This window comes from Sphaerisporangium album (assembly GCF_003323745.1).
GTDB lineage: Bacteria > Actinomycetota > Actinomycetes > Streptosporangiales > Streptosporangiaceae > Sphaerisporangium > Sphaerisporangium album.
The window spans coordinates 230,687-288,357 of sequence record NZ_QOIL01000007.1 but is presented as its reverse complement, the minus strand read 5'-3'; the positions used below and the strand labels follow the sequence as shown (position 1 = coordinate 288,357).

Annotated in this window: 52 protein-coding genes, 1 other RNA gene and 1 pseudogene (2 of these 54 running past the window's edge); 25 read left to right on the top strand and 29 right to left on the bottom strand. The window is 70.3% G+C overall.

Translation table 11 applies throughout. The features are described 5' to 3' along the window. The 5 genes from DQ384_RS15225 to DQ384_RS15205 form a co-directional block, all read left to right on the top strand. Positions 1–123 carry the end of a carbohydrate ABC transporter permease gene (locus tag DQ384_RS15225; protein ID WP_114029429.1) on the top strand. 747 nt of this gene lie to the left of the window's left edge, so 123 of the gene's 870 nt are visible here — the last part of the coding sequence; its start codon lies beyond the left edge, outside the window; the stop codon is at positions 121–123. 59 nt (positions 124–182) lie between these two features. Continuing rightward, positions 183–1,559 (top strand): glycoside hydrolase family 5 protein, encoded by a 1,377-nt coding sequence (locus DQ384_RS15220; RefSeq protein ID WP_114029428.1) that lies wholly within the window; start codon positions 183–185, stop codon positions 1,557–1,559. Between the two features lie 187 nt (positions 1,560–1,746). Continuing rightward, entirely contained in the window at positions 1,747–3,369 is a 1,623-nt protein-coding gene (locus DQ384_RS15215) for a glycoside hydrolase family 43 protein (protein ID WP_245966493.1), read from the top strand. 223 nt (positions 3,370–3,592) lie between these two features. Beyond that, positions 3,593–5,062 carry an AAA family ATPase gene (locus DQ384_RS15210; RefSeq protein WP_114029426.1) on the top strand — a complete coding sequence of 490 codons (1,470 nt, stop codon included), beginning with the start codon at positions 3,593–3,595 and terminating at the stop codon, positions 5,060–5,062. A gap of 230 nt (positions 5,063–5,292) precedes the next feature. Then, entirely contained in the window at positions 5,293–5,616 is a 324-nt protein-coding gene (locus tag DQ384_RS15205; protein ID WP_114029517.1) for a tetratricopeptide repeat protein, read from the top strand. Between the two features lie 109 nt (positions 5,617–5,725). Here the strand turns inward: DQ384_RS15205 and DQ384_RS15200 are convergent, their stop codons facing one another. Then, complete coding sequence (locus DQ384_RS15200; RefSeq protein WP_220182958.1) at positions 5,726–6,709, bottom strand: ornithine cyclodeaminase family protein; 984 nt, start codon at positions 6,707–6,709, stop codon at positions 5,726–5,728. Next, positions 6,706–8,100, bottom strand: coding sequence for a M17 family metallopeptidase (locus DQ384_RS15195; protein ID WP_114029425.1), 1,395 nt, complete (start codon positions 8,098–8,100; stop codon positions 6,706–6,708). Before DQ384_RS15195 ends, DQ384_RS15200 begins: the two co-directional genes overlap by 4 nt. A 164-nt stretch (positions 8,101–8,264) precedes the next feature. Between DQ384_RS15195 and DQ384_RS15190 the strand changes: the two genes are divergently transcribed. Together DQ384_RS15190 and DQ384_RS15185 are read left to right on the top strand one after the other, a co-directional pair. After that, entirely contained in the window at positions 8,265–10,316 is a 2,052-nt protein-coding gene (locus DQ384_RS15190; protein WP_114029424.1) for a hydantoinase/oxoprolinase family protein, read from the top strand. 61 nt (positions 10,317–10,377) lie between these two features. Continuing rightward, complete coding sequence (locus tag DQ384_RS15185; protein ID WP_114029423.1) at positions 10,378–12,054, top strand: hydantoinase B/oxoprolinase family protein; 1,677 nt, start codon at positions 10,378–10,380, stop codon at positions 12,052–12,054. Between the two features lie 103 nt (positions 12,055–12,157). On the opposite strand, the gene DQ384_RS15180 is transcribed toward DQ384_RS15185, so the two are convergent. From DQ384_RS15180 to DQ384_RS15150, 7 genes are read right to left on the bottom strand one after another with little or no spacing between them, the layout of a single operon-like run. Then, positions 12,158–13,678, bottom strand: a complete 1,521-nt coding sequence (locus DQ384_RS15180) for a PucR family transcriptional regulator (protein ID WP_114029422.1) — start codon at positions 13,676–13,678, stop codon at positions 12,158–12,160. Continuing rightward, the gene (locus tag DQ384_RS15175; RefSeq protein ID WP_114029421.1) at positions 13,675–14,874 is read right to left on the bottom strand and encodes an S-methyl thiohydantoin desulfurase family protein; all 1,200 of its coding nucleotides are present in this window, start codon (positions 14,872–14,874) and stop codon (positions 13,675–13,677) included. The genes DQ384_RS15180 and DQ384_RS15175 overlap by 4 nt, the downstream gene beginning before the upstream one ends. After that, positions 14,871–16,223 (bottom strand): hypothetical protein, encoded by a 1,353-nt coding sequence (locus DQ384_RS15170; protein WP_114029420.1) that lies wholly within the window; start codon positions 16,221–16,223, stop codon positions 14,871–14,873. The genes DQ384_RS15175 and DQ384_RS15170 overlap by 4 nt, the downstream gene beginning before the upstream one ends. Then, complete coding sequence (locus DQ384_RS15165; RefSeq protein WP_245966492.1) at positions 16,224–17,222, bottom strand: ABC transporter permease; 999 nt, start codon at positions 17,220–17,222, stop codon at positions 16,224–16,226. Further along, entirely contained in the window at positions 17,219–18,805 is a 1,587-nt protein-coding gene (locus DQ384_RS15160; RefSeq protein WP_114029419.1) for a sugar ABC transporter ATP-binding protein, read from the bottom strand. Before DQ384_RS15160 ends, DQ384_RS15165 begins: the two co-directional genes overlap by 4 nt. Positions 18,806–18,833: 28 nt before the next feature. Beyond that, a complete protein-coding gene (locus DQ384_RS15155; RefSeq protein WP_245966491.1) occupies positions 18,834–19,883 on the bottom strand; it encodes a sugar ABC transporter substrate-binding protein in 1,050 nt (349 codons plus the stop codon). Positions 19,884–19,891: 8 nt separating this feature from the next. Next, on the bottom strand, positions 19,892–20,224 hold the full coding sequence (locus tag DQ384_RS15150; RefSeq protein ID WP_114029418.1) for an antibiotic biosynthesis monooxygenase family protein: 333 nt from the start codon (positions 20,222–20,224) through the stop codon (positions 19,892–19,894). Between the two features lie 278 nt (positions 20,225–20,502). Here DQ384_RS15150 and DQ384_RS15145 point away from each other — a divergent pair, with 278 nt between their 5' ends. The 3 genes from DQ384_RS15145 to DQ384_RS15135 are packed head-to-tail and all read left to right on the top strand — an operon-like array spanning position 20,503 to position 25,580. Next, complete coding sequence (locus DQ384_RS15145) at positions 20,503–22,599, top strand: hydantoinase/oxoprolinase family protein (RefSeq protein WP_114029417.1); 2,097 nt, start codon at positions 20,503–20,505, stop codon at positions 22,597–22,599. Then, positions 22,596–24,314 carry a hydantoinase B/oxoprolinase family protein gene (locus tag DQ384_RS15140; protein WP_114029416.1) on the top strand — a complete coding sequence of 573 codons (1,719 nt, stop codon included), beginning with the start codon at positions 22,596–22,598 and terminating at the stop codon, positions 24,312–24,314. Before DQ384_RS15145 ends, DQ384_RS15140 begins: the two co-directional genes overlap by 4 nt. Positions 24,315–24,365: 51 nt before the next feature. Further along, a complete protein-coding gene (locus DQ384_RS15135) occupies positions 24,366–25,580 on the top strand; it encodes a metal-dependent hydrolase family protein (RefSeq protein ID WP_114029415.1) in 1,215 nt (404 codons plus the stop codon). 170 nt (positions 25,581–25,750) lie between these two features. On the opposite strand, the gene DQ384_RS15130 is transcribed toward DQ384_RS15135, so the two are convergent. The 5 genes from DQ384_RS15130 to DQ384_RS15110 form a co-directional block, all read right to left on the bottom strand. After that, positions 25,751–27,073 carry a sensor histidine kinase gene (locus tag DQ384_RS15130; protein ID WP_245966490.1) on the bottom strand — a complete coding sequence of 441 codons (1,323 nt, stop codon included), beginning with the start codon at positions 27,071–27,073 and terminating at the stop codon, positions 25,751–25,753. 126 nt (positions 27,074–27,199) lie between these two features. Next, a complete protein-coding gene (locus DQ384_RS15125; RefSeq protein ID WP_114029414.1) occupies positions 27,200–28,180 on the bottom strand; it encodes a M24 family metallopeptidase in 981 nt (326 codons plus the stop codon). After that, positions 28,177–29,091, bottom strand: coding sequence for an ABC transporter ATP-binding protein (locus DQ384_RS15120; protein ID WP_114029413.1), 915 nt, complete (start codon positions 29,089–29,091; stop codon positions 28,177–28,179). Before DQ384_RS15120 ends, DQ384_RS15125 begins: the two co-directional genes overlap by 4 nt. Beyond that, on the bottom strand, positions 29,088–29,891 hold the full coding sequence (locus DQ384_RS15115; RefSeq protein WP_245966489.1) for an ABC transporter ATP-binding protein: 804 nt from the start codon (positions 29,889–29,891) through the stop codon (positions 29,088–29,090). Before DQ384_RS15115 ends, DQ384_RS15120 begins: the two co-directional genes overlap by 4 nt. After that, the gene (locus DQ384_RS15110; RefSeq protein WP_114029412.1) at positions 29,888–30,739 is read right to left on the bottom strand and encodes an ABC transporter permease; all 852 of its coding nucleotides are present in this window, start codon (positions 30,737–30,739) and stop codon (positions 29,888–29,890) included. Before DQ384_RS15110 ends, DQ384_RS15115 begins: the two co-directional genes overlap by 4 nt. 205 nt (positions 30,740–30,944) lie before the next feature. On the opposite strand from DQ384_RS15110, the gene DQ384_RS15105 reads away from it, so the two are divergent. Further along, positions 30,945–32,147: an RNA-guided endonuclease InsQ/TnpB family protein gene (locus tag DQ384_RS15105; protein WP_114029411.1), complete on the top strand. Its 1,203-nt coding sequence runs from the start codon at positions 30,945–30,947 to the stop codon at positions 32,145–32,147. On the opposite strand, the gene DQ384_RS15100 is transcribed toward DQ384_RS15105, so the two are convergent. Together DQ384_RS15100 and DQ384_RS15095 are read right to left on the bottom strand one after the other, a co-directional pair. Next, complete coding sequence (locus DQ384_RS15100; protein WP_114029410.1) at positions 32,144–33,280, bottom strand: ABC transporter permease; 1,137 nt, start codon at positions 33,278–33,280, stop codon at positions 32,144–32,146. The two genes, DQ384_RS15105 and DQ384_RS15100, sit on opposite strands and share 4 nt — an antisense overlap. Continuing rightward, entirely contained in the window at positions 33,255–34,874 is a 1,620-nt protein-coding gene (locus DQ384_RS15095; RefSeq protein ID WP_114029409.1) for an ABC transporter substrate-binding protein, read from the bottom strand. The genes DQ384_RS15100 and DQ384_RS15095 overlap by 26 nt, the downstream gene beginning before the upstream one ends. A gap of 120 nt (positions 34,875–34,994) precedes the next feature. Here DQ384_RS15095 and DQ384_RS15090 point away from each other — a divergent pair, with 120 nt between their 5' ends. Continuing rightward, a complete protein-coding gene (locus DQ384_RS15090; RefSeq protein ID WP_114029408.1) occupies positions 34,995–35,639 on the top strand; it encodes an Lrp/AsnC family transcriptional regulator in 645 nt (214 codons plus the stop codon). A 31-nt stretch (positions 35,640–35,670) separates the two neighbouring features. Here DQ384_RS15090 and DQ384_RS15085 read toward each other — a convergent pair whose 3' ends face one another. The 6 genes from DQ384_RS15085 to DQ384_RS15060 form a co-directional block, all read right to left on the bottom strand. Beyond that, positions 35,671–36,021, bottom strand: a complete 351-nt coding sequence (locus DQ384_RS15085) for an avidin-fold protein (RefSeq protein ID WP_245966488.1) — start codon at positions 36,019–36,021, stop codon at positions 35,671–35,673. Between the two features lie 236 nt (positions 36,022–36,257). After that, positions 36,258–37,364 (bottom strand): o-succinylbenzoate synthase, encoded by a 1,107-nt coding sequence (menC, locus tag DQ384_RS15080; RefSeq protein ID WP_181871220.1) that lies wholly within the window; start codon positions 37,362–37,364, stop codon positions 36,258–36,260. A 43-nt stretch (positions 37,365–37,407) separates the two neighbouring features. Next, positions 37,408–38,265, bottom strand: a complete 858-nt coding sequence (locus DQ384_RS15075; RefSeq protein ID WP_245966487.1) for a GNAT family N-acetyltransferase — start codon at positions 38,263–38,265, stop codon at positions 37,408–37,410. Between the two features lie 83 nt (positions 38,266–38,348). Beyond that, positions 38,349–39,449, bottom strand: coding sequence for a M20/M25/M40 family metallo-hydrolase (locus DQ384_RS15070; RefSeq protein WP_220182957.1), 1,101 nt, complete (start codon positions 39,447–39,449; stop codon positions 38,349–38,351). Then, positions 39,449–40,510 carry a dipeptidase gene (locus DQ384_RS15065; RefSeq protein ID WP_114029405.1) on the bottom strand — a complete coding sequence of 354 codons (1,062 nt, stop codon included), beginning with the start codon at positions 40,508–40,510 and terminating at the stop codon, positions 39,449–39,451. Before DQ384_RS15065 ends, DQ384_RS15070 begins: the two co-directional genes overlap by 1 nt. 177 nt (positions 40,511–40,687) lie before the next feature. Beyond that, entirely contained in the window at positions 40,688–42,130 is a 1,443-nt protein-coding gene (locus DQ384_RS15060; protein ID WP_114029404.1) for a flavin-containing monooxygenase, read from the bottom strand. 59 nt (positions 42,131–42,189) lie between these two features. On the opposite strand from DQ384_RS15060, the gene DQ384_RS15055 reads away from it, so the two are divergent. Genes DQ384_RS15055 through DQ384_RS15045 form a run of 3 tightly spaced genes read left to right on the top strand, consistent with a single transcriptional unit; the run spans position 42,190 to position 44,981 of the window. Further along, positions 42,190–43,035, top strand: a complete 846-nt coding sequence (locus DQ384_RS15055; protein WP_114029403.1) for a Nif3-like dinuclear metal center hexameric protein — start codon at positions 42,190–42,192, stop codon at positions 43,033–43,035. Further along, positions 43,036–43,776: a zinc ribbon domain-containing protein gene (locus tag DQ384_RS15050; protein ID WP_114029402.1), complete on the top strand. Its 741-nt coding sequence runs from the start codon at positions 43,036–43,038 to the stop codon at positions 43,774–43,776. Then, positions 43,773–44,981: a bifunctional RNase H/acid phosphatase gene (locus DQ384_RS15045; RefSeq protein ID WP_114029401.1), complete on the top strand. Its 1,209-nt coding sequence runs from the start codon at positions 43,773–43,775 to the stop codon at positions 44,979–44,981. The genes DQ384_RS15050 and DQ384_RS15045 overlap by 4 nt, the downstream gene beginning before the upstream one ends. A gap of 7 nt (positions 44,982–44,988) precedes the next feature. Here DQ384_RS15045 and DQ384_RS41255 read toward each other — a convergent pair whose 3' ends face one another. Further along, a complete protein-coding gene (locus DQ384_RS41255; RefSeq protein WP_181871219.1) occupies positions 44,989–45,156 on the bottom strand; it encodes a dihydrofolate reductase family protein in 168 nt (55 codons plus the stop codon). 31 nt (positions 45,157–45,187) lie between these two features. On the opposite strand from DQ384_RS41255, the gene rnpB reads away from it, so the two are divergent. Then, positions 45,188–45,579, top strand: an RNA gene (rnpB, locus tag DQ384_RS15040) — RNase P RNA component class A. A 35-nt stretch (positions 45,580–45,614) separates the two neighbouring features. Here the strand turns inward: rnpB and DQ384_RS15035 are convergent. Next, a complete protein-coding gene (locus DQ384_RS15035) occupies positions 45,615–46,784 on the bottom strand; it encodes a tyrosine-type recombinase/integrase (protein WP_181871218.1) in 1,170 nt (389 codons plus the stop codon). A 165-nt stretch (positions 46,785–46,949) separates the two neighbouring features. Beyond that, positions 46,950–47,543 (bottom strand): hypothetical protein, encoded by a 594-nt coding sequence (locus tag DQ384_RS40415; protein ID WP_147268781.1) that lies wholly within the window; start codon positions 47,541–47,543, stop codon positions 46,950–46,952. 92 nt (positions 47,544–47,635) lie between these two features. On the opposite strand from DQ384_RS40415, the gene DQ384_RS44160 reads away from it, so the two are divergent. The 8 genes and pseudogenes from DQ384_RS44160 (at position 47,636) to DQ384_RS15000 (ending at position 55,894) form a co-directional block, all read left to right on the top strand. Then, positions 47,636–47,836 (top strand): helix-turn-helix domain-containing protein, encoded by a 201-nt coding sequence (locus DQ384_RS44160; protein WP_114029399.1) that lies wholly within the window; start codon positions 47,636–47,638, stop codon positions 47,834–47,836. A 50-nt stretch (positions 47,837–47,886) separates the two neighbouring features. Further along, entirely contained in the window at positions 47,887–48,834 is a 948-nt protein-coding gene (locus tag DQ384_RS15025; protein WP_114029398.1) for an AAA family ATPase, read from the top strand. Between the two features lie 1,179 nt (positions 48,835–50,013). Further along, positions 50,014–50,277, top strand: coding sequence for a GntR family transcriptional regulator (locus DQ384_RS15020; protein ID WP_181871228.1), 264 nt, complete (start codon positions 50,014–50,016; stop codon positions 50,275–50,277). A 784-nt stretch (positions 50,278–51,061) separates the two neighbouring features. Then, entirely contained in the window at positions 51,062–52,057 is a 996-nt protein-coding gene (locus tag DQ384_RS15015; protein WP_147268780.1) for an RDD family protein, read from the top strand. 220 nt (positions 52,058–52,277) lie between these two features. Continuing rightward, positions 52,278–52,484, top strand: a pseudogene (locus DQ384_RS44155) (GIY-YIG nuclease family protein); the annotation flags it as partial. A 142-nt stretch (positions 52,485–52,626) separates the two neighbouring features. Then, a complete protein-coding gene (locus DQ384_RS42200) occupies positions 52,627–53,679 on the top strand; it encodes a DUF6461 domain-containing protein (RefSeq protein ID WP_220182956.1) in 1,053 nt (350 codons plus the stop codon). A 184-nt stretch (positions 53,680–53,863) separates the two neighbouring features. Next, positions 53,864–54,256, top strand: a complete 393-nt coding sequence (locus DQ384_RS15005) for a GIY-YIG nuclease family protein (protein ID WP_114029396.1) — start codon at positions 53,864–53,866, stop codon at positions 54,254–54,256. Between the two features lie 132 nt (positions 54,257–54,388). Beyond that, positions 54,389–55,894: an extracellular solute-binding protein gene (locus DQ384_RS15000; RefSeq protein ID WP_114029395.1), complete on the top strand. Its 1,506-nt coding sequence runs from the start codon at positions 54,389–54,391 to the stop codon at positions 55,892–55,894. A 65-nt stretch (positions 55,895–55,959) separates the two neighbouring features. Here the strand turns inward: DQ384_RS15000 and DQ384_RS14995 are convergent, their stop codons facing one another. Both DQ384_RS14995 and DQ384_RS14990 read right to left on the bottom strand, forming a co-directional pair. Beyond that, positions 55,960–56,238, bottom strand: a complete 279-nt coding sequence (locus DQ384_RS14995; protein ID WP_245966486.1) for an acyl-CoA thioesterase — start codon at positions 56,236–56,238, stop codon at positions 55,960–55,962. Positions 56,239–56,317: 79 nt separating this feature from the next. Beyond that, complete coding sequence (locus DQ384_RS14990) at positions 56,318–56,632, bottom strand: hypothetical protein (protein ID WP_114029393.1); 315 nt, start codon at positions 56,630–56,632, stop codon at positions 56,318–56,320. Between the two features lie 124 nt (positions 56,633–56,756). Here DQ384_RS14990 and DQ384_RS14985 point away from each other — a divergent pair, with 124 nt between their 5' ends. Beyond that, positions 56,757–56,972, top strand: a complete 216-nt coding sequence (locus DQ384_RS14985) for an arginase family protein (RefSeq protein WP_114029392.1) — start codon at positions 56,757–56,759, stop codon at positions 56,970–56,972. 77 nt (positions 56,973–57,049) lie between these two features. Here DQ384_RS14985 and DQ384_RS14980 read toward each other — a convergent pair whose 3' ends face one another. Then, positions 57,050–57,463 carry an acyl-CoA thioesterase gene (locus DQ384_RS14980; protein ID WP_220182955.1) on the bottom strand — a complete coding sequence of 138 codons (414 nt, stop codon included), beginning with the start codon at positions 57,461–57,463 and terminating at the stop codon, positions 57,050–57,052. 2 nt (positions 57,464–57,465) lie between these two features. Continuing rightward, positions 57,466–57,671, bottom strand: the 3' end of a protein-coding gene (locus DQ384_RS14975) for a TetR/AcrR family transcriptional regulator (protein ID WP_114029391.1). It continues 418 nt past the right edge of the window; the window shows 206 of its 624 coding nt (coding positions 419–624); its start codon lies off the right edge, out of view — the gene reads right to left on this strand; its stop codon occupies positions 57,466–57,468.

The window sequence follows — 57,671 nt, the reverse complement described above, 5'->3', positions numbered from 1 at the left end:
TCCTCCGACACCGCCCGCATCCTCGCCTACGTCGTGCTCGCGATGGTGCCCGCCCTCGCGTTCTACGCGGTCGCCGAACGCCAGCTCGTCGGCGGCCTGACCGCGGGGGCCTCGAAGGGATGACCGCTCCGCGAACCATCCATACGGCTTCTCGCCAAGGAGCTTCTCCTCAAGGAGTCCTGATGACCCTGCGTGTGTCCGGATCCCGCCTCGTCACGGCCGACGGCACCCCTGTACGCCTGCGCGGGGTGGGGCTCGGGGGCTGGTTGAACATGGAGAACTTCATCACCGGCTACCCGGCCAACGAGTCGGCGATGCGCGAGGCCGTGACCGGCGCGCTCGGCGAGCGGCGGGCGGAGCTGTTCTTCGACCGGCTGCTGACGTCCTTCTTCGGCCCCGGGGACGCCGCCCTGCTCGCGGGCATGGGCGTCAACTGCGTGCGCATCCCGGTCAACTACCGGCACCTGGAGTCCGACGACCGGCCGATGGAGATCGTCCAGGAAGGTTTCCGCCACCTGGACCGCGTCGTCGACCTGCTCGGCTCGCACGGCATCTACAGCGTCATCGACCTGCACGCGCTGCCGGGCGCGCAGAACCAGCACTGGCACTCCGACAACCCCACGCACGTGGCGTCCTTCTGGGCGCACCGGCACTTCCAGGACCGGGCGGTCCACCTGTGGGAGGCCATCGCCGACCACTACAAGCAGCACCCGTGGGTGGCCGGGTACAACCCGGTCAACGAGCCGGGTGACGCCGGGGGCCGCGTCGTCGGGCCCTTCTACGACCGCCTGGTCAAGGCCGTGCGCGCGGTCGACCCCTCCCACGTGCTGTTCCTCGACGGCAACACCTACTCCACCGACTTCTCGATCTTCCGCGAGGTGTACGAGAACACGGTGTTCGTCTGCCACGACTACGCGCTCGCCGGGTTCGCCCACGGCGGCCCGTACCCCGGGTACACCCGCGGGGAGTGGGTGGACCGCGACCAACTGGAGCTCACCTTCGAACAGCGGACCCGCTTCCAGCGCGAGACGGGGACCCCGCTGTGGGTCGGGGAGTTCGGTCCGGTCTACACCGGCGACCCCGCCGTCGACGAGCAGCGCTACCAGATCCTGGCCGACCAACTGGAGATCTTCGACCGGTACGAGGCCGGCTGGTCGCTGTGGACGTACAAGGACATCGGGCTCCAGGGCCTGGTCCACGCCGACCCGGCCGGGCCGTACCTGTCCCGTTTCGGGGAGTTCGCGGCGAAGAAGAAGCGGCTGGGCGCGGACCGGTGGGGCTCCACGATGGAGGAGTCCGGGGACGTGCTCACGCCGCTGCACGCGCTCGTGGAGACCGAGTTCCCGCTGTGGGACCCCTACCCGTGGGGCGCCCGCTACCAGGTGGACGACCTGATCCGGCACATCCTCCTGGCCCAGGCCCTGCTGCCGGAGTACGCCGCGCTGTTCGCCGGCCTGGACGAGGACGCGCTCGTCGCCCTGGCCGACTCCTTCGCGCTCGACGGCTGCGTCCGGCGCACCCCGTTGATCGACCTGCTGACCGCCAACCTGACCCGCTGACCACCACCTGAGCTTCGAGGTCGGCGACGCGACCGGCACCGCCCGTACGGGCGCCGTGACATGGAACGACTCCTCCGGCCGGTCGTACCTCAGCACGGCCGGCCGGGGAGTGCTCGAACCGGCCAGGGAGAACTCGGACGCCACGGAGAAAAGGGCGCGAGTGCCGACGAGAGAAAGGGCGCGAGTGGTGCGCTTCAGCAACCCGATCCTGCCGGGGTGCCACCCCGACCCGTCGATCTGCCGGGTCGGTGACGACTACTACCTGGTGACCTCGACGTTCGAGTGGTTCCCCGGCGTGCCGATCTTCCACAGCAGGGATCTGGCGCACTGGCGGCGGATCGGGCACGTGCTCGACCGCGCCTCCCAGCTGTCGTTGGACGGCATCCGTCCGAGCGGCGGCATCTACGCCCCCACGCTGAGGCACCACGACGGCGTCTTCTACATGATCACCACCCTGGTGGACGGGCTGATGGAGTCCGGCAACTTCGTCGTCACCGCCACCGACCCGTCGGGGCCGTGGAGCGAGCCGCACTGGCTGCCCGACGCGGAGGGCTTCGACCCGTCGTTGTTCTTCGACGACGACGGCCGGGCGTGGGCGCACGGCACCCGCCCCGCCCACCGCCCCGCGTACGAGGGCCACACCGAGGTCTGGCTGCGCGAGCTCGACCTCGACGGCATGAAGCTGGTCGGCGAGGAGCACGTGCTCTGGGACGGGGCGGTCAAGGGGGCGATCTGGTCCGAGGCGCCGCACATCTACAAGGTGGACGGCCGCTACTACCTGCTGACCGCCGAGGGGGGCACCGCGCACGACCACGCCGTCATCGTGGCCCGCGCCGACGCCGTCACCGGGCCGTACACCGGCAACCCGCGCAACCCGATCCTCACCCACCGCACCCTCGGCCATGACCACCCCATCACCTCCACCGGCCACGCCGACCTCGTCCAGACCCCCGCCGGCGACTGGTGGACGGTCCTGCTCGCCATCCGGCCGTACGGCGGCCACGGCCATGACCGCGTTCTCGGGCGGGACGCCCTTCCCGTCACCCGGCCTGATGACTCCACCGCCGTCCCGCCGCGAGACGGCGGCTACCACTACAACCTGGGCCGGGAGACCTTCCTCACCTCCGTGCGATGGGAGGACGGCTGGCCGCTGCCCGCCCAGGTCCGCGAGTCCGCCGAGGCCCCCGCCCTGCCGCCCCGCCGCTGGCCGGCGCCCCCGGCCTGCGACAACTTCGACTCCGAACTGCTCGCACCCGTCTGGAGCCACCTGCGCACGCCGCGCGAGCCGTACTGGACCCTCACCGAACGCCCCGGTCACCTTCGCCTGTGCACCCGCCCCGAGTCCCTGTCGGAACGGGCGAACCCGAGCCTTGTCGCCCGGCGCCAGCAGCACGCCCACTTCGCCGCGCACGCCGCGATGGAGTTCACCCCCCGCGCCGCCGAGCGCGCCGGGCTCGCCCTGGTCCAGAACGATGCCCACCACATCCTGCTGGTCCTGACGGCGGACGGCCTGGTCGTGATCAGAAGGGAAGCGGGCGAGGACCAGACGCTCGCCCACGCGGCCGTCCCCCCGGGCAGGATCTGGCTCGGCGTCGAGGCCCACGAGCAGGATTACCAGATGTCCTACGCCGTCCGCCCCGGCGACTGGCACCCTCTCGGCGCCCCCGTCGACGGCCGCGTCCTCAGCACCTCGACCGCCGGTGGCTTCATCGGCGCCTACATCGGCCTCTACACCACCTCAGAGGGCACCCCCACGACCAACACCGCCGACTTCGACTGGTTCGAATACCGCGAACTCCCACCCCAGTGACGGTCCTCCGGGCGCATCAAGCGTTGCCGTAAGGAATATTTCGTGTACGGACAGTCATTACGCTCGACCGTGGCCGTCGACACGAACGTCGTCTCAGGCATTCTCCCGGACGCCCTCACCATCTCTACGGCTCCGGAGTCCGGAGCAGCTATGATAGCTGCAACTATCATAGCCAGCACGCCCGCTGTTGGTTCGTCGTCATTGACCCTGGAGAGGCCTGTCGTTGCTGCGGAAGCCGGAGCGATTGTTCGGCCGAGACACCGAATGGGACGATCTCGCCGACTTCATTGCATCCCCCTCGCCTGGAGCGACTCTGGGGCTGGTGTACGGCCGGCGTCGGCAAGGCAAGACCCTGATGCTCGAACTGCTGGCCCAGCAGACCGGCGGGTTCCTGTTCGGCGCGACCCAGCAGACCGAGACGCAGAACCTCGCCGACCTCGGGGTGGCCTATGCCGCCTATCGCGGGCTGCGCCAGCCCATCATCTTCCGCACATGGCGGGAGGCGATCGACGAACTGCTCCGGATCGGGGAGGACCAGGCCACTCCTCTTATCATCGACGAATTCCCCTACCTCGTCTCGGCCACACCCGCGCTGCCCTCCTACCTCCAGCAGGCGCTCAGCCCGCTCGGGTACGCCAAGGAGCGCACCCGAACTCGGATGATCCTCTGTGGCAGCGCCCTGACCACGATGGCGCAACTGCTCGCCGGCGGTGCGCCCCTGCGCGGGAGGGCGGCGATGGAGTTGATCGTGCGGCCCTTCAGGTTCCGCGAGGCCGCCGCCTTCTGGGGCGCGGATCACGATCCAGAGCTGGCGTTCCGACTGCACGCTCTGCTCGGTGGAACCCCCGCCTATCTGGAGATGAGCGGCGGATCCGGACCCTCAGAAAAGGGTGAGCTCGACCGCTGGGTTCAGCGACGCCTGCTGAACCCGGCCTCCGCGATGTTCCGTGAGGGTGCCCTGCTGCTCCGGGAAGAGCCTTCCATCACCGATCCGACCTCATACTCCGCCACCCTCAGCGCCATCAGCGCCGGCAGCCACCGGCGGTCGGAAATAGCAGCGGCACTCGGGCGGCCCAGCAGCGCACTCGCCCACCTGCTGACCGGACTGCAGGACATCGGCTTGATCGAACAGATCGACGACGCCCTACGTGGCAAGCGCAGCGTCTTTCGGATCGCCGAACCCGTCGTACGGCTGCATCAGCTCCTCATCCAACGCCACGAAGCCGAACTGATCGCGGGCTACGCGGATCGTGTCTGGCGTGCGAACTCGGACACCGTCGCCTCTCGGATCTACGGTCCCCACTTCGAGGACCTCGCACGGCAGTGGTGTTTCATGCACGCGGCGCCTGAAACGCTCGGCGGCACGGCCACCGCTGTACGTCCCACGGAGTTGCCGTGCCGCGAACACCGCCAAGGCCACGAACTCGATGTCGTGGTGACGGAGACAACCTCCTTCGCCGCCGACCGAATCATCGCGATCGGCGAGGCCAAGAGCACCGAGTCCCCCGTCGACACCCCTGAGCTGGAAAGATTGGAGCACCTGCGCGGCCTGTTGCCCAGCGCCAAGGTAGGCGCCCTTCCCAAGCTCCTGCTGTTCTCCCGTTCCGGCTTCTCAGCCGCCCTCGCTCGACATGACGCCCGACGCTCCGACGTCGAACTCATCGACCTGAAGCGCCTCTATACCGGGGCGTGAGCAACTGGTCAGGTGGGTTGCCGTCACCCGGTAGCAGCGGTGCGTGACAGCGAGAACGGCAACGTGGTCGTGATCATCGACTGCGGCCAATGGCGATCCTTCGTCGGCGATGTGAAGGGCGGAAGGATCTGAGCTGGTCTCCTGTTAGAGGGGCCGGGCACTCCGGTTGAGGATGTGGCCCCCTGGAAGGAGACGGTGCGGTGAGTTACGAGGAGTTTCAGCGTGGGCTGATGTTCTTCCAGGCGAAGGACCATCCCGAGGCGGCGCGGGTTCTGGCGCCGATCGTCGAGGCGGACCCGGGCAACCAGGCGGCCGTCGAGCTGCTGGGGCGGGCGTACTTCCACAGCGCGCAGCTCGGGCGGGCCGAGGAGACGTTCCGGCGGCTGCTGGAGCTTGACCCGGTGAACGGCTGGGCGTACGAGGCGCTGGCACGCACCCTGGAGCGCCGCAGCCGCCCGGACGAGGCGGAGCGGTACCGCAAGCTGGCCGTCGCCATGGGCGCGGAGCAGGTGACGGCGGTCGACGTCTCGGTCTACGCGGCCAACCTCGACTAGGTACCCCCAAGTCCGGTCCTGGTTTCGCGGACGGCCCGGATCGGCTTCTTGCCCGACCCCGGTCCCCACCCGCCCCGTGGCGGCGTTCACGGGGCGAGGGGGGAGCGGGTCACGGCGTCAGTACCTTGGCGGCGATCTCGGACGCGACGACGAGGTCCTCCATGGCGAGGCCGACGGACTTGAAGAGCGTGGGGCGGTCCGGGCGGGTCCACGGTTCGGTGACGACGTGGTGCAGGTCGATCTCGAAGACGGAGTCGTCCGCCGCGCCGGACTTCACGGCCATGATCAGGTCTCCGGCCTCGCGGCGGGCCGCGCCGGGCTGCTCGACCACGACGAAGGCCCGCCGTACGGTCTCGCCGTCGACCTCCCGCACCTCGGGATGGTGGCTGCCGATGGCGTTGACATGGGCCACGTCGGCGAGCAGCCGGCCGTCGAACAGGGGAGTGGCCGAGTCCGTGCACGTGCAGACGATGTCGGCCGCCGCCACGTCGGCCGGGGTGCCCGGGGTGACCGTCAGCCCGTGTTCCACGGCGAGTTCCGCCGCCAGCCTCGCGGCACGAGCCCGGTCGCGGGAGACGACGCGCACCTCGGCCAGTTGCCGGACGCCGAGCATCGCCCGCACGTGCGACCGGGCCTGCGGGCCGGTGCCGAAGACCACCAGGGTCCGCGCGTCGGTGTGGGCCAGATAGCGGGTCGCCAGCGCGCTGACGGCGGCGGTCCGCAGCGCGGTCAGCTCGGAGGCGTCCAGGAACAGCCGAGGGACCAGGGTCGCGGCGTCGAAGAGGACGTAGACGCCGTTGATCCGGTCCAGAGAGAGCGCGGTGTTGCCGGGGGCGACGGTGACGAGCTTGGTGCCCGCCCAATCGCCGTGCTCGCTGGGCATCACCAACAGCTCGCCGTGGCTCCACGGAACGGCCGTGCGGGGCGCGTCGCCCGCGCCCGCGCGGGCGCGGAACGCCTGCTCGAGCGCCATGACCGCGTGCTCCATCGGCAGCACGCGCCGGATCTGCTCGCTCGTGACGTACGGCGGGGGCTCGTCGTCCCCCCCTCGGCCGGGACGTCGTGGCCGTGGTCCCCTCGATCCCGCCGTCACGCGTGGTCCCGGGAGACCGGCGCGGTGGCGAGCGACTCCAGCAGCCGGGTGAGGGTGAGCACGCCGAAGCCGGTGGCGCCGTGGCCGGAGGCCGGTCCGCGCCAGGCCGGTCCGCTGATGTCCAGATGGGCGTACGGGATCTCCTCCGGGACGAACTCGCCGAGCAGCAGGGCGGCGGTGATGGCGCGGCCGGTGTCGGCCTCGGGGAAGTTGCGCACGTCGGCGTAGCCGGACGTGATCTGGTCGCGGTAGCGACGCGCCCAGGGCAGGGCCCACAGCGGCTCGCCGGCGAGGGCGCCCGCCCGGAGCACCTGCCGCGTGAGGCCGGGGTCGCGGCCGAGCACCCCGCCGATCTCCGGTCCGAGCGCCGTCACCACCTGGTAGGTCAGCGTGGCGACGTCCACGATCGCGTCGGGGCGTTCCCGGGCGGCGAGGGCGAGCGCGTCGGCCAGTGTCACCCGGCCCTCGAAGTCGGTGTCCAGCACCTGGATCCTCTGGCCGTCACAGGCGCGCAGCACGTCGCCGGGCCGTACGCCGTCCGGGCCGATCATGTTCTCGGCGAGCGGGAGCAGGCCGCGGACCGCGACCGGGAGACCCCGCCTGGCCAGGACCGACATCACGGCGAGCACGACGGCGGCGCCCGCCATGTCGCCCCGCATGCCCATCATGGCCGCCGGTGACTTCAGGGACAGACCGCCGGAGTCGAAGGTGATGCCCTTGCCCACCAGCGTGACCGAGCACCGCGCGCCCGGGGGCTCGTGGCGCAGGTCCACCAGCCGTGGCGGGTGCGGAGATCCGGCGCCCATGCCGAGCAGGGCTCCCATTCCGAGCTCACGCAGGTCACGCTCGTCCAGCACCCGCACGGTCAGGCCTTCCCCGCCGGCGACGTCCCGCGCGAGGGAGGCCAGGTCATCGGGGACGAGCTCGCTCGGCGGGCGGTTGGTCAGTTCCCGGGCGAGCAGCAGGGCCTCCGCGTCCAGCAGCCCGGCGGTGACGTGATCGTTCTCGGGTCCGGCCAACCCGGTGAGCGTCACGCTGAGCGGTCGCGCGGCGGTGAGGGCCAGCCCGGCCACGACCGCGCGGACGGACTCGCCGGCGCCGAGGGGGCCCGCGCCGCGGGCCGCCAGGTCGGCCCGCACGGTGTCGCCGGGGAGCAGCGGCGCCACGGCCGCCGCGGCGGCGCGCAGCCGCTCGGCGTCGCACCCGTTGAGCGGCCCGAGACCGGCCAGCAGCACCGGCCCCCCGTCCTCGACCGGCACGGTGGAGCCCGGCTCGGCCGTGAACCCCTTCCACCTCAGCAGGCCGGCCGCGCGCAGTCCCTCCACCTCCTCGGTGAAGACCCCGCGCACCTCCGGCACATCCGCCCGACCCGGCCCGACCGCGACGTCCATCGCCTACCTCCCCCTGTTACGGCGCGCCCAGTTTCCCGCCGTACGCCCGGCCCCTGCAGGGCGCCTCGCACGGTGACCCGGCGATGTGGTGGTCGCCGTGCACATCGGGGGCCGCTCCGCCGGAGTTACGGTCACCGCTACGCCTTGCAGAGAGGAGCTCCTTGATGAGCCGTTTCCGGGTCTCCATGGACATCGGCGGCACATTCACCGACGTCATCGGCTACGACGAAGCCACCGGCCGCTACCAGGTCGGCAAGTCGTCCACCACGCCGCACGATCTGACCGAGGGAGTGCTGACAGCGCTGGAGTCCTTGGTGGACTCCCCAGGCGACATCTCGTTCACGGTGCACGGCACCACGCAGGGCCTCAACGCCTTCCTGGAGCGGCGCGGCGTGAAGGTGCTGCTGCTGTCCACCAAGGGTGCGGGGGACACCTACCACATCGCGCGCGGCCCGCGCACCCGGCTGTACGACCTGCACTTCCGCAAGCCGGCGCCGCTGGTCCCGCTGCGCGACATCGTCGAGATCGGCGGCCGGTTCGACGCCGCCGGCACAGAGCTCGAACCCCTGGACGAGCAGGCCGTGCGGCAGGCCGCCCAGCGCTACCGCGACGGCGGGTTCGGCGCGATCGCGGTCGCGTATCTCTTCAGCTACCTGGACCCGGCCCACGAGCTGCGCACCCGCGAGATCCTGGCCGAGGAGCTCGGCGAGGACCTCACGATCTCGCTGTCGCACGAGGCCGCGAAGGAGTGGCGGGAATACGAGCGCACCTCCTCGGCGGTCGTGGAGGCGTACACCGGTCCGGTGGTGCGACGCTACCTGGAGCGCCTGGAGACGAACCTGAAGGAGCGGGGGCTCGCCGTACCGCTGCACGTCATGCAGTCCTCCGGGGGCATCCTCACCGCCGAGTCGGCCCGCCGCCGCCCGTTGCAGACGCTGCTGTCCGGCCCCGTCGGGGGCACCATGGGCGGGGTCGAGCTGGCCCGCGCGATCGGTCGGCCGAACCTGATCTGCGTGGACATGGGGGGCACGTCCTTCGACGTGTCGCTGGTCATCGACGGGCAGCCGGACATCTCGCCGGAGGCCAAGATCGAGGGCCTGCCGATGCTGATGAGCGTGGTGAACATCCACACCATCGGCGCCGGTGGCGGTTCCGTCGCCTGGCTGGAGGCCGGCGGCCTGCGGGTGGGCCCGCGGTCGGCGGGCGCGAACCCCGGCCCCGCCTGCTACCGCCGCGGCGGCACCGAGCCGACCGTGACGGACGCCAACCTCGTCCTCGGCCGCATCGACCCGGAGTGGTTCGCCGGCGGCTCGCTCACGCTGGACACCGGCGCCGCGCGGACCGCGCTGGAGGGCCTGGCCGAGGCCCTCGGACTGGACACCGTGGCCATGGCCGAGGGCGTCTGCGACGTCGCCAACGCCAAGATGGCGCAGGCGATCAGGACCATTACCGTCTCGCGGGGCATCGAGCCGCGCGATTTCACCCTCGTCGCCTTCGGCGGCGCCGGGCCGATGCACGCGGTGTTCCTGGCCAGGGAGCTCGGCATCGGCGAGGTCGTGGTACCGCGCTTCCCCGGCGCGTTCTCCGCGTGGGGCATGCTGCAGACCGACATCCGCAAGGACGCCTCGGACACCTACTTCCACCTCGACGCCGATCTGGACACCGCCGACATGGCGGCCAGGCTCGCGGCCATGGCCGAGGCCGCCCTGACCTCGCTGGCCGACGAGGGCGTGCCCGAGGAGAACCGCCGGGTGGAGTACGCGGTCGACATCCGCTACGCCGCTCAGGAGTACACGCTGACGGTGCCGCTGCTCGACGCGAGCGAGCCGTCCAGGGACGACTTCGTGGAGCTCATCGCCAAGCGGTTCGGGCAGCAGCACGAGTCCCGCTACGGCCACGCGAACCTGGGCGCGCCGATCGAGTTCGTCACGCTGCGCACCACCGCGTTCGGCGACCTCGGCCGGGGCGCCGCCGAGCACGTCGAGCCGGCCACGGGGGCGACGTTCCCGCACGAGCTTCGCGAGGTCGTGTTCGACGGCGAGAGCCGCTCGACCCCGCTCGTCCGCCGTGAGGACCTGGCGGCCGGGCACGCCTTCGAGGGCCCGGCGATCATCGTGGAGGGCACGGCCACCACCGTGGTGCCCCCCGGGTTCTCGGTGTCGGTGGACCCCATCGGCTCCCTGGTGATCCGGACGAGCACGGACGGGGCCTTGTGACGACCGCCGTGACGACCGCCGTGAGAAGCGCCGTAGGAAACGCTGTGAGACAGGAGGAATCGTGACCGACAACAGGACCGTCGACCCGGTCGTGGTAGAGATCATCCGCAATGCGCTCGCCGCGGCCGCCGACGACATGAACGCCACCCTCATCCGGTCGGCCTACACCCCGATCATCTACGAGTGCGGCGACTGCGTCGTCGCGCTGCTGGACGACCGGCACCAGGTGCTGGGCCAGTCCGCCGGCCTGCCGATCTTCCTGGGCAACCTGGAGACCTGCACCAAGGCCACCGAGGAGCAGTTCGGCCGCGAGGTGTGGCAGCCGGGCGACGTGTGGATCCTCAACGACAGCTATCTCGGCGGCACCCACCTCAACGACGTCACCATCTTCGGCCCGGTCTTCGTGGACGAGGAGCTGGTCGGCTTCACCGCCACCCGGGCGCACTGGATCGACGTGGGCTCCAAGGACCCGGGCGGGTCGATGGACTCGGTGAACATCTACCAGGAGGGCCTGCGGCTCGGCGCGCAGAAGCTGGTCGAGGGCGGCCGCGACGTGCCCGGGGTGATGAGCACGATCGCCACGAACGTGCGCTTCCCCTACCAGACCAGCGGCGACATGCACGCGATGATCGCCACCATCAAGATGGGCCAGGCCCGCCTGGAGGAGATCGTCCGGCGCTTCGGCCTCGACACGCTGCGCGCCGCCCGCGACGAGATCTTCGCCCAGACCGAGGCGCTGGAGCGCGAGGTCATCGCCGCGATCCCCGACGGGGTCTACACCGCGGAGGGCTGCCTGGACAACGACGGCATCGACCTCGGCACCCCCGTCCCGATCAAGCTCAGGATCACGGTCAGCGGCTCGGACATCGACTTCGACGTCACCGAGTCGGCCGACCAGACCACGGGCCCGGTCAACTGCGGCACCTCCCAGACGGTGTCGGCCTGCCGGGTCGGGTACAAGCTGCTCGTCAGCCCGGACGTGCCCGGCAACGGCGGGTCCTTCCGCCCGATGACGGTCCAGGTCCGTGAGGGCTCGGTCTTCGGCGCGGTGGCCCCGGCCGCCTGCCAGTGGTACTTCTCCCACCTGGGGCTGCTCATCGACATGGTGGCCAAGGCGCTCGCCCCCGCGATGCCGGACAAGGTGGCGGGGGCCAGCCACGGCGACTCGATGATCGTGCTGCTGGCCGGCACCGACCCGCGGACCAGGCGCGACTACGTCAGCCTGGAGGCCACCCTCGGCGGGTGGGGCGCCTGGGACGGCTCGGACGGCGAGACCGCTCTGATCAACAACGTGAACGGCTCGCTGAAGGACATCCCGGTGGAGGTGTTCGAGACCCGGTACCCGTTCCGCATCAGCCGGTACGAGATCCGGCCGGACTCCGGCGGCTCCGGCCGCTTCCGCGGGGGCAACGGCGTGGTCCGCGAGTACACGGTGCTGCACGACTGCACGGTCTCCCTGTGGTTCGAGCGGTCGTCCACCCCCGCGTGGGGCCTGTTCGGCGGGCACGACGCGGCGCCGCCGGAGATCGTCATCAACCCCGGCCGTCCGGACGAGCGGCGCATCCTCAAGTGCAACGGCCTGCGCCTGGCCGCCGGTGACGTGATCCGCTGCATGACCGGTGGTGGCGGCGGCTTCGGCGACCCCGCGGAACGCGACGCCGAGGCGGTCCGGACGGACGTGCTCGACGGCCACGTCTCCGCCGCGCGGGCGGCCGAGCTCTACGCGGTGTCCGTCTGAGCTCTGGCATCCGATCCCGGCACGGCGGCGTGGGGCGCGACCCGCGCCGCCGTACCGGGATCGGCGGAGCGCCGGACGGTTCTCGACGGCGTGCCGGGACGGTTCAGCTCACCTCGGGCAGCAGCGCGTAGCAGGCGAGGTGGAGCGCGAGCCGCTGGTCGGGCCGATCAGGGTCGACGCCGCGCGCCCTGATACGTTCCAACCGGCCGAGCACCGTGTTGCGATGCACGCCGAGCCGGGCGGCGGCCTGGCTGGTGGAGTTGGCGCAGTCCAGCAGCGCGGCCAGCGTGGCGACCAGCACCGGCCCGTCCGGCGCCGAGAGCAGGTCGGCGAGCACCATCCGGGCCGATCCGACCAGCTCCGGCTGTGACAGCGAGGCGAGCAGCACCCGGAAGCCGAGCTCGTCGAACGAGCGCACCGTCCCGGGGCCGTCCCGTACCGTCACCCCGGCCGCGAGCATCGCCTGCGACAGCGACTCCCGCAGCCCTTCTGGCCCCTCGGCGACGCGGCCCACGCCCGCGCTCAGCGGGATCGGCGAGCGCATCCGGGCCAGGTGCCGCCGCAGCGCCGACGCCACCTGCTCCACCTCGATCTCCTCGCCGGTCCACCAGCTGGCCCAGCCGGTCTCCCACGGCACCAGCGGCAGGTCGTCGATGACCTCCTGCCAGGCCGAGATCACGCCGGGACCGGTGGCGGCGGTGTCCAGCGGGGTGCCGGATCGCAGGAAGACCGCGACGTGCCGCCCGTCGACGCGCCATCCGAGCGCCTCCTCCAGTACGGCCCGTCCCTCGTCTCCCCGGTCACGGCCGGCCGGCTCCGCCTGCGCCGCCGGACCGGGATCGGGCGGGGCGAAGAGGGCGCGGAGGGCCGCACGGCCGCGCTCGGCTCCGTGCACCGCCTCAAGGCGTTCCCTGGCGACGGACGCCGCCAGCGGTCCTCGGGCCAGCCGCAGGATGAGCAGCACGGTCTCGGCCCAGGTGGGCGAGGAAGGGCCGGCCGTGGCGGCGACCAGCTCGGCCCAGCGACGCCCGTCCGGGCCCGGTACGTCCACCTGGACCCGGTGCTCGGCCCGGTCGACGGAGGCCTGGCCCGCGAGCACGTGACCGTCCGGAGCCACCAGCGCGGCCGTCACGCCGGGAACCTCCGAGTTGATCACTCCGACGATGCCGCGGGCGTTGCTCCGCTCGGCGAACAGCTCCGCGCAGCGCGCCGCGAGGCGGGCGCGGGCGGCCTCGGGGCTGGCGATGGCCGCGGCCAGGTCCAGGGCGCACGCGGCCGTGTCCCCGGTCACGACGAAGACCGGCAGCCGCATGCGCCGGGCAAGCTGGGCGGTGGCCTGGTCCAGCCCGACGACGGCGGGGCTGACCAGGCAGGCGGCACTGCGCTCCCAGGCCAGGCGCAGCGCCGACTCGACCGCCCAGGCCCCCAGCGCCAGCCCTCGGGAGAGCACCACCGCGGTGCCGGGGCCGCAGTGGCGGACCTGGTCGAGGTCGGAGATGAGCGCCACCCGTGACACCGGCCGGGCGAGGTTCTCGCCGACCAGCATCTCGGCGTGGCCGAGCGGTCCGTATCTGACGAGCTCGTCCACGGTCAGCTGCTCCGAGGGACGTCCGGCGCGCTTCATCGGCCCTCCTGGCGTGGGTGACGCAGGGGGAAGCCGAAGGCTCCCGGCCCGCCGAGGCCGAGCCCGTGGACGCTGTGCCAGACGGGCGCGGCCGGCACGCACAGCGCGTCCACCTGGTCGCCGACGGTGAGTCGTTCCGGCCCGGTCATCCGCAGCGTGCCCCGGTCGAGCAGGCAGAGCAGGTCGGGCACGGCCGCGGTGAGCGCGCCGTCGGCGAGGGCGAGCACCAGCTCGTTGTGCGCCTCCAGCCGGATCAGGCGCCCGCTGTCGTGGTCGTGGACCACCATGCTCGTCGGGTTGCCCGGATAGACGGTTCCCGCCTGCCGCGTCGAGGGGCCGAGCTCCACCACCCGGCCGCCGCCCAGGACGGTCGCGCCGGTGGCGGCCATGAGGTCACGGAGCAGGTGCTCGTGGGGCGCGGTCCCGCGCCGGGAGGATTCGCCGTCGCCGGGACGCGCGTGCGGAGGCCAGGACGCGACCTCCGGCCAGGGAGGGTCGCCGGCGAGAGCCTGTGCCGTGGCGCCGTCGGAGGCGTGCTCGCGCAGCAGCCGGCCGACCTCCAGCGTGCGGCTCATCGACCCGTGGATCGCGGCCTCGCGCAGCAGTCCCACCCGTGTGCGGTACATCCCGCACAGCAGCCACCCCCCGGCGGCCTGGGCGATCGATCTGGCGATCTGCTCGGCGCGGGCCGAACCGGTGTCCAGCAGCAGCGAGTCGTTCCCGGCGCTGACGACCGCGAGGGGGCTGAGCGAGAGGCCGGCCAGCTCGTAGGTGGTCTGGTGGATCAGCGGGAACACCCGGCCCATGCCGTCGCAGTCGATCAGCGGCAGGCCGAGCACCGCGGCGGCGGCCACCGGGTGCAGCGCGTTCACGCTGGCCGCGTTGAGGGGCATGATCGCGCCCAGCGGGGCGCCGAACCGGCCGCCCAGGCTGCGCGCCAGGGCCAGGGGCTCCTCCCCGGAGGGCGGCAGCTCGGCCATGGCGACCGTCGAGCCCATGGCGCCGACCGCCGCGCACGGCGTGTCCGGGTCGAGCTCGTCGGCCGTGACCAGCTCCACCGGCCCGGTCCGCGCGAGGATGTCCTCCAGCCAGAAGCCCGCGAACTCGATGCCCTCGCCCGCGGCGCTGGTGGAGAAGAACTCCGCCCCCGCCAGCAGCGCCGGGACGTCCTCGACGGTGATGGAGCGCCCGGTCACGCGTCGTCCTCAGCCCGGCCGCCCGCGCGTACCACCAGCCGGTAGGAGCCGCTGCGCAGGAACGACAGCGACAGGGCGCGGGAGCTGACGACGCGCTCGCTGCCGAGCCGCGCGCCGCTCTCGGCCACCAGGGTGAGCGCCCGCTGCTCCGCCGCGGCCTGCTTGCGGGCCAGCACCTCGGAGGTCTCGGCGTACAGGACGGTGTCGAGCCAGGCGCTCGGCTCCGTGCCCGCCGCGCCGATGGCGGCCAGCTCTGCCGGCGGCTCCACCAGCACGGATGTGGACGGCAGCCGGGCCGCGGCGGTCCGCGCCCTGTCGGTCGCGGCCTGGTCGCGGGCGTCTCCGTCCGGGTCGGCGCCGGCGACGGCGATGACCGCGGTGTGCTGGTCGTGCTCGGCCAGCAGGGCGAAGGCCGACGCCGTGGCCGCGTACGAGCCGCGCATCGGCGTCAGCGACGCCTGGGGGACCGCCATCCTCACCCCACCGGGACCGGGCCGGTCGGTCGCCACGTTCGGAAGGCCATCGCGGACGTGGCCCACGGACAGGCCGTCCGCCCCGGCCAGCCCCACGACCGCGTCGTCCACCCCGGCCAGCCGCGCGGCGCCGGTCAGGGCGGCGGCGCCGGTGGCCGACAGTCCGAGCACCGGGAGCAGCCGCAGCCGCTCGGCGGAGATCCGGCCGCCGTCCCCGGCCACGAACCACGCCGACGTCGAGGCCCCGAGCCGGCCCGAGATCTGCACGCAGCGCTCCACGACCTGCTCGGCGCGGCTCAGCAGCGCGGCGTTGATCACCGTCGCCGCCTCGCGGTCGAGCAGGCCGAGGCCGCCGACCTGGTGCGAGAGCGAGACTCTGAGCCGGGGAAACGCCTCACGGACCAGCTCGGCCGCGGTGAGCTCGTGGTGGGGGCATCCGACGGCCCCCGTGGCCGTCAGCGCCAGCGCGCCGATCCCCTCCGCCTGTGCCGCCGCCGCGGTGCGGAACACTTCGTAGATGTCCAGCGTGGCGAGTTCGACCCCGAACAGGTCGTGTCCTCCGACCACGTCGGCCTGGCGCCTGACGAGCGCCGGGAGCAGGGGGGAAGGATGCCCGCTCCCGAGACCGCGCGCCGGCGGCCGGGGCATGACCCGCACGGACGCCACCGGCGAGCCGGCGCTCGCCGGGTCAAGCTCGGCGGAGACGTCCCAGGTCACCGACCGGACCGGCGTACCCTGGGCCAGGCCGCGGAGCATGCGCGCGAGGACGCGGTCGTCGCCGGAGTGGCACCTGGCATGGCGAATGTCGCCGCCGCCGACGAGGGCGGCCCGAGCTTGGCCGGCGCCCAGCCGGACACCGATCCGCGCGCCAGCCACCTAACTCCTTCGGCCTCGCAGCAACCGGTCGAAACTGACCGCTCCGAGGATCAGCGCACCCTGCACGACCTGCTGATATATGGTATCCCAGCCCAGCAGGTTGAACCCGTTGCCGATCAGGGTGATCAGCAGCACGCCGATCAGCCCGCGCCAGATCGCGCCCTCGCCGCCGAGCACGCTCGTACCGCCCACCACCGCCGCCGCGATCGCGGTCAGCTCCATGCCCGTGGCCATGCTCGCCTGGGCCGATCCGCCACGTGAGGCGAGGATGAGCCCCGCCAGCGCCGCGCACACGCCGCTGATCGCGAAGACCGCCACCCGGACCGCGCCGACCCGGATGCCGGACAGCCGCGCGGCCTCCTCGTTGCCGCCCACGGCGTAGATGCGCCTGCCGAAGGTGGTGCGGGCGAGCACCACCCAGCAGACCGCCGCGACCAGCAGGAACAGCAGAGAGGCCGCGGTGATCCCGCCGAGGACGGTCGGCCAGCCGAGCGCCTGGAAGGACCTGAGCTGGGCGTCCCGGGGGTACACGATGGCGCCGGCCGTCAGGATCACGGCAAGCCCCCGGTAGATGATGCTGAGGGCCAGCGTGGCGATGAACGAGTGGACCTTGACGGTGATCACGACCAGGCCGTTGACCGCGCCGAGCACACCGCCGGTCAGCACTCCGGCGGCCATGCCGGCCGGCACCCCGGCGTGCGTGGTGACCACCACGGCGACGATCGCCGAGACGGCGAGCACGGCGGTGATCGACAGGTCGAAGGCGCCCGAGATGATGACGAGGGTGGCGGCGCAGGCCAGCAGCCCGATCACCGCCGCCTGGTCGAGCAGGTTGACCAGGTTGCCGGTGGTCATGAAGGTCTGGGTGGTCAGCGACAGCGCGACCACGATCACCACCACGGTCAGCACGATGCCGAAGTCGTGCAGCCTGGTGAACCTGCTGGCCGTGGCCCGTGCCACCGCCTCGGGCGGGGCCTCCGTGTCAGCCATGGTGGTCATTCGTGCTCCTCCGTGCTGGTACGGCTGGATTCCGTGTAGTTCGTCGGGTCAGCTGAGCCGGACGGCCCGGGGGCGTCTCCGGCGGGGAGGTCGTCGGCGAAGGCCATCGCGAGCACCTGCTCGCGGGTCGCCTCGCCCCTGGCGAACTCGGCGACGAGCCGGCCGTGCCGCATCACCAGCACCCGGTGTGCCAGCCCCATGACCTCCTCGACCTCCGAGGACACCATGAGGACCGCCATGCCCTCGGCGGCCAGGTCGACGAGGAGCCGGTGGATCTGGCTCTTGGCCGCCACGTCCACGCCGCGGGTCGGCTCGTCCACCAGCAGCACCGCGGGCTTCTCCATCAGCCACTTGCCGAAGAGCACCTTCTGCTGGTTGCCGCCCGACAGCGTCCAGACGGGGCCGCCGAGGTCCGAGCCGCGAACGTCCAGGTCGCGGAGCATGGACCCGGCCGCCGGCCTCTCGGACCCGCCCCGGACGAAGCCGGCGAGCTGCCGGGAGCTCAGGCTGGCCAGCGCGACGTTCTCGCGGACCGAGCGGTCCAGCACCAGCCCCTGCTCCTTGCGGGACTCCGGCACCATGGCGAGGCCGGCGCGCATGGCCCGCGCGGGCGAGCCGGCGGGCATCGCGGTGCCGTTCACCTCGACGGCGCCACCGTCGCGCGGGTCGGCGCCGAAGATCGCGCGCAGCGTCTCCGACCTGCCGCTGCCGACCAGCCCCGCCACGCCCACGATCTCCCCGGCCCGTATCTCCATCGACACGCCGCGCACGGCCGCGCCGCGGCGCAGGTCGCGGACGCTCAGCAGCACCGGGGCCTCGTCCCGGACCGGGGCCGGCTCGGGGTAGAGCAGTTCGAGCGGCCGGCCGACCATGTGCCGCACCAGGCTGCCGGGCGTCTGCGCGGCGGCCGGTCCGGTGATCACATGGCGGCCGTCGCGCAGCACGGTGACGTCGTCGCAGACCGACAGCACCTCCTCCAGGAAGTGCGAGATCAGCAGCACGGTGGCGCCGTCGGCCGCGAGCTGCCTGACGACGGCCATCAGCCGGTCGGTCTCGGTCTGGGTGAGCAGCGCCGTGGGCTCGTCCATGCCGATCACCGAGGCTCCGGACGCCAGCGCGCGGAGGATCTCCACCTGCTGCTGCGCCGCGAGCGGCAGGTCGCGCACCAGGGCCGAGGGGTCCAGCTCGAATCCGGTGCGCTCCATCAGCCGGGCCAGGGTCCTGCCGTCCTCGCGGCCGGTCGTCCATCCGAGCCGGTTGCGCCACCGGCCCAGGTACACGTTGTCCAGGACGGTCATGGCCGGTACCAGGGCGAGCTCCTGGGAGATCAGCGCGAACCCGTGCCGGAGGGCGTCCCTCGGGGAGCCGACCGAGATCGGCTTCCCGTCCAGCAGGACCCGCCCGGCGTCGGGGGCCACCGCTCCGCACACCGCCTTGAGCAACGTCGACTTGCCGGCGCCGTTCTCGCCGAGCAGCCCGTGAACCCGTCCTCCGTACACGGTGAACGACACATCGCGCAGCACGGGCACGCCGCCGTACGCCTTGCCGAACCCTTCCAGGTCGATCCTGACCGGCTGGGACATCGGGTGACCCCCTTCCGAGCCGCTCCGGCTACTCGTCGTACTCGCCCTGGACGCCGGCGAGCACGTCCTTGGTGCCCTTGCCCTCGCCGGGGGCCAGATCGGTCGAGCTGTTGGTCGTGGCCACGTTCCCGCCGCGCGCCTTGGCCAGGCCGAGCTCGGCCGCCTTGGCGCCGGCGGACTTCTCCGGCAGGTAGTAGGTGGCGAACCAGCGGCCCTCCTGCACGGCCTGCACCGCCTGGCGGGAGCCGCCGTTGCCGATCAGCATGACGTCCTTGCCCTTGAACACCGCCTCGGCGCCGGCGATCGCCTGGGAGGAGCCGATGACGACGTCGACACCCGGGTGGGACTGGAGCACGTCCTGCGCCGCCTTGCGGCCGCTCTCCTTGGTGTAGCCGCCCTCGACCCGCGCGACCAGCTTCGCGCCGGCGCCGGCCTCGATGGCCTTGACGGCCGCGTCGGTGCGGGCGTTGTCCAGCGGAAGCGACTTGAAGCCCTCCAGGTAGGCGACCTCGCAGGGGTCGAGCTTCTTGCTCTCACAGGCGGCCACGCCCAGCTCGCCGAGCTTGCGGCCGTTGTCCACGGGGACGTCCAGCAGCGTGATCACGCCCGGCACCTGCGAGTCGGCGGTGTCGTAGCGGGTGCCCACCGGGGTGAACTCGGCCACCACGGTGATCCCGGCCGCCACCGCCTGCTTGACCGCGGGCACCACGGCCGCGCCGTCGTTGGCCTGCACGACGAACACGTCGAAGCGCTTGGAGGTGACCGCGTCCTGGATCTGCTGGACCTGGGCCTGGGCGTCGAAGTTGGGGTCGAAGAACTCGGCCTCGGCATCGTTGGCCTTGGCGTACTCCTCGATGCCCGACCAGGTGGCCGAGGCGAACGAGTTGGCCCGCGCGAACCCGAAGAAGGCGATGCGCTTGTGCCCGCCGCCAGAACCGGCCGATGCGTTCGCGGAAGCCGTATCTGTCGCCGCGGTGGAGGTGGTGTCCGATTCCGGCGCCACGCACGCCGTGCTCAGCGCCAGCACCCCGGCCACGACACCGAGGGCGAGTCCCTTGTTCTTGATGTGCATGTGCATCCCGCTTCTCACTTGGGCGCCTCTTCGTCGCCGGCCGCCGCCACGATCGTGTAGATCCCGCCGCCCTGGTCCGCACGGGGCCCGCCGTCCAGCAGCGCGCCCAGCTCCCCGGTGACCCGCTGACGCCAGGGGTCGTCGAGCCACTCCTGGTAGCCGGGCTCATCGGTCCACGTCGCGGTGACCAGGTACGGCCCGCCCGGCTCGGCGGGGCGATGCAACGTGGTCCCATGACAGCCCGGCAGGGACAGCGCCCGGTTCAGCACACCGTGGCGGGCGAAGAACTCCTCGAGATCGCCCTCCTTGCCGGGGAGCGGTCTCAGGTACAGAACACTGCGGATCATGTGTCCCTCCGAACGGATCGGACGGTGCCGGCCGTCGAGGCCCGACGACGTGGCAGAAACTGTAGAAACCGGTCCAGCCCTCCCCTGGGCGCCCCGCACAGTGCGGCCCGCCGCCGCTGTGCGCCCCGCCGCACCCCTTCTGAACAGGCGAAGTCAGGCTGTGCGCGTGGTCGTTCGCGGCCACCGCGCCCACGGCACCGGGAGAACGCCGCCGGTCGTCCCGAGGCCCGTCTCGGCCGCGCCGGACGCGAGCGTCCCGGACAGGAAGGAAGCCAACGATGAACAAGGCGAGCAGGCTGGCGATCGACGTCGGTGGGACGTTCACCGACATCGTCGAGCTGATCCCCGAGACGGGCGAGCTCCGCTTCGACAAGGTGCCGACGACCCCCGAGGCGCCGACAAAGGGTGTCATGAACGCCTTCGGGGTGGCGCGGGCGCCCATGGCGGACATCGGGATGTTCACCCACGGGACGACCCTCGGCCTGAACGCGCTGCTGACGCGCACCGGCGCGCGTACCGCAGTGATCGGCACCCGGGGTTTCCGCGACGTCTACCTTCTCGGGCGGACCGACCGCAGGACCAACTACGACATCACCTACCGCAAGCCCCCCGCGCTGCTGGAGCGTTACGACACCTTCGAGGTCACCGAGCGGAGCCGCTTCGACGGCACCGTGCACACCCCCTTCGACGTCGGCGACGCGCGGCGCGTGGCGGAGGTCGTCGCCGCGCGCGGGTACCGGTCTGTGGCGGTCGCCTTCCTGCACTCCTACGCCAACCCCGGCCACGAGCTGCGGATGCGGGAGGTGCTCGCCGAGGTGGCGCCGGAGGTGGCGGTTACGCTGTCCCACGAGCTGTCGCGGGAGTACCGGGAGTACGAGCGCACCAGCACCGCCGTCCTGGACGCGTACGTCAAGCCCATCGTGCGCCGCTACCTGCACACGCTGGAGGAGGAGCTCGCCTCCGGCGGGTTCGGCGGGCGCTTCCTGATGACGCGCTCCGGCGGCGGGGCGATGACCGCGCGCTCGGCGCGGGAGCAGCCGGTGAGCCTGATCCTCTCCGGTCCGGCCGGGGGCGTCATCGGCGCGGCCGCCCTGTCCAAGATCCTGGACCGGCCGAATCTGATCACCATCGACATGGGCGGGACCAGCCTCGACGCGTCCCTGATCCTCGACTCCGAGCCCGTCCTGTACCAGGGCGCCGAGTTCGAGCAGATGCCCATCAACACCCCGTCGCTGTACATCCACACCATCGGCGCGGGCGGCGGCTCGATCGCGTGGCTGGACGAGGCCGGCGCGCTCCAGGTCGGGCCGCAGAGCGCGGGCGCCGCGCCCGGACCGGCGTGCTACGGCCGGGGCGGTACGGCGCCCACCTTCACCGACGCCGCCCTGGCGCTGGGATATCTCGGCGGCGGCACGCCGCTGGGCGGCAGGCTGACCCTGGACGCCGCCCTGGCGGACAAGGCGCTCCAGCCGATCGCCACCGAGCTGGGCATGACCGTCAGGGAGCTCGCCCGGGGCATCGTCCGCATCTCCACCACCAAGATCATGGGCGCGGTGCGGGCGATCACCGTCGAGCTCGGCCGTGACCCCAAGGACTTCGCCCTGCTGTCCTTCGGCGGCGGCGGAGGGCTGGTGGCCGTCGAGGTGGCGCGCGAGCTGGGCATTCCCACCGTCGTCGTCCCGCCGGGTCAGGGTGCCTTCTCCGCCTTCGGGATGCTGATGGCCGACGTGCAGCACGACTTCGCCCGCACCTCGGTCGCGCAGCTCGACCGGCTGGACCCTTCGGACGTGGAGGCGTCCTACGCCGAGATGGAGCGCGAGGCCCTGGCACAGCTCGCGGCCGAGGGGTTCGGCGAGGGGAGCGTGACCCTGAGCCGGTCGCTGGACGTCCGGTACGCGGGCCAGGAGCACTCGGTGACCGTGTCCTTCCCCGCGAGCGCCGCCGACGCGGCCGGCATGGTCGCCGAAGTCGCGGAGAGCTTCGCCCGGCTGCACGAGCGGCAGTACGGGCACACGATGGGCGACCCGGTCGAGGTCACGACGCTACGACTCCGGGCCACGGGATCGGTGGACAAACCCGCGCTGCCGCCCGTGGCGCGGCGCGAGTCCGGCGCGCCGGAGGCCGAGGGCGCCCGCGCCGTCCACCTGTCGGCGGACCGGCCGGCCGCCGGCTACGCGCTCCACACCCGCGAGTCGCTGCTCGCCGGCGACGCCATCGAGGGCCCGGCGGTGATCGCCGAGCACACGGCCACCACGGTCATCCACGCCGGGGACGCCCTCACGGTCGGGCCGTACGGCGAGCTGGTCATCTCCGTCGCCCCGGGCACCGTCGCCTCAGGACTCGCCGCCTCCGCAGCCAAGGAGCTCACCCCATGAACGACTCCATCACCACAGAGATCATCCGGCACGGGCTGCTCGCCGCGGCGGAGGAGATGGCCCGCAACCTGTGCCGCACGGCGTACAACACCGTGGTGTACGAGATCCACGACTACGGCATCGGCATCCACGACGCCAAGGGGGACGTCGTCGCGGACGCGCCCGGCATCGCGGTCTTCACCAGGGGGAACGACCACGGCATCAAGAAGGCCGTGGAGTTCCTAGGCGAGGACGGCCTGCGGCCCGGCGACGTCGTGATCCTCAACTACCCGTACTGGTCCTCCGCCCACACCCTGGACCCGCTGGTCTTCGCCCCCATCCACCACCAGGACGAGCTCATCGGCTTCGCCTCGTGCCGGATCCACGTCCTCGACCTGAAGCAGAAGGACCCCGGATACGTCCTGGACTCCACGGACATGTCGCAGGAGGGGATCTTCTTCCCGGCCACCAAGCTCTACCGGGGCGGTGTCCAGAACGACGACGTGTTCAACCTGATCCGCTTCAACAGCCGGATGCCGGAGCGGACCATCGGCGACATCCAGGCGCAGGTGTCCGCCTGCGTCACCGGCGTCCGCCGTACCCAGGAGATCGCGGCCAAGTACGGCGCCGGCACCCTCCTCGGCGCGATGGACGCGATCAACGACCACGGGGAGAGGCTCGCCCGCCTGGCCCTGGCCAAGCTCCCCAAGGGAACCTGGACGGCCCACGACTTCGTGGACAACGACGGTGTCGACCTCGACCGCCTGATCAGGATGCAGGTCACGGTCACGATCACCGACGACGAGATGGTCATCGACTGGACCGGCAGCGACCGTGACGTGAAGGGGCCCATCAACCTTCCCGTGGGCCAGACCGAGGCCTTCTGCAGCCTCATCTTCAAGGCGCTGACGACCCCGGACACCTCGGTGGTCGCCGGGAACTTCCGGCCGATGCGCGTCGTCACCGAACCCGGGTCGGTGATGCACGCCGTACCGCCCATGCCGACCTTCACCCTGTGGACCGGGCTGCTCGGCGGCGAGGTCGTGCTGAAGGCGCTCGCGCAGGGCATGCCGGACCGGGTGCCCGCGTGCTCCGGCGGCGACGTCAGCTCGATGATGGGCCTCGGGGTCAACCCCCGCAACGGCGAGGCGTGGCTGGAGGCGACCAACGAGGCCGTCGGGTTCGGCGGGCACGCCGGGGGCGACGGCGAGGACGGGATCATGCACCTGTCCGAGCCCGGATGCCGCAACAACCCCGTCGAGATCCTGGAGACCAAGTCGCCGATGTTCATCGAGTCCTACGGCTACCGGCCGGACACCGGAGGCGCGGGCCGGCACCGCGGCGGCGTCGGCGTCGGGCGGACGTACCGGTTCACCGCGCCGTCCACCGGCATCTGCCTGGTCTACAAGACCAGGACCAGGCCGTGGCCGATCGGGGACGGGCGGCCGGGGGAGAACAACCACATCGTGCTCAACCCCGGCACCGGCCGCGAGGTGACACAGGGCGGCAGCTACAACCGCCTGGCGGCCGGCGACGTGCTGGTCAACAACACCGGCGGTGGCGGCGGGTACGGCGACCCGTTCGAGCGCGAGCCGGAGCGGGTGGCCAAGGACGTGCGCAACGGCTTCGTGACCGCCGCCGCGGCCGCCCGCGACTACGGCGTCGTGGTCGATCCGGACACCTTTGAGGTGGACCTCGACGCCACCGCGGGGCTCCGGGGCGGGGCGGCCGTATGAACCTGATCGTCGCGGTGAGCCCCCGGGGCGCCGCCGGAAAGGGGTGCTGAAATGGGTTCCTCGCTCGCGGGAGACCTGACCATCGTCAACGCCGCCGTGTTCGACGGCCGGTCGGCCGAGCTCACCGACGGGCCGGTGCACGTCTCCGGCGGCGTCGTCGTCCAGGTCGGCGGCGCCGCGGGGGCCGCGGAACGGGTGATCGACGCGCGGGGCGGCACGGTCGTCCCCGGCCTCATCGACGCCCACTTCCACGCCTACGGCGTCTCGCTGAGCCTGCTGGAGATCGAGTCGGCTCCGCTGAGCTACCTCGCGCTGGCCGGCGGCCGCCGGCTCGCCGCCGCGCTCGGCCGGGGGTTCACGACCGTGCGCGACGTGGCCGGAGGAGACCCCGGCCTGGCGAAGGCCATCGCCCAAGGGCTGGTCCGCTCGCCGCGTTACCTGTACACGGGACCGGCCCTGACCCAGACCGGCGGGCACGGCGATCCCCGCCCGGGCGACCAGGACCTCTGTGCCTGCGGAAGCCACACCGGCGAGATCGTGGACGGCGTGGACCCGCTGCGCCGGGCCGTACGCGACCGCTTCCGGCGGGGCGCCCACGCCATCAAGATCATGACGTCGGGCGGGGTGGTTTCGCTGACCGACCCGATCCGGGTTCCGCAGTACTCACCCGAGGAGGTCCGCGCGGTCACCGCCGAGGCCTCGCGCCGGGGCAGCTACGTGGCCGCGCACGCCTACTCGCCCGAGGCGATCGTCCACTCGGTCGAGAACGGAGTGCGCTCCATCGAGCACGGCAACCTGCTGGACCGGCCGGCCGCCAAGCTGATGGCCGAGCACGGCGCCTTCCTCGTGCCCACCCTCGCGACGTACGACGCGATGGACAGGCGAGGCGAGGACCTCGGCCTCGGCCCGATCTCCCGGGCCAAGAACGCCGAGGTGCTGGAGGCCGGCCGCCGGGCGGTCGAGATCGCGAGGGCGGCGGGGGTGCGCATCGGCTTCGGCACCGACCTCATGGGGGCGCTCGACGACGAGCAGCTCAACGGGCTCCGGCTCCAGGTGGAGGTCGAGGGCGTCCTGGAGGCGCTGCGGTCGGCCACGTCCGTGAACGCCGACCTCATCGGCCGCCCGGATCTGGGCCGCGTCGAGCCGGGCGCCGTCGCCGACCTGGTGATCCTGGACGGCGACCCGTTCGCCGACCCGTCGGTCCTGTGGGCGGGCCCCGAGCGCCGCACGGTGATCCAGGCGGGCAGCGTGACGGCACCCCTGTGAACCCCGTCCGCCGGGCGGCCGGGTGATCGCCTCGGTGTAGGCGGCGACGTGGTGTAGGCGGCGACGTGGTGTACGCGGCGAATCGGTGTACGCGGCGAACCTCGATCGGGAGCGAGCCCCCGAGGCGAGGCCCCGGCGTTCGACGGCGCACGTCCGTCCGCGCCGGGGCGTCAGGGGGTCCGGCGGTTCGTGGGGAGTCCCAGGGCCGGCATGCGGAAGACGAAGCGGGCGCCTACGGGGGAGTCTTCGATGGTCAGGGTGCCCTCGTGGCGTTCGGCTATCTCGCGGGCTATGGCGAGGCCCAGGCCGGTGCCCTGGGTGTCCTTCTCGCGGCCGGCGGCCAGGCGGGTGAAGCGCTGGAAGACCACCTCGCGGTGTTCGGGGCGGATGCCCTCGCCGTCGTCGACGACCTCCATGACGGCGTGGTCGCCCTCGCGGCGCAGGGACACCGTGACGGTGGAGGCCGCGTGCCGTTCGCCGTTGTCGAGCAGGTTGGTGAGCAGCCGCGCGAGTTGCAGCCGGTCGCCGCTCACCACGACCCCCGGCTGAAGGTCCGTCACGAGCCGTTCGCCCCGGGACCGGCGGCCGGTCTCGGCGCGCGCCAGCTCGGCGAGGTCGATGTGGTCGCGGGTGACCCGCTCGCCGGAGTCCAGCCGGGCGATGACCAGCAGGTCGGTGACGATGGCCTGGAGGCGGTCGAGGCTGGAGGTCATCGCCTCGGCGGTCTTGGGCCAGTCGGTGTCGTCCGGGTTCGCCAGGGCGTCCTCGACCTGGGTCCGTATCGCCGTGATCGGGCTGCGCAGGTCGTGGGAGGCGTCTGAGGCGAAGCGGCGCTGCCGTTCGACGGCCTGTTGCAGCCGGTCCAGCGTCTGGTTGACCGTCTCGGCGAGCCCGCGCAGCTCGTCGCGGCGTGGCGGCAGAGGCACGCGCCGGCTGAGGTCCGAGGCGGTGATCTCGGCGAGCTCGGTGCGCAGGCTGTCGACGGGGGCCAGGGTCCGGTTGATCATCCGGTACGTCCCGTACGCGGTGGCCGTCGTCAGCGTCAGCGTCGCGGCCGCCATCACGGCGAGCAGCACCGGATGGACGAACCAGGGGATCACCGGGTCGGCGCCGTAGATCAGCAGGTTGCCCGCGTCGCGGTAGTGCCGCAGCACCACGACGTGCACGCAGTCGTCGGGGAAGCCGGGGGAGGAGCAGGTCAACGTATGCGCCTCGGCCTTCAGGTCCGGGGGCGTGAGGGGCGTGATGGGGTCCAGCCCGGCCATGTTGCGGGTGGTGGCGATGATCCGCCCGGCCTCGTCGAGCACCTGGACGGCCGAGATGTCCTGGTCGGGGATCGGGTGCCTGAGCCGCCCGAGCTTGATCAGGTGGGACACGCGCAGGTCGGCGAGGATGATGTGCTGAACGCGCTGCGTGACCGCCAGGCTGTGCACGCCCATGAACACGAGCACGCTGACGCCCGCGCAGGCCAGCGCCATGACGGTGCTCGCCACCCACGTGAGCCGAGTCCGCACGGACCAGTCGCGCCAGAAGCCCACCGCGCCCCCCTGTCCGCCTCGTGATCACACTAAATGCGGATCCTTCGAGGTCAGGGCGCCGGAAGGGTAAGACGCCGGAAACTATGGGTCAAGGACCAGGAGTGCGCCCGGCGTCCGGTTCATGGTCCGTACCCCGGTTTGCGTGCACTCGACCACATCTCCGACTCGCGCACCGTAAAGATCGGGCACGTGGATGCCGGGCTCGATCGCCATCGTCATGCCCGGCGCCAGCACGGTGTGGTCGCCCGCCGACAGCCACGGCCCCTCGCGAGGCGCCAGCCCGACCCCGTGGCCGGTCCCGCCCGTGACGTAGGGGCCGTACCCGCTCTCGTCGAGCACGGCCTCGGCCGCCGCGTGGACGTGCGAGGCGGGCGCGCCCGGCCGCACGGCCCCGGCGGCGGCGTCGCGCGCGGCCAGCAGCACCGCGTACACGGCGTCGAAGTCCTCGGGCGGCTCGGCCACGACGAAGCCCCGGCTCGCGTGCGCGTGGTACCCGCGGTGCCGCGCGCTCACCCGGATCGCCACCGCGTCCCCGGGGTTGATCACCCGCCCGCCCGGCAGGTGCCCCGGCCGCGCGGTGTTCTCCCCGGCCGCCACGACGACCGACACCAGCCCGGAGGCGCCCGACTCCCCGGCCAGCCGCCGCGCCATCGCGTCCTCGGTGGCGCCGAACCAGCGCAGGTGCGGGGCGAACGTGAGCACCAGGTCGGTGGCGGCGACGGCGCGCTCGATCGCGGCGAGCTCCTCCGGCCGCTTGACGGCCCGCAGCGGCGCCAGCACCTCGGACGCCAGCACCAGGTCCGCCGTGAGGCTCAGCGCGAACAGCTCGCGTGCGCGCATCTCGCCGTCCACCCCGACCCGGGACGCCGACGCGGGGATCAGCGCCGCCGCCCCCGCCGCCTCGGCCGCGAAGCCCGGCGTGCGGCCGGGGACGAGCACGAGGAACCCCGACGCGTCGTGCCCGGCCAGGTAGTCGAGGTCGGGGGAGGGCCGCAGCACGAGGGCGTCCAGCCCGGCCTCGGCCATCTCGGCGAGGACGGCCGCCAGGACCTCGCCGGTCATGCGGGCGGGTACAGCCAGCAGGACACCGGTCCCGGCGCGGGTTCCCTCTCGGCGCAGACGTCCATCGCCGCCGGGCACCGCGGGTGGAAGCGGCAGCCCGGCGGGGGATCGGCCGGGTCGGGCACGTCCCCGGCGAGTTCCTGGGGCAGCCGGCCCAGCCCGTCCGCCTCCGGCACCGCCCGCAGCAGCGCCTGGGTGTACGGATGGCGGGGGTTCGCCCAGACCTCCGCCGTGGGCCCCGTCTCGACGATCTTCCCGAGGTACATCACGGCGATGCGGTCGGCGATCAGCCGGACGACGGACAGGTCGTGGCTGATGAACAGCAGCCCCGCGCCCGACTCCACCGCGAGGTCGCGCATCAGCGTCGCCACCTGCGCCTGCGCCGAGGCGTCCAGCGCCGAGATCGGCTCGTCCCCGATCAGCAGCGAGGGACGGGCCGCCAGCGCGCGGGCGATGGCGATGCGCTGCCGCTGCCCGCCGGAGAACTCGTGCGGGTATCGTCCGGCCATCCGCCCGGGCAGGCCCACCCGCTCCAGCATCCCGCCGGGCGTCGTCTCGCGGTCCCCGGCGACCTCCAGGCCGTCGGCGATCTGGGCGCCCACCCGCCGCCGGGGGTTCAGCGACGCGTACGGGTCCTGGAACACCATCTGGATCTTGGTGAGGGCCCGGTCCCGGCGGCGCAGGCCGAGGCGGGTCACCCGTCCGCCCTCGAACGCGATCGTGCCCCCACCCGCCGGGACGAGCCCGCACACCGCGCGGGCCAGCGTCGACTTGCCGCACCCGGACTCGCCGACCAGCCCGACCACCTCCCCGGCCGCCACGCTCAGGCTGGCCCCCGCGACCGCCCGCACGGCCGGGCGGCCGGGTGTCCGGTGGTCGACGACCAGGTCGTCGACGGTCAGCAGGGTCACGGCTTCTCCCTCGGCAGGGCGTCCAGCAGGGCGCGGGTGTAGGGGTGGTCCGGCTCGCGCAGCACCCGGCCCCGGGGGCCGGTCTCCACGACGAGTCCGTCCTTCATGACGCTGACGTCGTCGGCGACGGCGGACATGACCCCGAGGTCGTGCGTCACCAGCAGCACGGCCAGCCCGAGGTCGTCGCACAGGCCCCTGAGCAGGCGCAGGACGCCCGCCTGCACGGTGACGTCCAGCGCCGTCGTCGGCTCGTCGGCGATCAGGACCTTCGGCCCGCACGCCAGCGCGACGGCGATGGCGACGCGCTGGCGCATGCCGCCGGAGAACTGGTGCGGGTAGCGGTCGACGGCCGCCGCCGGCCCGGGGATGCGCACCTGCCCGAGCAGTTCGACCGCGCGCGCCCGCGCCTCGGCCCTGCCGAGCTTGAGGTGGTGGCGCATGTGCTCGGTGAGCTGGCGGCCGATCGTCAGCATCGGGTGCAGGCTGGTCGCCGGGTCCTGGAACACCATCGCGATCTCGCGGCCGCGGACCGCGTTCAGCTGCCGCTGGGGCAGGGCGAGCAGGTCGCGGCCGCCGAAGACGACGCGCCCGCCGGTGCGCGCCCCGTGCGGGAGCAGGCCCAGCGTGGCCAGGCCCGTCATGGTCTTGCCCGACCCGCTCTCGCCCGCCAGGCCGTGCACGCGGCCGGGTGCCAGGGCGAGGTCCACGCCCCGCAGGATCTCGTGCGGGCCGATGGAGACGGTCAGGCCCTCGACCCGCAGCACCTCGTCCGCCCGGGTCACGTCCGTCACGTCGGTCACAGCGCTCGCTCCTTGATCGCGCGGGCGGTGCGCGGGTCCAGGGCGTCGCGCAGCGTGTCGCCGAGGAAGTTGAACGCCAGCACCACGGTCAGGATGGCCAGGCCCGGGAACGTCGCGACCCACCAGCTGTCGAAGACCTCCACCCCGGAGGCGACCATGGCCCCCCACTCGGGGGACGGCGGCTTGGCGCCCAGGCCGAGGAAGGACAGGCCGGACAGCAGGAGCAGCGCGGTGCCGATGTCCAGCGTGGCGAGCACGAGCACGGGGCCGGTGACGTTCGGCAGGACGTCCACGCGCAGCGACCGCCAGGCGGAGAAGCCGAGCAGCCGCCCGCTGAGCACGAACTCGCGCTCGCGCATGCCGAGGATGAGCCCGCGGGTGACGCGCGCGTACGCGGGCCAGGCGACGACCAGCACCGCGAGGACGGCGTTGGTGAGGCTCGCGCCGAGCGCCGCGGCGACGACCATCGCGAGGATCACCGTCGGGAACGCGAAGACCAGGTCGGCGAGCCGCATGATGCCCTCGCCCACCCATCTACCGAAATATCCGGCGCAGGCGCCGAGGAGACCCCCGATCAGCAGCGACAACACCACCAGCAGCAACGTCAGCGGGATCGACACCCGCGCCCCGTACATGACCCGCGACAGGATGTCCCGCCCGAGCTGGTCGGTGCCGAACCAGTGCCCCGGCCCGGGAGAGGCCAGCCGGGGCAGGTCCTGCGCCAGCGGGTCGTGCGGCGCGAGCAGGGGAGCGGCGACGGCGATCACCAGCCAGACGGCGGCCACCACGCACCCCACGACGGCGAGCGGCCGCCGCCAGGCCTCGGGCATCCGCGAGAGGATCCTCATCGGAGCCTCACTCCCGGAAGGGCGGGATACGGGTCGATGCAGATGTTTCACCGAAACCTCCGGAGGAAGCCGGGTCCTTCAGAGCCGGGAGGAATCGGGGCCCCGTCAGGGGCGGCGCGGCGCAGCCGGGACATCCTGGAGTGCCAGGCACTCATGACCTTTCCTTCCGCGGACGGATCTCTGTGCCGTCCGTCAAGATACGAACATGCGCACGGCATACAAGGTGCGGATCTACCCCACCCCCGAACAAGCCGCGGTGCTGAACCGCACGTTCGGGTGCGTACGCCTGGTGTGGAATCGTGTCCTGGCCTGGCGGCACGCCCGCTACCAGGCCGACCGGACCAGGACCTCCTACGCGCAGACCGACCGGTACCTGACCGAACTGAAACGCGACCCCGAGTTCGCCTTCCTGTTCGAGGTCTCCTCCGTGCCGCTCCAGCAGACGTTGCGGCAGCAGTACGCGGCGTTCATGAACTTCTTCGCCGGACGCGCCCGCTACCCCCGCTTCAAGTCCCGGCACGGCAGGCAGTCGGCGACCTACACCCGCTCGGCGTTCCGCTGGAGGGACGGGCGGCTGCACCTGGCGAAGATGGACGCCCCGGTCGCGTTCGTGTGGTCCTGGCCCGAGGTGGACCCGGCCACGCTGAACCCGACGACCGTGACCGTCTCCCGTGACCCCGACGGCCGCTGGTACGCCTCCTTCGCCGTCGAGACCGCCGGCGAACCCGAGCATGCCCCGGCCACCGACTCGTCGGCCGGCGTCGACCTGGGCGTCAAGGACTTCGCCGTCCTGTCCACCGGCGAGAAGATCGCCAACCCGCGTCATCTGGCGCGCAGGGCGAAGAACCTGGCCCGTTACCAGCGGCGCATGGCGCGCAAGCAGCGCGGCAGCGCCAACCGGGCCAAGGCCAAGGCCAAAGTCGCCCGCGCCCACACCAAGGTCGGTGACGCACGCGCCGACTTCCTGCACAAGACCAGCACCCGCCTGGTGACCGGCCACGACGTGATCGTGATCGAAGACCTCGCCGTGAAGAACATGGTCCGCAACCGATCCCTCGCCCGGGCCATCTCCGACTGCGGCTGGGGCGAATTCCGCCGCCAACTGGAGTACAAGACCGCCAAGTACGGGCGGCACCTGATCGTGATCGACCGCTGGTACCCCTCCTCCAAGACCTGTTCGTCGTGCGGGCACCTGCTCGCCGGACTCTCGCTCGGCACCCGGACGTGGCAGTGCCCGTCCTGCGGCACCCGGCACGACCGGGACGTCAACGCCGCCAAGAACATCCTGGCCGCTGGTCGAGCGGTGTCCGCCTGTGGAGCTGACGTAAGACAAGCCGGGACCTCCCGGGTGCAGTTGGCAACGAAGCAGGAAACCTCACCCGCGAGGGTGGGAATCCCCCTCCTTTAGGAGGGGGATGAAGTCAATCTCGGGTCGATGACCCCGTACAGGATGTCGACCACCAGGTTGATCACGACGTACACGCAGCCCACGACGAGCCCGACGCCCATCACGGCGGGCAGGTCGAGGGTCGTGGCGCTCTTGTAGGCGTACTGGCCGATGCCGGGACGGGCGAACACCGACTCGACCAGCACCGTCCCCGACAGCAGGCTGCCGAAGGCCAGGCCCGCCACCGTGATGATCGGCACGAGCGCCGAGCGCAGGACGTACCGGAACAGGATCACCCGACCCGGCAGGCCCTTGGCCCGCGCCGCCCGCACGTAGTCCTGCCCGAGCACCTCCAGCACCGCCGACCGGGTGAACCGGGTGAGCAGGCCGATCGTGTACGCGGCCAGCACCAGTGCCGGGGTGACCAGGTGGCCGGCGGCCGAGGCGAACACGTCCCACTGCCCGGCCAGCGCGGCGTCGACCGTGAACAGCCCGGTGACGGCCGGCGGGGCGCTCATGTCCGGGTCGATGCGCCCGCTGCCCGGCGTGATCTGCAGCCGGAAGAAGAACACGTAGAACGCCACCAGCGCCAGCCAGAACGTCGGCACCGAGATGCCGACCAGGCTCAGCACGCGCAGGACCTGGTCCGACAGCCGGTCGTGGCGCAGCGCGGCGACCACGCCGAACGCCACGCCCGCCACCAGCGAGATCAGGATCGCGCCGCCCGCCAGCTCGATCGTGGACGGCACGAACTCCGCCAGGTCGGTGAGCACGGGACGGTGGCTCTGCTGGCTGACGCCGAGATCGCCCCGCGACAGCCCGCCCAGGTAGGTCAGGTACTGCGCGGGAAGCGGCTTGTCCAGCCCGTGCTCGGCGCGGAACTGCGCGACGATCGCCGGGTCGCCGAGCGCCCGCTGGCCGAGGTTGGCCGTGACCGGGTCGCCCGGCACCAGGTTGGTCAGGACGAACGTGACCAGCGTGATCCCGAAGGCCAGCAGCACCGCGATCGCGACGCGGCGCAGCAGGAACCTCGCCAGCGGATGCCGCGCCCGGCGCCCGGGAGCGGCGGGAGCGGCGGAAACGGGGTCCGGGCGGGCGGCGGGGACCTCCGCGCCGCCCGCCGGGCCCTCACTTGACGCCGAGGGCCGCGACATCGACCGTCCACACGGGGTGGAACGCGAGGCCGGTGACGGAGGCGGCCGTCACGATGTTCTGGCTGGGCTGGATGAGCGGGATGAACGGGCCCGAGGCGTTCAGCCTGCTCTGGATGTCGGTGTAGAGCTGCTTGCGCGTGTCGTCGCCGATCGTCGAGGCGGCCTTGTCGCCCAGGCTCTCCAGCTCCTTGTCGGCCCCCGGCTTCCACCCGGCGCGCAGGCCGACGGTCTTGCCCGGGAGGAAGACGAGGTAGTCCGTCGGGTCGGGGTAGTCGGGGCCCCAGTACCACAGGCCCAGCTCCTCCTTGCCGTTGCGGTAGTTGTCGAGCGCGGTCGCCACCGGCGCCGGGGCCAGGTCGACGGTGATACCGACCTCCTTGAGATTGGCCTGGATGCGCTCGGCGAACGGCTGGAACGACAGGCCCTGGAGGGTCAGGTCGCTCGGGTACTCCAGCTTGACGGTCGGGTTGGCCACCCCGCTGGCGGCGACGGCCGCCTTGGCGCCCTCGACGTCCCGCTTGACGGCCTGGTCGGGCGGCAGCGCGCCGAGCAGCATCGTCGGGATCACGCCGGGGGCCTGCACCGAGCCCTCGCCGGCGAGCTCCAGCAGGCCCTGGTAGTCCACGCCCTTGCGGATCGCCTCGACGATCTTGGGGTTGCTCGTCACCTTGCTGACGGAAGGGTCCTGGTTGGACAGCAGGAACACCATGTTGGCCGAGGCCGTCTTGGTGGTCCGCATGTTCCCGGAGACCGTCTTGATCTGGTCGCCCGACAGGTCGAGCGCCACCTGGCTGTCGCCGCGCTGGACGTTCAGCTTCTGCGTGGCCGACTCGACGTTGCGCAGCACGACCTTGCCGTACGCGGGCTTGTCGGCGCCCCAGTACTTCGGGTTCGCCTTCAGCACGACCTGCGACTGGGCGTTGAACGACTCCAGCTCGTACGGCCCTGAACCGGCCGACGCGCCGTTGAGGTACTGCTCCGCCTTGTCGGAGTCGTCGGCGGTGCCGCCGTTCGCCTTGACGACCTTGGAGTTCAGGATGCCGAGCGCCGGGTTCGGCAGGATGAACGGCAGCGCCGGGTTGGGCGTCTTGGAGGTCAGCGTGACCGTCGTCTCGTCGGTCTTGGCGACCTCGACGCCGTCGAGCAGGAAGGACGGGTTGCCCTTCAGGTCGCGGACGCGGTTCAGCGAGAACACGACGTCGTCGGCGGTGACGGGGGAGCCGTCCGAGAACGTGGCGCCCTGCTTCAGCTTGAGCGTGAGCGTCTTGCCGTCGGGGGACTGCTCGTAGGACTCGGCGAGGGAGGGGACGGGCTTGGTCACGTCCGAGCCCTCGAAGGTCAGCAGCGTGTCGTAGAGGGCCTTGCCGATGATCAGGCCGGTGGGCTCGTAGTTGCGGCCGGGGTCGGCGGTCTTGAGAGTGAAGGACGCGTCCATGACCAGGGTCTTGCTCGCGCTTCCGCTTCCGCTCTGCGCGGGCGTGGTGGACGTGCCGCCACCGGAGCAGGCGGCGAGGGAGAGGGCGCCCGTGAGCAGGACCGGCAGCAGAGCCGCCCTCGCCTGCCGTGCCGGACGGCGCCGCGTACGGGTCGCCATTCTGTTTCCTCCGGGATTAGTGCTATGTAGACGATTGTTAGCGTGTCGTCCAGGATTGTCCGCTAGAACGTCCAGCTCATGGCAGGAAGCCGAGACGAATATGACGCACAGGAACCACCCATGACCGAAATGTCAGGCACGCCATCGCCCGGGACCGGCGTCCCTGGACGGATCGGTATCGGCCTCCAGCTGGACGCGATCCACATGAAGATCCTCGAAGTCCTGCGCGAGAACGGACGGATCTCGGTCGCGGCCCTCGCCGAGCGGGTCGGCATCTCCCGGGCCAGCGCCTACACCCGGTTCGAGGCCCTGCGCGCCGACGGTGTGATCAAGAGGTTCACCGCCGAGGTCGACCACCTCAGGGCCGGGCTCGGCATCACCGCGCTGGTCTTCGTGACCGTGCGGCAGCAGATGTGGAAGCAGTTCCGCGCCCAGCTCGCCCAGATGCCCGAGGTGGAGTACTGCGCGATCACCACGGGCCAGCACGACGCGATGATCCAGGTCAGGATGGCCGACGTCGCCGCCGTCCACGCCCTGGTCACCGAGCGGCTCGCGAGCATCCCCGCGGTCAAGGCCACCGAGACGGTCTTCATCCTGGACGAGGTGCTCCACCGCCCCTACGTCCTGCCCTCCGACCGCCGCCCCCGCCAGGCCCCGAGCCGCACGGCCCCCGCCGACCCCCCGCCGCCGTCCGGCGTGCCTCTGGGGAAGATGCGCTTCACCAGCGCCGCCGAGGGACGCGCCGACATGCACAGGAACACCTGACGCGCCGCCCGGGGGAGACCGCTGGACCCCGCTAGACCTCCTCGCACACGCTGACCTGCGGGGTGTCGTCGCCGTCGAACTGGAACTCCTCCACCAGCCGCAGGCGTCCGTCCGGCAGCGGCTCGATGCGGCTGGAACTGCGCCCTGCGGCCCGCCCGCCGGCCTTCAGCGCGTGCACGTAGCTCAGCTCGACGCGGTCGTCGTCCCTGGTCCCGACGAAACGGCCCTGGATCACCGTGTCGCCGTCGTAGCTGCCCCAGACGACCCCGTCCGCCTCCTCGTACACGAACCGGGTGGGGGCGTCGGCGTCCACGACGCTCGCCGTCGAGCTGACCATGATGAACCGGCGGCCATGGAGAAGATTCGGATTCGTGTCGTTCACGTCACCGCATCGTGCCCTTCTCCGCGCCGGGCGCAACCCAGGCTGGACGTTTCGCTCACCGTTGACCGGACGGCGTGGTGATCCGTCTGGAGGAAGGGCGCCACGCCCCGGCGATCCGTACGCCCGGTCACAGGGGTCCGGCCACGGCCTCGCCCCGGGATCCGGCTACGGACGGCCCTCGCGGTGGCTCGCGTAGAGCTCGGCGAGATCGTCGGTGTAGAGCTCTGTGCAGCGGGTCAGGCCGGGATCCACTCCGTGGCGGTGGTGACCTCGTCCAGGACGGCCGGGAGGGGCGCCACGCCGAGACCCGGGCCGGTGGGGACCGGCAGGTGGCCGTCCTGGAGGACGAACGGCTCGGTGATGTCGGTGGCGAAGTACCGCGCGGAGGCGGAGGTGTCGCCCGGGAGGGTGAACCCGGGCAGCGCGGCCAGCGCGACGTTGGCGGCGCGGCCGATCCCGGTCTCCAGCATGCCGCCGCACCACACCGCGATCCCATGCGCCCGGCACAGGTCGTGGATGCGCCGGGCCTCGATGTAGCCGCCCACCCGTCCGGCCTTGATGTTCACGATCGAGCACGCCCCGAGCGAGATCGCGGCGGCGGCGTGCTCGGCCGAGGCGATCGACTCGTCCAGGCACAGCGGCGTCCGCAGCCGCCTGGCCAGCGACGCGTGCTGCACCAGGTCGTCCTCGGCCAGGGGCTGCTCGATCAGCAGGAGCCCGAAGTCGTCCAGCTTGGCCAGGTGGGCGGCGTCGGCGAGCGTGTAGGCGGCGTTGGCGTCCACCTGGAGCAGCAGGTCGTCCCCGAACCGCTCACGGACCGCCCGCACGGGGGCCACGTCCCAGCCAGGCTCGATCTTGATCTTGATGCGCACGTACCCCTCGTCCAGGTACCCCGCCACCGCGTCCAGCAGCCGCGGGATGGAGTCCATGATGCCCACCGACACCCCGCACGGCACGCGGTCGCGGGACGCGCCGAGAAAGCCCGCGAACGACCGGCCCGTCGCGCGCAGCTCGGCGTCGAGCACGGCGGCCTCCAGGGCGGCCTTGGCCATGCGGTGCCCCCGGAACGGCTCCAGCGCGCGGCCGACGGCGTAGGCGTCCACGCCGGGAAGGGCGGTGAGCGCGGGGATCAGGAAGCGCCGCATCACCTCGGCGGCGCCGTCGGCGTACTCGGGGGAGTAGAGCGGCTCGGACATCGCCACGCACTCGCCCCAGCCCTCGGCGTCCGGCGTGACGGCCCTGACCAGCAGCACATCGCGCTCGGTCTCGGTGCCGAACGACGTGCGGAAGGGCGCGACCAGCGGCATCGCGACCCTGCGCAGCTCGAATCCGGTGATCTTCACGGCCGCTCCCCGTCTTCCCATGCCCGCCGGGGGTTCCGGCGGCTCACGATCTTTCCACGATGTACTCGCCCGCCGCGGTGAAGCCGGTGACGCGGGCGCCGTCGTCCAGAAGGCCGCCCAGCGACGCGCGCACGGCCCGCCGCCACGCCGCGGCGGTCGCGGGACGCGCGCGGCGGAGGGTCTCGACGTCCCGCGGCGTCGCCACCAGCAGCACCCGCCCGTCCCCGCGCCCCTCCACGGGACGATCGTCCCGCTCGCCCAGCGCGACCACGGCGTCGGCCGGAGCGGGCGCGGGCTCCGGGACGTCACACGCACACGCGGCGGCGACCCGCGGCCCGGCCACGGGCCAGACCGCCAGCAGCCGGTCGGACTCGTCGCCGGCGTTGACGGCGTCCTCCATCCGGCCGTAGAAGGACGGGAGGTACGCCTCCGGCCGGGCGCCGAGCTTGGTGATGTTGAAGTGCGCGTTGCGGCGGACCAGCGGGTCGTACGTCCAGGTGATCCGCGTGAGGCCCTGGGCCAGCGCCCACGCCCGCTGGTGGAGCTTCAGCGCGAACCCGATGCCGCGCCCCACGGCGGCCCCGGTGACATGGGAGTGCAGCGTCGTCCCCGGCGGCCCGGCCAGGAAGCCGATGCTCGCCCCCGCCAGTCGCTCGCCCTCGAACGCGCCGGCCACGTAGTTGCCGCTATGGGCGAAGGCGATCATCAGCTCGACCGTGATGGGGACGGCCGTGGGCGGCGCCTTCCAGATCGTGTCGAACAGGGCGGCTACCGCCTCGAAATCCGCGATCTCGCGAAGCTCGCGCACCTCGACCCCGGCGCGGCGGGCGGCCGCCTCGGACCGCTCGGCCGCCGTCCGCTCGGCCGTGATCTGCTCGGCCGTCATTTGGTCGGCCGTCATTTGGTCGGCTGTCACCTGCTCGGCTGTCACCTGCTCGGCCGGCGTCCGCTTGGCCGGTGTCCGCGCCGGTGTCCGCTCGCCGGTCATCCGCGTCCCGCCAGGATCGCCTCGACTAGCCCGGCCAGCAGAGCCGAGCGGCGCGGCATCTCTTCGACGATCACATGCTCGTGCGCCGCGTGCGCGCCCCCGCCCACCGCGCCGAGGCCGTCCAGCGTGGGGCAGCCCACCCCCGCCGAGAAGTTGCCGTCCGAGCCGCCGCCCACGGCCACGCCGCGCAGGGGGCCCAGCCCGAGCTCGTCCGCGACGTGCTCGGCCAGCTTGAACAGCGCGGCCGACGACGCGGGGTCCATGGGGGGCCGGTTCGGTCCTCCCCGCAGCTCCAGCCGGGTACCGGGCAGGCGCGGCGTGAGGGCGCGCATCCGCGCGTCCACCGCCTCCTGCGCCGCCCGGTCGGCGGCGCGCGCGTCCACGGCGACGAACGCCTCCGCCGGGACGGTGTTCACGCTGGTCCCGGCGCCCATCAGCGTGGGCGTGACCGTGGTGGGGCCGTTCGCGTCCGACATCGCCGCGATGGCGAGGATCTGGTGGGCCAGCTCGACGCCGGCGTTGGCCCCTTTCTGGGGCTCCAGGCCCGCGTGCGCGGCGAGACCGTGCACGGCGAGCCGGTAGTTGGAGACGCCCTTGCGCGCGACCTTCAACGCCCCGCCGTCGGCGCTCGCCTCCAGCACCAGCGCCGCCTCGCAGGCCCGCGCGGCCTCCTCGATCAGCGTGCGGGAGGTGCGCGAGCCGAGCTCCTCGTCCCCGGTGACCAGCACGCACACCCCGTCCAGGGACGGCAGCGAGCGCAGGGCGTGGAAGAGCTGGACGAGCCCGGCCTTCATGTCGAACACCCCGGGACCCCGGGCGACGCCGTCGACCACCGACCACGGGTGCTCGCGCAGCGAGCCGATCGGCCAGACGGTGTCGTGGTGGGCGAGCAGCAGCACGCGGGGCGTGCCGAAGCTCCACCGCAGGTGGGTGACGCCGTCCACGACGAGCGTCTCCGGCCCGGTCCCGAGGTGCCTGGCGCCGACCTCGGCCACCACCCCCGCGCTCGCCGCCACCGCGGCGTGGTCGGAGGAGAACGACTCGCGCAGCACCAGCGTCTCCAGGTCGTCCAGCATGGCGGGCAGGTCGCCGGGCATCACGGCGCGGCCTGCGGCCCGGCGGGGGACGGGCGTCCCATCTCGGCGCGGAACAGGCGCATCACGTTGCCGCCGAGGATCTTGCGGATCTCGTCCTCGCCGAGCCCCCGCCGCACCAGCTCCCGCGTGACCAGCGGCATGCCGCGCGGGCCGTCCAGCCCGGGGACGGACGCGAGGGTGTCCAGGCCGCTGACGCTCGGGTCCTCACAGCACGGCGGCGTCAGGTCGATCATCACTTCCCTGATGAAGTCGGGGCCGAGCCCCACGTGGTCGATGCCCGCGACGTCGGCGATGTGGACGATGTGGTCGCCGAGCCGCTCGATGGTGTACCCCTCGGGCTTCTCGGCCAGGAACGCCGCCAGGAAGTTGACGCAGACCACGCCCCCGTTGGCCGCGACCGCGCGGAGCTGGTCGTCGGTGAGGTTGCGGTGGTGGTCGCGCAGCGTGCGGGCGGAGGAGTGCGTCGCGATCACCGGCCGCGTGGCCAGCTCCAGGACGTGCGCCACCCCGGACGCGCCCAGGTGCGAGATGTCGAAGACCATGCCGAGCCGTTCCATCTCGGCCAGGGCCTCGACGCCCTGGCTGGTCAGGCGGCTTCCGGTGGCGTCCTGCCCGCTGCCGTCGGCCAGCGGCGTGCGTCCCCAGTGGGCGATGGACGCGACGCGGACGCCCAGGCGGTGCAGCGTGGGGATCAGCTCGACACTGGCGTCCACGCCCGGCATGCTCTCCAGGGCGATGACCAGCGCGATCCTGCCGAGCGCGACGGTCTCGTCGATCTGCGCGCCGTCGAGGCAGATGCCGACCTCGTCCGGGTTGCCCTCGGCGATGACGTGGGCGCACTCGATCATCCGCAGGGTCTGGCGCAGCGCGCCCTCGGGGCGGTACTGGTCGTCGATGAAGACGGGCAGTACCTGCACGTCGACGCCGCCCTCGCGGAGCTGGGGCAGCCATCGCTCCCGGAAGAACGCCGCCCACCGGTCCGGTGGCCTCGCCGAGACCGCCATCAGAAGATCGTTGTGGGTGTCGGCCACGATCGCGTCGCGGTGGAGATCGGTGAACACGCGTGGACTCCTCTCGCCCGCGGGCGTCTCCGTTCTCCGTGGCGGGGCCCGGGTCACCCTGGATGGTCCGATGTCATCCGACCGTATACGTACGGCGGGCAAAGAGAAATTCGATGCCGGGAGCACCGCTGTTCCGGATCGTCCCTTTTGTCCTGCATGGCGAGGTGCCCTGCCCTGTCACCCGAAGGTGTACGAGTCGGGGCGCGGGGCCCTGGTGATCCTGCGGTACATCGACGCCGGCCCCGGCCAGTTGTTCGTCACCCGACCGGCGGCGTTCTTGTACCAACTGTCGCAGTCCTCCCGCCAGACCGTGCGCGCCAGCGCCTGGTCCAGGGCTCGGCGCCAGGCGTCCATGGCCGGCCGCCGCACCTCCATCGGGCCGCGCGCGGCCAGCAGCGGCAGGCACCCCATGATGTACCTGACCTGCGACTCGATCATGAGGATGATCGAGTTGTGGCCGAGGTTGGTGTTCGGGCCGTACAGCAGGAAGAGGTTCGGGAACGCGGGCACCGCGACGCCCAGGTACGCCTCCGCGCCGTCCTTCCACACCTCGCGCAGGTCGCGCCCGCCCCGCCCGACGATCTCGATCGGGGCCAGGAAGTCGGTCGAGTGGAAGCCGGTCGCGAAGACGATCGTGTCGGCCGCGCGCAACGTGCCGCCCCGCGTCTCGATGCCCTCCGGCGTCACGCGGACGATCGGGTCGGTGACGAGCTCGACGTTGTCCCTGGTCAGCGCGGGATAGAAGTCGTTGTCCAGCACGATGCGCTTGCAGCCGATCGGGTACGCCGGGGTGAGCTTCGCGCGGAGCCCGGGGTCCCGGACCTGCCGCCTGAGGTGCTCCTCGGCCCGTTTGATCATCAACGGCCGGCTCCAGCCGTCCACCAGCGCCGGGTACACCACGCCCTCGATGAACCGGTAGACCCGCTGGCGGTTGGCCGATCGCAGGAGCGGCAGGCGCCGGAAGGCCAGCCGCTCGCGCGGCCCGTACTCGCCGTCCGGCTTGGGGATGACCCAGCTCGGCGTGCGCTGGTAGACGTCCAGATGGGCGACGACGGCGGCGACGCGCGGGATGATCTGCGCGGCCGAGGAGCCGTTGCCGACCACCGCCACGCGGCGTCCGGCGAGGTCGTGGGCGTGGTTCCAACGGGCCGAGTGGAAGCTCGTCCCCGCGAACGTCGACAGACCCGGAATGTCGGGCAGGCGGGGCCGGTTGAGCTGCCCCACCCCCGACACCACGACGTCGAACAGCCGCTCCTCGCCGCCCGCGACCGTCAGCCGCCAGCGGTTCACCGCCTCGTCGAAGACGGCGGCCGTCACCTCCGCGCCGAGCCGCAGCCGGGCGTGCAGGCCGTACTTTCCGGCGCAGCGATCGAGGTAGGCCAGGATCTCCGGCTGGCACGGATAGCGCCGCGTCCAGTCGTACGCCTGCTCGAAGGAGTAGGAGTACAGGTGGGACGGCACGTCGCAGGCGGCCCCGGGATAGGTGTTGTCCCGCCACGTCCCCCCGAGGCGGTCGGCCCTCTCGAAGATCGTGTAGTCGGTGATCCCGGCCTTCTCGAGCTGGATGGCCATGCACAGCCCGCCGAAGCCCGCCCCGATGATCGCTACGCTTGGTGCCATTCGCCGGCCCTCCGGGTGTCAGACCCGCCCACGCTAAATCGTGGCGGTAGTCTGCGCACGTGTCCCCGACAGCGTTGTCCGCGATCATCGCGGAACTTGAATCTTCGTATGACCCGGCTTGGGCGGAGCCCTGGGACGCTGTGGGCCTGGTTTGCGGAGACCCGGCGCAACCCGTACGCAAGATCCTGTTCGCCGTCGACCCCGTGGCGGCCGTCGGCGGCGAGGCCGTGGCCTGGGGAGCCGACCTGATCGTCACCCACCACCCCCTCTACCTGCGCGGCACCACCACCGTCGCCGCCGGCACGGCCAAGGGCGCCCTGGTGCACACGCTGATCAAGAACGACATCGCCCTCTACACCGCCCACACCAACGCCGATGTGGCCGACCCCGGCGTCTCCGACGCGCTCGCCAGGGCGGTCGGCCTCGCCGGGCCGCTGCGCCCCCTCCAGCCGTCCCCCGACGACCCGCGCCGGGGCCTCGGCCGCGTCGGCGAGCTGGAGAGCCCGATGACGTTGCGCGACTTCACCCGGCAGGCCGTCCGGGGGCTGCCGCGCACGACGTGGGGCCTGCGCGTCGCCGGCGAGCCCACGCGCGTCGTCCGCACCGTCGCCGTCAGCGGGGGAGCGGGCGACTCCCTGCTCGGCCTCGGCGCCGTGCGCGCCGCCGACGTCTTCCTCACCGCCGACCTCAGGCACCACCCCTCCGCCGAGTTCCTGCAGTCCGGGGCGTTCGGCGGCGGTCCCGCGCTGGTCGACGCGGCCCACTGGGCGACCGAATGGCCCTGGCTGCCCCAGGCCGCCGAGCTGCTCGCGTCCGGGTTGGCCGCGAAGGGGATTAATGTTGAGACGCGCGTCTCGCGGACGGTGACGGACCCCTGGACTACAACAGCACAGTGCGAGGATTAAGTGAAAGCAGCCCCGGAAGCACAAAAGCGCCTGCTCGAACTGGCCGCGCTCGACGCGGTCCTCGACCGGCTGGCCCACCGCCGCCGCACGCTGCCCGAGCTCGCCGAGATCGACGAACGCTCGGCCAAGCTCGCCCGCCTCGCCACCGAGGTGATCGCCGCGGAGACCGAGGCGAGTGACCTCGCCCGCGAGCAGGCCAAGGCCGAGTCCGACGTCGAGGCAGTGCGCGTGCGCGCCGACCGCGACCAGAAGCGCCTCGACTCGGGCCAGGTGAGCTCGTCCAAGGACCTGTCCAACCTCCAGTCCGAGCTCGCCTCGCTCCACCGCCGCCAGGGCGACCTGGAGGACGTCGTCCTGGAGATCATGGAGCGCCGCGAGGCCGCCGACGCGACCGTCACCCGGCTCACCGCCGAGCGCGGCGAGATCAGCGCGGGCCTCGCCACGCTGGAGGAGAAGCGCGACGCCGCCCTCGGCGAGCTCGACCGCGAGAGCGGCGAGGCCAAGGGCAAGCGCGGCGGCATCACCTCCGACATCCCCGCCGACCTGCTCACCCTGTACGAGAAGCTGCGCGAGCAGTACGGCGTGGGCGCGGCCATGCTGCAGGGCGGGCGCTGCCAGGGGTGCAAGGTGTCGCTGTCCATCGCCGACCTCAACCGCATCCGCGCCGCCGCCAAGGACGAGGTGCTGCGCTGCGAGGAGTGCCGCAGGATCCTCGTCCGCACCCCCGAGTCGGGTCTGTGAACCTCGTCGTCGAAGCCGACGGCGGCTCGCGCGGCAACCCCGGGCCGGCCGGGTACGGCGCGGTCGTCAAGGACGCCGACGGGCAGGTGCTCGCCGAGGCGGCCGACGCGCTCGGGATCACCACCAACAACGTCGCCGAGTACCAAGGCCTGATCGCCGGCCTGCGCTCGGCGCTGGAACTGGCCGGCGACGGGGCCACCGTCGAGGTCCGCATGGACTCCAAGCTGGTCATCGAGCAGATGGCCGGCCGCTGGAAGATCAAGAACGAGGGCCTGCGCCCGCTCGCGACCGAGGCCCGTGACCTCGCCCGGCGCCTGCGCGTCACCTGGAAGTGGATCCCTCGCGAACGCAACCGCGACGCCGACCGCCTCGCCAACGAGGCCATGGACGCCGCCGCCCGCGGCACCACCTGGCAGGGCGGAACCTCCCCGCCGGCCTCGCCCCGGACCACCTCCGGCCCGCCGCCCGGCGCCTCCGCCTTACCTTCCGGTGAACCCGGCTCCATAGGCGACGGCACGTCCGCCGGGCAGGCCCGCGTCGTGGCCGAAAAGCCCCGGGCCGCGTCCGCCAGTGGCTGGACGGCTGCCTCCGCCGCCACGTCCTTCCTCCTGCTCCGCCACGGCGAGACGCCGTTCTCCATCGACCGCCGCTTCTCCGGCACCGGCGACCCCGAGCTCACGGCGACCGGCCTCGCCCAGGCCGACGCCGCCGCCGCGCGGCTGTCACGCGCGCCCTACGCCATCGACGTCATCGTCAGCTCCCCGCTGCGGCGCGCCCGCCAGACCGCCGAGGCCGTCGCCGCCCGTACGGGCCTGAAGGTCGCCGTGGAGGACGGCCTGCGCGAGGTCGACTTCGGCGCCTGGGAGGGCCACACCTTCACCGAGATCCAGCGCGCGTGGCCGGACGAGCTGGCGGCCTGGCTCGCCGATCCCTCCGTGACCCCGCCCGGCGGTGAGAGCTTCGACCAGGCGGCGGTCCGCGTGCAGCAGGCCAGGGACCGGCTGCTCCTCGACCACCAGGGCAAGACCGTCCTGGTCGTCTCGCACGTCAGCCCCATCAAGCTGCTGCTGTCCTCCGCCCTCCTGGCGCCCCTGGCCGCCCTGTACCGCATGCACCTCGACCTCGCGGCTTTGTCCGTCATCGACTATTTCCCCGACGGCCCCCAGCTGGTGAGAACCTTCAACGACACCGCCCACCTCCGCTGAGAGAGGCCTACCCGGCACCCTCCCGGCCGGGCTTGGCCGCCGTGGCGGGCCGGTACCGCACGTTGACGGCCGACGTGGGGTCGCCTTCGCCGACCCGGTGGAGGCGGATCGGCTCACCGCCGGGGTTGTCGTACAGCCGGATGCCCTCACCGAGCAGGTCAGGAATGATCGTCACCGCCGATCGGTTAAACTTGCACGACGGCGGACGAGTCGGCCGGGCGACCGCGTCAGGGCTTTCGAGCCCTGCCGAGGAAGGTCCGGGCTCCACAGGGCAGGGTGGTCGGTAACACCGACCCGGGGCGACCCGCGGGACAGTGCCACAGAAAACAAACCGCCTCCCCTCGCGGGAGGTAAGGGTGAAACGGTGGTGTAAGAGACCACCAGCGCCCACGGTGACGTGGGCGGCTCGGTAAACCCCACCCGGAGCAAGGTCAAGAAGGGGCCCTCCTCGGAGGACCCCGCGCGCGGCGTTCGAGGGTGACCCGCCCGAGTCGCGCGGGTAGACCGCTTGAGACCGCCGGCAACGGCGGCCCTAGATGGATGGTCGCCCCTTTGCGCAAGCAAAGGACAAAACCCGGCCTACAGGCCGACTCGCCCGCTGTTTAGGTCTCTGACCTTCATGTTCATTGGTCCCTACTGAACCAAGGTCAGCACCAAGTCAGCACCATCACTCTCGGAAGACCGGTTGAAGGCCCCATCGAGAGCGGAACGGACGCGGTTGTCAGCCTCAGGTACGAGGTGCCCGTAGGTGTCCACGGTCTCAGTGATCGAAGCGTGCCCCAACCACTTGGACACGTCGGAGATGGGGACTCCCTCAGCGAGAGCCGTACTGGCGAAGGAATGCCTCAGGTCATGGAACGTCGTGTCTTCAGGGAGACCCGCCTTCTTGAGGGCAGGCTTCCAGACCTTGTCATTGAAGTAGTCCCGACGCATCGGGTTACCTCTGACCGTGCCGAAGAGTAGGTCATCCTTTGGGGGAAACGCCCTGATGTGCGCTGAGAGCGCTTCTAAGGCGAACTGAGGGAGAGGCACGTCCCGAGTGCTGGCCTTGGTCTTGGGAGCGCTCAGAGTCGGCCTTGTGCCCTTGGAGCCGTCGCTCTTGCTTCCGGTAAGGGTGATTTGCTGATCGACCCTGAGCTTCCGCTCTAGGAACAGCACGCGACTTTGACAGAGTCCCAGAGCTTCCCCCTGTCTGAGACCCGCTGCGAACGCTACCAGGATCAAAGCCCTGTATCGAGTAGGAACCGCGTCAGCGAGAGCCTTCACCTGATCTGCCGATAGGAGACTGATACCGGTCTTGTGAACGTCGGGAAGCTTGATGTTTACACAGGGAGACTTGCCCAACCGGTCATCCTTCACGGCACCTTTGATAATGCTGGCGAAGATGTTGTAGATGGTTTCCACAGTCGATGGAGCAAGACCCTTCACCGTCAGGGCTTTCACCCATCCTTGAACGGCACCCGTCCGGATGGTGTTGAGAGGCTTGTTTCCGAACGTGGGAAAGATGTGATTCTTGAGATGCCGAGTGTAGGTGTCCACCGTAGAAGGCCGATGGGGCATATCAGCCATCCAGGTCTCGGCGTAGGTCTTGAACGTGACCTTTGCCCTACTCGGGTCGGAGTAGGTTCCTTGGTTCTTCTCGTTCTCTATCTTGACCTCGAAAGCTTCGGCCTCAGCCTTCAGGCGAAAAGACTTCTCGCGCTGCCTAGCTGCCCTTCCTCCCGGTTCGCGATATCTGACGGTCCACTTGTGCTCACACCTACCCTTGTTACGACAGTCGCACTTCTTGAACACCGTTGCCATGCCCGTCATCTCCTAACATGAATTGAGCTAGCCCTACATGTGCCCGCGTAGGGCTCTGTAATCGATTCTGAGGGGTTTTCTCTGATCGGATGGGTAGATTTCTCCAGGAAGTCATTCGTTCCTTCTGCGGGCATCCTGGAGTCTTCTAGGGGTATCCCAGGGAAATTAGTACGGGGGTTCATCCGGGTTGACCCCGTTAAGAATCTCCCTGGCCTTGTCGGTGAGACGGTTAGCGGTTTTCCCTTCCTCCCCCGAGAGGAGACCCATCTCCCTAGCCTTCTTGATGCGTGCGGCCATGGTGTTCTTGCTGATATCCCAGAGCTGGGAGAGATACAGGATGGGGTTCTTCCTTCCTGCCTCTACGGCCTGGATGTACGCCTGAGCGACAAGGGCGTAATGATGAGGGGTCTCTAACCTTCGGGGGAGTTGAGGAAGGTTTGGACTCCCTTGCTTCTCCCGTACCTGTTTTGCGATATCAGCGATAACCCTTCGCGCTTCTCCTAGGGGTACCGATCGGAGTACGTCAACGGTTATTCCGTCGGACTCACAGGCACTATTAATTCCTTCTTCGTCCGTTACATAGATCGAGAGGCCAACAGGTCCGTTCCATGGAGCAAAGAGGTTCGAAGAGATAGCAACCGTCCAACCAAGCACGTCGTAGTAGCCAACGAACTGGTTGGGTTGTCCCTTGTGAACCTCTGAGATGTGCCAGTTCTCCGGCAGGCGGAGTCCCCAGGTTTTGGGGTCGTAGGTCGTCATGCACTCAGAGTACCACTCGACACACGGCGGGTGTCAGGGGTCAGGTGCTAGAATCTGGACAGACAGGAAAGAACGACGACAGAGGGGAACGGATGGCACGTACGACACTTTCGCCTGCTCGGACGCAGGTTCAAGAGCGTTGGGTCGGAACCAAGGAGGTAGCCCTACACCTGGGGAAGCCAGCCTCTTGGATCTACGACAACGTGATCAAGCTGAGGATCCCTCACCGGAAGGTCGGCAACCAATACCGGTATCGACTCAGCGAGATTGACCGATGGATGGACGAGAGCTAGATGTCAGCAACTATTAAAACAGGAACACTCGACAAGAAAGGAATGAGGCAATGGGAGTAATTCCGATGATTGAGGCAGTAAGGAAGATGGAGGCGGAGAATCTGTTTCTCGTGGAAGGATTGATCTCAGGGGCGGTGACGCTTGTCTACGGACAACCCAAGGTCGGTAAGTCGATCATGGTGCGTCAGTTGATCCACTCATTGGCGAATGGGAACCCCTTCCTCGATGTGCCGACGGGCAAGACTAAGAGAGTAGCTGTTTCCTTGACGGACGCGGGAAGTCTGCCAGAGTTCAAGGAGTATTACGGGAAGCTTGATCCGACTTTCCGCGATGTCCTCTTCGTGGAGAACATTCGAGATGACGATGACCTACGTATGGTCATAGAACACGCAGACGTTTTGGTCATTGACAATCTGGATGGACTGTTGCCACCTCAAGCCGACCTCACACAGAGGAATGGCGTGCGTCCTACTATAGAAAGAGTCAATGGGGTAGTTGGCTCTGGAATTCCTGTGATCGTGGTACACCATGCTACCAAGGCAGGCATGGGCTACGGGAGTGGGAAATCTATCAATGGTTCCCAATTCATCACCTCGTGGCCGAGGGTCATTCTCCATCTAGAAGAGAATGGACAAGGTGGCGGAACTCATAAGCTGACGGTTCGGGGTAACCACACAGCCGAGAAGGTATGCCGACTGACTCTAGGAGATACCAGCGGTCTACGATTCTCGGTAACAAAGGAATGGGAGCACAAGGAAAAGCCTAAGCGAGAGAGCAACAGGGCCAACTTGGATAAGCGACTAGCTCAGGCGGTCTATGTGGTTGATAACTGTCAGGGGATGTCCCAGAATAAGGCAGCAGAAAAGCTCGCCGAGAAGTATGAGAAGTCCGTGCAGACTTGGCGGAAGTATCTCGGAGAGGGAGCTATCCCCGTCAAGCAAGTCCGGTCGGGTGTCTGGGAGCTGACAGAGCAGGCAGAGAAGCAACGGGCTGCATAGAGGTCACGGGTGGGTGGGTAGGTGGGTAGGTGGGGACCCTAATAGGGGGTCTCCGCCCCCCCCTTTACCCACTGTTCTATCTAGGCCGCCTGAGGGCGGCCCTTGATTTGGCCTAAGAAGTTTAGGGAGGATTAGATACTAAAAGGGCGACTCACAAGGTCGCCCTAATAGTCTTCTCTAGATATTACTTAAGCGGCCTTGGATGGCCGCTATATATAGTATGTATTAGAGGTTCTACCACAGATATTATTCTCGCCAACCTCGGAAGTTGGCGAGAGTACAGATAAGGAAGAAGGGGAGCACAGGCTCCCCATTGTAGTTACCTTTCTGTTACATCCAAAGGGTTAGACCCATGGGAACCCCTTTTTGGGGTTCCTCTTCTCATCTCTATGTAATCCTCCATTTCCCGTTCTTTGGTCAAGCGGCGATGCGTTTAGCATCGCCTTTCCCTTGTTGACACTCCTCTAGTGGTACATACTCAGGTCAAGGCGAAGATGCTTCATTGTGGTCACAAAGCAAAGCACCCACCAGAAAGGGACCTGGTGAGTGCCTTACGGGTCAACCGTTCCGGAATTGCGGGGAGTTACGTGCCCTCTGAAGGGCCATCGATCCTGCCAAGGCATTTAATCTTGACCGGTCGATCGGGAAGCGTTACGTCGAATGCCACCACATGCCCGTATCCACCTTTTGCGATAACTTCACGTAGGAAGCTCCGAGCATTTTCCGAATCGGTGGTGACGTGAGCATGGGTGGGGAATGGGTTGGCTGTGTCGGTGTACGCCTGAGCCAAGTACACGATGCACTCGGTAGCGGGGATCGAGATCTGACGGCCTTCTAGGTTGACCAAGAGTTTCCGTATTGATTCCACTATTCGCCACACCCTAGTGATGCCAGCACATGAAGAGGATGTCTCCGGTAGGCAGGGCCTCGACTGGCACATGGGCAATTCGTCCACCCGCACCGGTAGCAGATTCGATGATCCAGTCAGAGTTACAGATCACGCACCTTTGCCCGCATAGCTGTTCCTCGCTCAGGTCGTCAGGGTTGTACGTCGGTGAGGTCGTCATCGCCCGTCCTAGGTCTACGGCTGGTCAGATGCCGATAGTACCCCTGCAATGCCTAGAGTGCCTAGAGTCCCTCTATCGCTAAGCAGGCGAGACAGTACCTAGCGTGCTGATCATGATGGAGTGGAAGCCAGACGTAGCGAGATGGGTTCAGGTCTACGAGATCATCAGGGGACGAATCGAGTCAGGGATCTACGCACCTGGTGACAAGCTGCCATCTGTGCTGAAACTTCAGGAAGAGTTCGGCATAGCCACTGCGACAGCGCAGAAGGTCTTGCACAGGCTGAGAGCAGACGGCCTCACCCGTACCGAGCCAGGTATGGGCACGTTCGTTGCTCGCAAGGAAGCGGAGGGTAAGACCCCTAGCGGAGACTCGTAACATCTCCGGCTTGATGGCTCCACGTGACAGATACCCATAGAAGCAGCAATAGCCGTATGTCTAAGGCCCTTAAGGGCTAGGGGGTACCCCTAGATGCCCGGACAACCTATTAGGCCGTCAGATTTGAGATGAGCAACGTTTTCAGGGTGTTCCGTGGTGATACAGGGCTACTGGCATACCTTGCTCGGTATGTCCGTATAGAAAAGAATTTTCTGACGCGATAGTAGTTCCTAACGCGCGCCCGGTTTAAACCCCCCGGGGTCGAAGGTCAGGAGTTGTCCCAGAGATCCGTACTCCCCCTATGTCCTTGGTGACCCACGACTCCGCCAGCCGAAGGGACGGGGGAGCCTCAGGGAGGGGCGTGGAGAGTTGGGAGCTACAGATCGAGGTCAGAGTCAGCAGGGTCAGCACAGGGTCAGCACGGTCACCCTGAGGACCCAGGAACGGCCGACACCGGACCGGAAGGGGAGGGACAGAGGAAACCTCCTCTGAGCAGGTCCTTCACGATCCGATGCAGCTAGCCTCATTGATCATCTTGGAGTGGTCGTGATTACCCGGCCTACAGGCCGACTCGTCCGCCTTACCCACCCCTGACCCCGCTGACCGAGCCCGCGCCCGCCGTGTGGAGCACTACGCGCTCGCAGGTTGGTTGCACCTGCGCGAGCCGAATCCGCATCGCATGTCTGCCGATTCGTTGGCGTGTCGGTAAGGTGTCGCTCCCAGAGGGGAAAGGATCACCTTGCTGCAGTTCTCCCGTTTGTCACGGTCAGCGCTGGCGGCGTGGGTGGCGGCTGCGGCTGTCGCCGCCTTCCCGACCTGGGAGCTGTGGCGTGAGCGACTCCAGCCTGAGGAGTTCGCCCGGGCCTATGAAGGCGACATCTACGGGCTCGTGTGCCTGTACAACGGTGGAACGACGCTGTCACCGCTTGCCCCGCTGCGCCGTGATCTCGAAGAGGTCATGGAGATCACGGAGGGCTGGGCGGTTCCGGCCATGGTGGTCCTTCTCGGCCTCCTCGCGTGTCTGGGCCCCAGAGATCCGGGGGTGACAGGCCGACGGGTGGCGGGGCTCCTCGTCCTGAGCGCGGTCATCGAACCTCTCGCCTCGTTGCACAGCGATCGGAAAGGCTGCGATGAGACGCTGCTGTTCAGCGTCGACTGGTTCAAAGGGGTGGCCGGTGGCTGGGGGATCACCCAGCTGTGTCTCCTGGTGGCCGCGGCGCTGGTGTTCGCCGCGCCGAGGGCGATGCGGTCCGTCACCACGGACGAGCCGGAAGAGTCACAGGCCGACACGGTGTGGCGGCAGGCGGCGGCGGCCCTGGTCGACTATCTGATCGTTGTCGCGGCCCTCAGTGCTGTCGTGGGGGTGGCCTGGCCCTTGATCGACACCTACTTCAGGGTCCAGATGGGGGCCGGACTTCTGGAGCGGGCCGACGCGTACGTGTTCCGGGGCAGGGCGAGGCCCGCGGAACTGGCCGTCCTGGCCGGGGTGTTCCTCTACTTCTGGGTGCAGCACGCCCTGTGGGGGCGGACGCTCGGCAAGCGGCTGCTGGGCATTCGCGTCATCGCCGCGCACACGGGCGGACGGCCGGGTGCGGGCAGGGCCGCGCTCCGCGCGCTGGTCTTCCCCCTCCTCGCCTTCGTCCCCGACGTCGGGCTGTGGTGTCTCCTCGCGGACGGGCTGTGGATGCTCTTCGATCCCGAAGGCCGTGTTCTTCATGACCGCTGGCTGGGCGCTTCGGTGGTACGCGACCAGGTACGGGACGCTCAGCCTCAGACCTGACCCGGCACCATCTGTGTGATCTTGCTGACGCGGATGCCGACCACAGGTCTGGACGGCCCTGGACGAGGTTACGTCCACGGTCGTGGTGTATGAGTTCTCGCCGGCAACCGGAGCCTTGCGTGCGGTGTGCGCCGGTGCCCGCACGTGCAGATCAGGTGGTCAGGTGTCGTAGGAGCCGTCTCAGGGTTCGTAGAAGCCGAGGGTGTCCGGGTAGAACTCGGTGTGCTCGGTGCCTTTCGGAAAGCTGGAGGAGATCGGCGCGGCGGTCAGTGACGTGGAGGCGCGCGAGGCCAACGTCCGGGCGGGCTACGTGTACGTAATCTCCAACGTCGGCGCGTTCGGCGAGGAGGTCGTCAAGATCGGCATGACCCGGCGCTTGGATCCGGAGGGCCGGGTGCGGGACCTAGGCAATGCCTCGGTGCCGTTCAGGTTCGACACGCACGCGCTGATCAGGAGAGCCATCGGAATACGTCCCAGCACGAACGGCTCACAAATCTTGAGCAAGGCGGCCCGGTGTCCGGTTATCTCGGCAGGCCGGGCCGTTCGGGGTAGGCGAAAAGGAGAAGCGCTTGAACTCGGAGGTGCTGGCGCACTACGGCCGGCTGGTGGAGGAGACCCTGACTGTGCCGCTGTGCATCACCTGGGTCGAGGATCTGCCCGCCGCCGACGCGCTCGCCGCGGCGGGTCGGCGGGAGGACGGGATGGGCAGCCGGACATACGCGGAGACGGTCCAGGCCGCGTACGACGCGATCCCCGTCCATGCCGGCGCGGCGCTGGCCGGAGCCCTGGGGGAGTGGACCGTACTGGTAGAGCCGAACGGCTTCCAGGGGTCACGGCCGGATGTCCTGACCGGCTTGTCCCGCAGAGGGCGGGCACTCAGCGTGTTCTGGAACGCCAACGGAGACGGGCAGCTGGCCTACGCCGAGCACGGCCGACTGCTAGCCGTGTTCGACCTGTTCGATCCCGAAGAGCTCGAAGAGCTCCCCGCCGCTCTGTCAGCCTGGACGGAGCTTGCCGAGCAGGATGATCCCCGCGTGGCCGGGCTGGCGCTGGGGGAGGCCGTCACCCGCCGACGGCTGGAACCCGGGTGGCTGGCGGGCGAGCACATGAGCGCTGTCCTGGACGCGCCGCAGGACATCGTGGATACGTCGGCGGTCGACCAAGACAGGATCGACCACCTGGCCTACCTCGCCGAGGACCCGCGCGTGGCCGACCTCGTCGCCAATCCCGACCCCGGCAGAACCCGCGAGATCGCCGCCCTGCTGGCGGAGACCGCCTGTGAACTGAGCGGTCTGGATATGCCTGTGACCAGACGCGTCGTGACCTCGCTGGCACAGGCGCCCGGCCCGGCCGTGCTCGTCGAGCTGCGCGACGAGGTGCGTCACCTCAGCGAGGACCTGCGGGCCCAGACCCCGGCCGCCGACGCGCCGCCCTTGACAATCGAACACTGGCACGCACGCTTCATGGCGGTCCAGGTACTGGAAGCGGCACTCGGGGAGGATGCGAAGGCCGCAGCACAGGATGCCATCTGGCGGATCGGCATGATGCGGCTCGGCGATCGCGGCGGCCGTCGCGTGGGCACGCTCATGGGAGTACTGGAACAGATGCGCACGTCGACCTGACCGAGTGCTGCCCCGGTGCCGGCACAGCTCAGCGGTGTGGCTGCTGGGCCGGTGACGCCGCGATGAGAAGGGGGGCGGACTGCGTGTGTGGCCGCGCCGGGAAACGAGAGCCGTGTAGGGCCCCATCCACGGGTGCGGCTTTCGAAGCGGCCCGTCAGCCTCGGGATGGCATCACATACAGCGTGTGCGCGCCGTCCATCCACTCCCGGTCGATCTCACGACCGGTGACCCGGCCGATCAGGGGCAGCGCACGCACGCGCTGATCTTCAGTGACGGCGCGGTCGGGCTGGAGGGGCGGCTGCACGTCGCGCTGAACGACCGGCGGGTCGACAAGGTCGACCTCCGCAGGGAGTTCTTCCGTGCCACGCCCGCGGAGGTCAGGGATCTGCTCCAGCAGATCGCGGGCCAGCATCTGCTGGTATACCGGGACGTTCCCGAAGCGCTGGAGTGGCGGCAGTCGGTTCACGCGACGATGACCTGGCTTGGGCGTTTCCGCCCCCTCCGGCAGACACATGAGAGTGCTTTGTCGAACCGGCCCGGGGTCGGCGACATCGGATGGTCCTGGCACGAGAAATGACGCCCCGGTGACCCCGTGGGTTTCGGCGGGCGCTTCGGTCGATAAAGCCACTGCCGTAATGCGTGGTCCTCGAAACGGATATTGGCCCCAGAGTGGCAGGCGTTACGATCGAATGGTCGAAGGGGCATCGCCATGAGTCAGCAGAGGTCGCCGCTGAAGGCGGCTCATCGTATCGCGGCGATGATGCTGGTGGTCCTCCCGGTGATCATCGCCACCGCGGTCGGTTCCGTGATGGTGAATGAGCCGTCCCTGCCACACGATCCGTTGGATTGGGTGAAAGTCGCCCTCGGGGCCTCCCTGCTCGTTTTCTCCACCTTGGCCCTTACTTTCATCCCGCGACTGGTCAAGGTGATCTGGAGCAGGCCGGAAAACGAGGAGCAGCGTCGCCTCCTGGGGCTCCTGGAGCGGCTCCGGGTGAAGCTGAAAAGCCCGGCAAGGGTGATGGCGGCCCTGGCCGCGCTCGTGGTGGTCGTTTCCATAGGGTGGCTCGTTCCCGACGACGACGGTCTCGAGCCGGGGACCATGGTCATCATGAGTGCTCAGGATGAGAGCAGTCAGGCGGGTGCGCGACGGATACTGGTCGATCAGTGGAACCGGCTTCACCCGTTCAACCAGGTGGAGTTCAGATCGGCGGCCGGGGAGCCCGACGCCCAGCACAAGCGTATGGTCGACGACGCGAGAGAGGGCGGAGCGCACGAGGCCGACGTCTATTTGCTCGACCTCGTGTGGATGCCCGAGTTCATCAAGATGAATTACATCCAGCCGCTCGACGAGTCCAGGCGGCAGTACAAGGACCAGGACGGAGACTTCATCGACAACGTCCTGAGAACATGCCGGGACATGTCCGGGAAGAAGCCTGGACTGTGGGGCCTGCCGCTCAACGCCGATGCGGGACTGCTCTACTACGCGTCGGGCGCGCCAGGGGGCGGTGAAGTGCGCGACTGGAAGGAGTACTACAGCTCATCGGTCAACGCGCTTCACCTGGTCGACGCCGAGAGCCTGACGGTCGCCGCACTCGAGGCGATGTGGGCGTATGGCGGTGAAGTGGTCAACCGCGACGGGGCGCCTGTGTTGAGTTCCGACGGCGTCGAATTCGACCAGAACGCGCTGAGCGCCCTGAAAGACCTGGCGGAGATCTACCAGACCAAAAAGGCCGACGACGTGACGGATGCCGAGGCGGCGGCCACAAGGAGTTTCAAGGACGGAACCGCATGGTACATGCGCGGCTGGCCTGTGGTGTATGACGATCTCACGAGAAGCATGGGCGGCTCCTTCGAGGTCCACAGGCTTCCCCATGACAGTGTGCTCGGCGGGCAGAACCTCGCGATCTCGAGCTCGACGGACAGCCCGCGCGCCTCTCAGGCGCTGATCGAGTTCCTCACCAGCCCGTCCAGCGAGTTGATACTCTTCCAGCTCGGAGGGTTCGCCCCGACGCGGAGGTACGCCTACCAGTACGCCACGCGGCCGTACAAGGACGCTCTCGCGTCGGCCGTCGAGACGGCGCGTTACCGCCCGGTGACCCCTAATTACACGACGTTCAGCAGGATATTCCGCAAGGGCATTCTGTTCGCGCTGAAGAACGGCGGAAAATACGATGAGGACTTTCCTCGCGAGTTGGCGGCGAGTCTGAATCCGTAGCGCGGCCCTTCGCGACGCGGCGCGGTCACGTGGACGCGTCCCCCATTATGGTCCAGGCGTCGCGATCAGGCGGCGAGGACCTGCGCGGCGTCGCGGGTCTCGTCGCTGAAGGGGGTGGGGCGCAGGGTGGCCGGGTCGAGGTTGACGTTGACGCGGCGGCCTTCGGCGTGGACGGTCTGGCCGTCGGAGGACAGGACGCGGAAGCCGTAGACGCCGCTGCTGTCGCCCAAGTGCTCCAGCCAGAAGTGGACCAGCGGCTCGCCCACGCCCTGGATCGGCACGTGGTAGGTGATCTGGAACTCCCGGAGGCTGACGTGAGGTCCTCCCTGGCCGCGGACGGTCATACGCGCACCGTCCGCGGCGCACCCCGCCGACGGCCAGGATGCCATCGGTCCGGGGAGGGGACGTGGCCGGTGGGGTCGCTCAGGGGGCCGTCGGGATGGCGCGGGCCGGGCAGTAGGACGGGTTGGGGCCGTAGCTGGGCTGGTAGTAGTACCAGTCGTCGCCGTTCAACCAAGCGTTGTAGCGGCAGGGGCTGGGCTTGCCGTAGTACCAGCAGACGATCTGGCCCTGACCCGTCGCCCATGAGGAGAGGCTGGACGAGGAGTCGCTGGTGAGATACGGGCACATGTAGGGGGTGCTTGGTGTCGATGCCTCGGCCGTGCCGGCTGCCAGCAGAGGGCCGGTCACGGCGAGCGCGACGATTCCCACGGCGGCGGCGATGCGCTTGCGTATCAAGGAGTGTTCCCTTCTTGCGGATCGGCGCAAAAGTCCGACAGCGACACGGTAGCAAGCCGATCACACTACGCAAAGACTGGAGATGGAACGGAAAACTTGTTAACGTCATTCGGCCGTTCGGTACGTGCACGTCGATCTCGACGTCCTCGACCCCGCCGCATTCGGCTCCATCCGCTATCCCGAACCGGACGGGGTGGCGCCGCAACGGCTCGTCGACCTGATCTCCCGCCTGGACGACGTGGTCGGAGCGGCCATCACCGAGCAGGCACCGTCCGCCGACGCCGGCGACGCCGAGGAGGCCGAGGTCATTCGCCGGTTGACCGGCGCGCTTCCCTTCTGACCCGGCGGCGATTCTGGCCCGGCGGCCATCCGCTGTGCCCCCGCGGGACGTTTCCGGCCTCGTCGTCCGTACGCGGGTCAGGCCGCGAGCACCTTCGCGGCGTCGCGGGTCTCGGAGGTGAAGGGGGTGGGGCGCATAGTGGCGGGGTCCAGGTTGACGTTGACGCGGCGGCCTTCGGCGTGGAGGGTTCGGCCGTCGGGGGAGAGGACGCGGAAGCCGTAGACGCCGCTGGTGTTGCCCATGTGCTCCAGCCAGAAGTGCACCAGTGGCTCGCCCACGCCCTGGATCGGCACGTGGTAGGTGATCTGGAACTCCCGGACGGCGAGGAAGACGTCCTTGAAGCGGGAACGGGCCGGGTCGAAGTGCCAGCCGAGCTCGGCCCAGAAGGCGCCGATGGCGCGTTCGACGAGCACGCCGTAGCGGGCGTTGTGCAGCAGGCCCATGGCGTCGAGGTCGTCGAAGTGCACCTGGACGGGACGGGTGTGGGACACGGTCAGTCCTCCGGGAGGATCGAGGGATCGGTGGCGAGTGCGCGCAACCGGTCGAGGACGGCTCTGCGGGCGTGGCGGTAGGCGGTGGCGGCGTCGCGCAGCCGCGCGTGGGTCACGGCGGCCTCGCCCAGCGCGTCGATCTCGTACGCGAGCTGCGCCGGGTCGGCGGACAGCTCCCCGAGGTCGACGGCGTCCCCGACGCGGCGTT

Coding starts and splice junctions, on each gene's coding strand:
- DQ384_RS15025 (WP_114029398.1), top strand. CDS start 47,887: ATGGGAGTAATTCCGATGATTGAGGCAGTAAGGAAGATGGAGGCGGAG.
- DQ384_RS15150 (WP_114029418.1), bottom strand. CDS start 20,224: ATGATCCGCAGTGTTCTGTACCTGAGACCGCTCCCCGGCAAGGAGGGC.
- DQ384_RS14995 (WP_245966486.1), bottom strand. CDS start 56,238: ATGACCGTCCGCGGCCAGGGAGGACCTCACGTCAGCCTCCGGGAGTTC.
- DQ384_RS15140 (WP_114029416.1), top strand. CDS start 22,596: ATGAACGACTCCATCACCACAGAGATCATCCGGCACGGGCTGCTCGCC.
- DQ384_RS15035 (WP_181871218.1), bottom strand. CDS start 46,784: ATGGCAACGGTGTTCAAGAAGTGCGACTGTCGTAACAAGGGTAGGTGT.
- DQ384_RS15020 (WP_181871228.1), top strand. CDS start 50,014: ATGATGGAGTGGAAGCCAGACGTAGCGAGATGGGTTCAGGTCTACGAG.
- DQ384_RS15000 (WP_114029395.1), top strand. CDS start 54,389: ATGAGTCAGCAGAGGTCGCCGCTGAAGGCGGCTCATCGTATCGCGGCG.
- DQ384_RS15105 (WP_114029411.1), top strand. CDS start 30,945: ATGCGCACGGCATACAAGGTGCGGATCTACCCCACCCCCGAACAAGCC.
- DQ384_RS15070 (WP_220182957.1), bottom strand. CDS start 39,449: ATGCCCGGCGACCTGCCCGCCATGCTGGACGACCTGGAGACGCTGGTG.
- DQ384_RS15165 (WP_245966492.1), bottom strand. CDS start 17,222: ATGACCACCATGGCTGACACGGAGGCCCCGCCCGAGGCGGTGGCACGG.
- DQ384_RS15090 (WP_114029408.1), top strand. CDS start 34,995: ATGACCGAAATGTCAGGCACGCCATCGCCCGGGACCGGCGTCCCTGGA.
- DQ384_RS15135 (WP_114029415.1), top strand. CDS start 24,366: ATGGGTTCCTCGCTCGCGGGAGACCTGACCATCGTCAACGCCGCCGTG.
- DQ384_RS44160 (WP_114029399.1), top strand. CDS start 47,636: ATGGCACGTACGACACTTTCGCCTGCTCGGACGCAGGTTCAAGAGCGT.
- DQ384_RS15100 (WP_114029410.1), bottom strand. CDS start 33,280: ATGTCGCGGCCCTCGGCGTCAAGTGAGGGCCCGGCGGGCGGCGCGGAG.
- DQ384_RS15110 (WP_114029412.1), bottom strand. CDS start 30,739: ATGAGGATCCTCTCGCGGATGCCCGAGGCCTGGCGGCGGCCGCTCGCC.
- DQ384_RS15095 (WP_114029409.1), bottom strand. CDS start 34,874: ATGGCGACCCGTACGCGGCGCCGTCCGGCACGGCAGGCGAGGGCGGCT.
- DQ384_RS15180 (WP_114029422.1), bottom strand. CDS start 13,678: ATGAAGCGCGCCGGACGTCCCTCGGAGCAGCTGACCGTGGACGAGCTC.
- DQ384_RS15075 (WP_245966487.1), bottom strand. CDS start 38,265: ATGACGGCCGACCAAATGACGGCCGAGCAGATCACGGCCGAGCGGACG.
- DQ384_RS15155 (WP_245966491.1), bottom strand. CDS start 19,883: ATGCACATGCACATCAAGAACAAGGGACTCGCCCTCGGTGTCGTGGCC.
- DQ384_RS15145 (WP_114029417.1), top strand. CDS start 20,503: ATGAACAAGGCGAGCAGGCTGGCGATCGACGTCGGTGGGACGTTCACC.
- DQ384_RS15060 (WP_114029404.1), bottom strand. CDS start 42,130: ATGGCACCAAGCGTAGCGATCATCGGGGCGGGCTTCGGCGGGCTGTGC.
- DQ384_RS15220 (WP_114029428.1), top strand. CDS start 183: ATGACCCTGCGTGTGTCCGGATCCCGCCTCGTCACGGCCGACGGCACC.
- DQ384_RS15205 (WP_114029517.1), top strand. CDS start 5,293: ATGTTCTTCCAGGCGAAGGACCATCCCGAGGCGGCGCGGGTTCTGGCG.
- DQ384_RS15125 (WP_114029414.1), bottom strand. CDS start 28,180: ATGACCGGCGAGGTCCTGGCGGCCGTCCTCGCCGAGATGGCCGAGGCC.
- DQ384_RS15160 (WP_114029419.1), bottom strand. CDS start 18,805: ATGTCCCAGCCGGTCAGGATCGACCTGGAAGGGTTCGGCAAGGCGTAC.
- DQ384_RS15190 (WP_114029424.1), top strand. CDS start 8,265: ATGAGCCGTTTCCGGGTCTCCATGGACATCGGCGGCACATTCACCGAC.
- DQ384_RS15195 (WP_114029425.1), bottom strand. CDS start 8,100: ATGGACGTCGCGGTCGGGCCGGGTCGGGCGGATGTGCCGGAGGTGCGC.
- DQ384_RS40415 (WP_147268781.1), bottom strand. CDS start 47,543: ATGACGACCTACGACCCCAAAACCTGGGGACTCCGCCTGCCGGAGAAC.